The 57671-nt window shown below is 46.2% G+C and carries 57 protein-coding genes and 1 pseudogene (2 of these 58 running past the window's edge); 19 read left to right on the plus strand and 39 right to left on the minus strand.

The features are described from left to right. Positions 1-101, plus strand: partial view of a DUF3427 domain-containing protein gene (locus BSI_RS17620; protein WP_003236305.1) — the final stretch only. Its footprint begins 3034 nt before the window's first position; 101 of the gene's 3135 nt are visible here — the last part of the coding sequence; the start codon falls outside the window, past its left edge; it ends in the stop codon at positions 99-101. On the opposite strand, the gene BSI_RS17615 is transcribed toward BSI_RS17620, so the two are convergent. The 3 genes and pseudogenes from BSI_RS17615 to BSI_RS17600 form a co-directional block, all read right to left on the minus strand. Next, positions 90-479 carry a (deoxy)nucleoside triphosphate pyrophosphohydrolase gene (locus BSI_RS17615; RefSeq protein ID WP_003236306.1) on the minus strand — a complete coding sequence of 130 codons (390 nt, stop codon included), beginning with the start codon at positions 477-479 and terminating at the stop codon, positions 90-92. The genes BSI_RS17620 and BSI_RS17615 overlap by 12 nt on opposite strands. A gap of 109 nt (positions 480-588) precedes the next feature. Continuing rightward, positions 589-2007, minus strand: a complete 1419-nt coding sequence (abnB, locus tag BSI_RS17610) for an arabinan endo-1,5-alpha-L-arabinosidase AbnB (RefSeq protein WP_032731739.1) — start codon at positions 2005-2007, stop codon at positions 589-591. A gap of 72 nt (positions 2008-2079) precedes the next feature. Next, positions 2080-3068, minus strand: a pseudogene (locus tag BSI_RS17600) (Gfo/Idh/MocA family protein). A gap of 243 nt (positions 3069-3311) precedes the next feature. Between BSI_RS17600 and hutP the strand changes: the two are divergent. The 6 genes from hutP (at position 3312) to BSI_RS17570 (ending at position 10785) form a co-directional block, all read left to right on the plus strand. Further along, positions 3312-3758, plus strand: coding sequence for a histidine utilization transcription antiterminator HutP (gene hutP, locus BSI_RS17595; RefSeq protein WP_003236310.1), 447 nt, complete (start codon positions 3312-3314; stop codon positions 3756-3758). Between the two features lie 112 nt (positions 3759-3870). Further along, positions 3871-5397, plus strand: coding sequence for a histidine ammonia-lyase (gene hutH / locus BSI_RS17590; RefSeq protein ID WP_003236311.1), 1527 nt, complete (start codon positions 3871-3873; stop codon positions 5395-5397). After that, positions 5394-7052, plus strand: coding sequence for a urocanate hydratase (gene hutU / locus BSI_RS17585; RefSeq protein WP_003236312.1), 1659 nt, complete (start codon positions 5394-5396; stop codon positions 7050-7052). The genes hutH and hutU overlap by 4 nt, the downstream gene beginning before the upstream one ends. A gap of 12 nt (positions 7053-7064) precedes the next feature. Continuing rightward, positions 7065-8330, plus strand: a complete 1266-nt coding sequence (gene hutI, locus BSI_RS17580; RefSeq protein ID WP_003236313.1) for an imidazolonepropionase — start codon at positions 7065-7067, stop codon at positions 8328-8330. Beyond that, entirely contained in the window at positions 8323-9279 is a 957-nt protein-coding gene (gene hutG / locus BSI_RS17575; protein ID WP_003236314.1) for a formimidoylglutamase, read from the plus strand. The genes hutI and hutG overlap by 8 nt, the downstream gene beginning before the upstream one ends. 78 nt (positions 9280-9357) lie before the next feature. Next, a complete protein-coding gene (locus BSI_RS17570; protein WP_003236315.1) occupies positions 9358-10785 on the plus strand; it encodes an amino acid permease in 1428 nt (475 codons plus the stop codon). Between the two features lie 43 nt (positions 10786-10828). Here the strand turns inward: BSI_RS17570 and BSI_RS17565 are convergent, their stop codons facing one another. From BSI_RS17565 to BSI_RS17485, 17 genes are all read right to left on the minus strand, one after another. Beyond that, a complete protein-coding gene (locus tag BSI_RS17565) occupies positions 10829-12130 on the minus strand; it encodes a pyrimidine-nucleoside phosphorylase (RefSeq protein WP_003236316.1) in 1302 nt (433 codons plus the stop codon). Between the two features lie 29 nt (positions 12131-12159). After that, positions 12160-13341, minus strand: coding sequence for a nucleoside permease NupC (nupC, locus tag BSI_RS17560; RefSeq protein ID WP_003236317.1), 1182 nt, complete (start codon positions 13339-13341; stop codon positions 12160-12162). 93 nt (positions 13342-13434) lie between these two features. Continuing rightward, entirely contained in the window at positions 13435-14103 is a 669-nt protein-coding gene (gene deoC, locus BSI_RS17555; protein ID WP_003236319.1) for a deoxyribose-phosphate aldolase, read from the minus strand. Between the two features lie 105 nt (positions 14104-14208). After that, positions 14209-15150 (minus strand): DNA-binding transcriptional repressor DeoR, encoded by a 942-nt coding sequence (gene deoR / locus BSI_RS17550; RefSeq protein WP_003236323.1) that lies wholly within the window; start codon positions 15148-15150, stop codon positions 14209-14211. 136 nt (positions 15151-15286) lie between these two features. Beyond that, on the minus strand, positions 15287-16114 hold the full coding sequence (locus tag BSI_RS17545) for a DUF1206 domain-containing protein (RefSeq protein WP_003236324.1): 828 nt from the start codon (positions 16112-16114) through the stop codon (positions 15287-15289). A 64-nt stretch (positions 16115-16178) separates the two neighbouring features. Next, a complete protein-coding gene (eutH, locus tag BSI_RS17540; RefSeq protein ID WP_003236325.1) occupies positions 16179-17297 on the minus strand; it encodes an ethanolamine utilization protein EutH in 1119 nt (372 codons plus the stop codon). A 69-nt stretch (positions 17298-17366) separates the two neighbouring features. Continuing rightward, entirely contained in the window at positions 17367-18704 is a 1338-nt protein-coding gene (locus BSI_RS17535; RefSeq protein ID WP_003236327.1) for an MmgE/PrpD family protein, read from the minus strand. Then, complete coding sequence (gene sndB / locus BSI_RS17530; RefSeq protein WP_003236329.1) at positions 18701-19843, minus strand: N-acetylcysteine deacetylase SmcP; 1143 nt, start codon at positions 19841-19843, stop codon at positions 18701-18703. The genes BSI_RS17535 and sndB overlap by 4 nt, the downstream gene beginning before the upstream one ends. A gap of 16 nt (positions 19844-19859) precedes the next feature. Next, a complete protein-coding gene (locus tag BSI_RS17525; protein WP_003236332.1) occupies positions 19860-20609 on the minus strand; it encodes an amino acid ABC transporter ATP-binding protein in 750 nt (249 codons plus the stop codon). Between the two features lie 12 nt (positions 20610-20621). Next, a complete protein-coding gene (locus BSI_RS17520) occupies positions 20622-21296 on the minus strand; it encodes an amino acid ABC transporter permease (protein WP_003236334.1) in 675 nt (224 codons plus the stop codon). 22 nt (positions 21297-21318) lie between these two features. Continuing rightward, positions 21319-22113 carry an amino acid ABC transporter substrate-binding protein gene (locus tag BSI_RS17515; protein WP_003236335.1) on the minus strand — a complete coding sequence of 265 codons (795 nt, stop codon included), beginning with the start codon at positions 22111-22113 and terminating at the stop codon, positions 21319-21321. A 24-nt stretch (positions 22114-22137) separates the two neighbouring features. Further along, positions 22138-22635, minus strand: a complete 498-nt coding sequence (locus tag BSI_RS17510; protein ID WP_003236337.1) for an S-(2-succino)cysteine N-acetyltransferase — start codon at positions 22633-22635, stop codon at positions 22138-22140. Positions 22636-22648: 13 nt separating this feature from the next. After that, on the minus strand, positions 22649-23974 hold the full coding sequence (locus tag BSI_RS17505; RefSeq protein ID WP_003236340.1) for an LLM class flavin-dependent oxidoreductase: 1326 nt from the start codon (positions 23972-23974) through the stop codon (positions 22649-22651). Between the two features lie 425 nt (positions 23975-24399). After that, the gene (gene yxeI / locus BSI_RS17500) at positions 24400-25386 is read right to left on the minus strand and encodes a penicillin V amidase (RefSeq protein WP_003236344.1); all 987 of its coding nucleotides are present in this window, start codon (positions 25384-25386) and stop codon (positions 24400-24402) included. Positions 25387-25695: 309 nt separating this feature from the next. Further along, positions 25696-26508, minus strand: a complete 813-nt coding sequence (yidA, locus tag BSI_RS17495; protein WP_003236348.1) for a sugar-phosphatase — start codon at positions 26506-26508, stop codon at positions 25696-25698. Positions 26509-26547: 39 nt separating this feature from the next. Further along, positions 26548-27108, minus strand: coding sequence for a hypothetical protein (locus tag BSI_RS17490; RefSeq protein ID WP_003236350.1), 561 nt, complete (start codon positions 27106-27108; stop codon positions 26548-26550). Then, positions 27098-27466 (minus strand): DUF3255 family protein, encoded by a 369-nt coding sequence (locus tag BSI_RS17485; RefSeq protein ID WP_050556882.1) that lies wholly within the window; start codon positions 27464-27466, stop codon positions 27098-27100. The genes BSI_RS17490 and BSI_RS17485 overlap by 11 nt, the downstream gene beginning before the upstream one ends. A 158-nt stretch (positions 27467-27624) precedes the next feature. Between BSI_RS17485 and cotNE the strand changes: the two genes are divergently transcribed. Next, complete coding sequence (gene cotNE, locus BSI_RS17480; RefSeq protein ID WP_003236354.1) at positions 27625-27990, plus strand: inner spore coat protein CotNE; 366 nt, start codon at positions 27625-27627, stop codon at positions 27988-27990. 246 nt (positions 27991-28236) lie between these two features. Then, on the plus strand, positions 28237-28590 hold the full coding sequence (locus tag BSI_RS17475; protein ID WP_003236356.1) for a hypothetical protein: 354 nt from the start codon (positions 28237-28239) through the stop codon (positions 28588-28590). A 42-nt stretch (positions 28591-28632) separates the two neighbouring features. Here BSI_RS17475 and BSI_RS17470 read toward each other — a convergent pair whose 3' ends face one another. After that, on the minus strand, positions 28633-29031 hold the full coding sequence (locus tag BSI_RS17470) for a hypothetical protein (protein WP_003236358.1): 399 nt from the start codon (positions 29029-29031) through the stop codon (positions 28633-28635). Positions 29032-29209: 178 nt separating this feature from the next. Between BSI_RS17470 and BSI_RS17465 the strand changes: the two genes are divergently transcribed. Next, positions 29210-30175 carry an iron-hydroxamate ABC transporter substrate-binding protein gene (locus tag BSI_RS17465; RefSeq protein WP_003236360.1) on the plus strand — a complete coding sequence of 322 codons (966 nt, stop codon included), beginning with the start codon at positions 29210-29212 and terminating at the stop codon, positions 30173-30175. Between the two features lie 40 nt (positions 30176-30215). On the opposite strand, the gene BSI_RS17460 is transcribed toward BSI_RS17465, so the two are convergent. The 15 genes from BSI_RS17460 to iolA all read right to left on the minus strand — a co-directional run bounded on the left by BSI_RS17460 (position 30216) and on the right by iolA (position 46411). Next, positions 30216-30563: a YxeA family protein gene (locus tag BSI_RS17460; protein WP_003236362.1), complete on the minus strand. Its 348-nt coding sequence runs from the start codon at positions 30561-30563 to the stop codon at positions 30216-30218. Between the two features lie 13 nt (positions 30564-30576). Beyond that, positions 30577-32445: an ABC transporter permease YxdM gene (gene yxdM, locus BSI_RS17455; protein WP_003236365.1), complete on the minus strand. Its 1869-nt coding sequence runs from the start codon at positions 32443-32445 to the stop codon at positions 30577-30579. Beyond that, positions 32420-33193, minus strand: coding sequence for an ABC transporter ATP-binding protein YxdL (gene yxdL / locus BSI_RS17450; protein ID WP_003236367.1), 774 nt, complete (start codon positions 33191-33193; stop codon positions 32420-32422). The genes yxdM and yxdL overlap by 26 nt, the downstream gene beginning before the upstream one ends. 143 nt (positions 33194-33336) lie before the next feature. Next, positions 33337-34314 (minus strand): two-component system sensor histidine kinase YxdK, encoded by a 978-nt coding sequence (gene yxdK / locus BSI_RS17445; RefSeq protein ID WP_003236369.1) that lies wholly within the window; start codon positions 34312-34314, stop codon positions 33337-33339. Beyond that, entirely contained in the window at positions 34311-35000 is a 690-nt protein-coding gene (gene yxdJ / locus BSI_RS17440; protein ID WP_003236371.1) for a two-component system response regulator YxdJ, read from the minus strand. The genes yxdK and yxdJ overlap by 4 nt, the downstream gene beginning before the upstream one ends. Positions 35001-35107: 107 nt before the next feature. Continuing rightward, on the minus strand, positions 35108-35980 hold the full coding sequence (gene iolJ, locus BSI_RS17435; RefSeq protein ID WP_003236373.1) for a 6-phospho-5-dehydro-2-deoxy-D-gluconate aldolase: 873 nt from the start codon (positions 35978-35980) through the stop codon (positions 35108-35110). A gap of 20 nt (positions 35981-36000) precedes the next feature. Continuing rightward, positions 36001-36837 (minus strand): 2-keto-myo-inositol isomerase, encoded by an 837-nt coding sequence (gene iolI / locus BSI_RS17430; protein ID WP_003236375.1) that lies wholly within the window; start codon positions 36835-36837, stop codon positions 36001-36003. A gap of 86 nt (positions 36838-36923) precedes the next feature. Next, positions 36924-37793, minus strand: coding sequence for a sugar phosphate isomerase/epimerase family protein (locus tag BSI_RS17425; RefSeq protein WP_003236377.1), 870 nt, complete (start codon positions 37791-37793; stop codon positions 36924-36926). A 20-nt stretch (positions 37794-37813) separates the two neighbouring features. Continuing rightward, positions 37814-38848 carry a bifunctional inositol 2-dehydrogenase/D-chiro-inositol 1-dehydrogenase gene (gene iolG / locus BSI_RS17420; RefSeq protein WP_003236380.1) on the minus strand — a complete coding sequence of 345 codons (1035 nt, stop codon included), beginning with the start codon at positions 38846-38848 and terminating at the stop codon, positions 37814-37816. A gap of 22 nt (positions 38849-38870) precedes the next feature. After that, a complete protein-coding gene (iolF, locus tag BSI_RS17415) occupies positions 38871-40187 on the minus strand; it encodes a myo-inositol transporter IolF (protein WP_003236383.1) in 1317 nt (438 codons plus the stop codon). A gap of 14 nt (positions 40188-40201) precedes the next feature. Beyond that, positions 40202-41095 (minus strand): myo-inosose-2 dehydratase, encoded by an 894-nt coding sequence (gene iolE, locus BSI_RS17410; RefSeq protein ID WP_003236385.1) that lies wholly within the window; start codon positions 41093-41095, stop codon positions 40202-40204. A gap of 15 nt (positions 41096-41110) precedes the next feature. Then, positions 41111-43024 (minus strand): 3D-(3,5/4)-trihydroxycyclohexane-1,2-dione acylhydrolase (decyclizing), encoded by a 1914-nt coding sequence (iolD, locus tag BSI_RS17405; protein ID WP_003236387.1) that lies wholly within the window; start codon positions 43022-43024, stop codon positions 41111-41113. A 32-nt stretch (positions 43025-43056) separates the two neighbouring features. Beyond that, positions 43057-44034, minus strand: coding sequence for a 5-dehydro-2-deoxygluconokinase (gene iolC / locus BSI_RS17400; protein ID WP_003236388.1), 978 nt, complete (start codon positions 44032-44034; stop codon positions 43057-43059). Between the two features lie 23 nt (positions 44035-44057). Continuing rightward, positions 44058-44873 (minus strand): 5-deoxy-glucuronate isomerase, encoded by an 816-nt coding sequence (iolB, locus tag BSI_RS17395; RefSeq protein WP_003236390.1) that lies wholly within the window; start codon positions 44871-44873, stop codon positions 44058-44060. Between the two features lie 74 nt (positions 44874-44947). Continuing rightward, a complete protein-coding gene (gene iolA / locus BSI_RS17390) occupies positions 44948-46411 on the minus strand; it encodes a methylmalonate-semialdehyde dehydrogenase (protein ID WP_003236392.1) in 1464 nt (487 codons plus the stop codon). Positions 46412-46828: 417 nt separating this feature from the next. Between iolA and iolR the strand changes: the two genes are divergently transcribed. The 7 genes from iolR (at position 46829) to BSI_RS17355 (ending at position 52732) form a co-directional block, all read left to right on the plus strand. Then, positions 46829-47584, plus strand: coding sequence for a myo-inositol utilization transcriptional regulator IolR (iolR, locus tag BSI_RS17385; RefSeq protein ID WP_003236399.1), 756 nt, complete (start codon positions 46829-46831; stop codon positions 47582-47584). Between the two features lie 53 nt (positions 47585-47637). Then, complete coding sequence (locus BSI_RS17380; protein WP_003236402.1) at positions 47638-48570, plus strand: aldo/keto reductase; 933 nt, start codon at positions 47638-47640, stop codon at positions 48568-48570. A 310-nt stretch (positions 48571-48880) separates the two neighbouring features. After that, positions 48881-49531, plus strand: a complete 651-nt coding sequence (locus BSI_RS17375) for a hypothetical protein (RefSeq protein WP_032731838.1) — start codon at positions 48881-48883, stop codon at positions 49529-49531. Between the two features lie 3 nt (positions 49532-49534). Then, entirely contained in the window at positions 49535-49840 is a 306-nt protein-coding gene (locus BSI_RS17370; protein WP_003236405.1) for a DUF2653 family protein, read from the plus strand. 197 nt (positions 49841-50037) lie between these two features. Continuing rightward, on the plus strand, positions 50038-50604 hold the full coding sequence (locus BSI_RS17365) for a CGNR zinc finger domain-containing protein (RefSeq protein ID WP_080030790.1): 567 nt from the start codon (positions 50038-50040) through the stop codon (positions 50602-50604). A 135-nt stretch (positions 50605-50739) separates the two neighbouring features. Continuing rightward, positions 50740-51228, plus strand: a complete 489-nt coding sequence (locus BSI_RS17360; protein ID WP_249033938.1) for an HPP family protein — start codon at positions 50740-50742, stop codon at positions 51226-51228. Positions 51229-51346: 118 nt separating this feature from the next. Next, on the plus strand, positions 51347-52732 hold the full coding sequence (locus BSI_RS17355; protein WP_003236413.1) for a sugar porter family MFS transporter: 1386 nt from the start codon (positions 51347-51349) through the stop codon (positions 52730-52732). Positions 52733-52774: 42 nt separating this feature from the next. Here BSI_RS17355 and htpG read toward each other — a convergent pair whose 3' ends face one another. Together htpG and BSI_RS17345 are read right to left on the minus strand one after the other, a co-directional pair. Next, complete coding sequence (gene htpG / locus BSI_RS17350) at positions 52775-54655, minus strand: molecular chaperone HtpG (protein ID WP_003236415.1); 1881 nt, start codon at positions 54653-54655, stop codon at positions 52775-52777. Between the two features lie 175 nt (positions 54656-54830). After that, complete coding sequence (locus tag BSI_RS17345) at positions 54831-55082, minus strand: hypothetical protein (protein WP_032731840.1); 252 nt, start codon at positions 55080-55082, stop codon at positions 54831-54833. 117 nt (positions 55083-55199) lie between these two features. On the opposite strand from BSI_RS17345, the gene BSI_RS17340 reads away from it, so the two are divergent. Next, the gene (locus tag BSI_RS17340) at positions 55200-56021 is read left to right on the plus strand and encodes an SDR family oxidoreductase (protein WP_003236419.1); all 822 of its coding nucleotides are present in this window, start codon (positions 55200-55202) and stop codon (positions 56019-56021) included. 28 nt (positions 56022-56049) lie between these two features. Here the strand turns inward: BSI_RS17340 and BSI_RS17335 are convergent, their stop codons facing one another. Further along, a complete protein-coding gene (locus BSI_RS17335) occupies positions 56050-57192 on the minus strand; it encodes a TetR/AcrR family transcriptional regulator (protein WP_003236420.1) in 1143 nt (380 codons plus the stop codon). 141 nt (positions 57193-57333) lie between these two features. On the opposite strand from BSI_RS17335, the gene BSI_RS17330 reads away from it, so the two are divergent. After that, positions 57334-57671 carry the 5' portion of an aldehyde dehydrogenase family protein gene (locus tag BSI_RS17330; RefSeq protein ID WP_003236421.1) on the plus strand. The gene runs 1000 nt beyond the window's last position, so the window shows 338 of its 1338 coding nt (coding positions 1-338); the start codon lies at positions 57334-57336; its stop codon lies off the right edge, out of view.

Here is a 57671-nt window from a genome sequence, read left to right on the forward strand (position 1 = left end):
AAGTTGATTACGTATCAAGCAATGGGGACAAACCTATGAATGTAATATGGAAGCTCCATCAGCCTGTCCCAGAAAACTTGTATGTTGATTTAATTAACTAGTGCATTTACAGTTGGAATATCAGCAGGTGCCCATTCAAGTGACTCAAGTTCACTCACGGGCACCCATCTGAGTTCCGCATGTTCTTGGGCAACAGGTTCACCCTCTACAATTTTCGCTTGAATAGAAATCAAATTAACAACGACTTTCTCATATTCGTGATGAATGTCAGCGATAATTTCACCTGCTTCAATTTTACAACAAAGCTCCTCATGAATTTCCCTCACAAGAGCTTCTCGTGCATTCTCTCCCTCTTCAAGTTTCCCTCCTGGGAATTCCCATAGATTAGCCAAAGACATGGTTGGCGAACGAAGTGCACATAAAATCATATCTCTATCGTTTTGAATCACTGCTGCAGCAACTTTGATTGTTTTTTTCAATAGATTTCTCCCTTTCTGATAAATATTTTTCTTGCCTCATATTAATACTATGGATTCTAAAGTAAAGAAGCAATGAAAAAACGCCTTCCCTCGAAGGCGTTTCTCCATCTTATTTAGATCCCCAAACAGCCTCACCGCTGCCATTCAACACACTAAACGTCATCACGTTCTTCTCTCTCACCGAATCCCACTGGCGTAAAAATACGCCATTATACTTCTTGCCAGCTAACGTAAGTTCAGCTGTATTCTTTCCGGTGTTCTGCCATGTTCCGGTCATTTCCCCGGAAATGGTGTGGTTTTTGTTGAGTTTGATGTTGATGGTTTTTTTGATGTCAGCCGAGATGTCTTTTCCGTGCTGGATGAGCTTGTAAGTTCCTGTGATGTCTTTTTGTTTTACATCTTTCAGTGTTTCACCTGCGTAACGATATGGCGCTGCTACCGGCCAGCCGTCCTTGTTCATGAACATTTGGTGGACTCTGACTTCGTGTTCTTCACCTCTTCCCGGGAAGCGGGTGTGGAAGATTAAATAGGAGCGTCCGGTTTTTTCGTCATAGTATGCGGAGTTGTGGCCTGGTGAGACGTAGCCGGTTCCTTTTTCATTTTCTGTTTCAAATGAATAGCTGCCCATGAGTTTGACGCCGTATGGTTCGATGGAGCGGTCGTCGAAGAATGTGCCTTCTTTGCCGCGGACGTCAAGCATTGGATTGCCTTCTGCATCATAGTAAGGGCCGTCCGGTTTCTTGGAGCGGGCCACACGAATGTTATAGCCGCCTGTTGCATCGAGACCGCCATATGATAGGTATAAGTAGTAGTATTTGGTGTCTGGATTGTAGAGAACATACGGGCCTTCGATTCTGCTGTGGTTGCCGCCGAGCAGTTTTTTCCCGTATCCCTGTCCAGGAAGCGGGAAGCCTGTTTTCGGATTCATTTCAAGAATGAAAATGCCGCCTGAGTATGATCCGTACACCATCCATAGCTTTCCGTTTTGATCAAAGAAGGTATGCGGGTCGACGACATTCGGATGTTTGGTTGCGTCATACGGTGTTCCATCGCTGCTTGTGCCTTCCATGCCTGATTTCAAAAAGATGCCTTTGTTTTTATATGGTCCTTCGATGTTATCAGCGACGGCAACACCCATGGCGGATCTTGGCGAATCGCCGCGGCAGGCATTGTAGTACATGTAGTATTTGCCATCCGCCAGCTGCGTGACGTCAGCAGCCCAAAGGGTATTGGATTGCGCCCATTCGAAGGTATCTTTTAATTCTTCATAGACATTTGGAATAAGTGGGTTGTCGTTGCTTACGCTGGTGGTCAGCTGCTGCCATTGCATGAGGTCATTCGTTTTTGCTGAAGCGAGATGAGATCCAAAAACATAAAAGGTGCCGTTTGTCTCAATGATGGAAGGATCATGGACGCTGACTTCTGTAAATATTGGTTTTCCTGCTTTTTGCGCATAGACGGAGTTTGGCAGGGTGAAGGCCATGATAAGGGCTGCCAGAAAACATACACGGAACAATCGGTTGAACATCTAAACAATTCGCCTCACTTTTTTATTAAATTTTTAAGCGCTTACATTTCTCTATGAAGAAACACCGGCCCGCTATGAAGGGCGGATGTTTTCATATTCAAACGGGTAGGTGATTCCCCACTGTTCTCTGACATTGTCCATAATGCTCATGACATCAAGGGAGAGACTGATGGTCTGGCTGCCTGTTTGGTGCAGGACTGCTGCTTGCATATCCTCTACTTCATAGTTCAACCCTTTTGCCGTTTCTCCTTCTTCAATCAACTCTGTTTTTCCATCTGCGTACGTAATGACGGCTTTGTCCGGCCTTGTAAAGTCGTCGACTGTGATCAAGCCCTTTTCTCCGGCAACTACGCCTCTTTTTGGCATTTTCGCCCTCATTGTCAGCGATATGACAGCTATTTCGTTGTGGTGTTTTTTAGGATCATGCCTGACTGCTCGTCTACACCTGTGTCAGCCGGCTTGGCCGTGCTGAGGATCTCATTCGGCTGGCTCGTGAGAAAATACCTTGCGAAAGCGAGCGCATAGGCTCCCGTGTCTAACAGTGCGCCGCCAGCCAGTTCTTTATTAAAGAATCGGTTAGTGACGTCGTATGGTTTGCGCGTTCCGAAGGAGACTTGAACCATTTTAAGAGGCCCAATGCGACCCTCCTTTACGATCTCACGGAGTTTTTTATAAAGCGGCATATGGTAGATGGTCATCGCTTCAGACACAATAAGCTGTTTTTCTTTGGCTATGTCTATGATCTCCTTTAGCTGCCTCGCATTGACGGTAATCGCCTTCTCACAAAGAACATGCTTGTGATGCTGAAGGCTTTTCATCATATATTCATAGTGGTTTGAATGCGGAGTGGCAATGTAGACAATATCGACATTCTCATCTTGCAGCAGTTCTTCATAGCTGCCGTATGCTTTTTCGACATGATGCTCCTTGGCGAACGCCTTGGCTTTATCCAAGCTTCGTGACCCTGCAGCATAGACTGTTCCATTTACTTCTATCAGCGCTTTGGCGAAATCTGATGCAATTGCGCCAAGACCGATGATTCCCCAATTTAAGCTCTTCACTGGAATTCGCTCCTCTTCTATTGAAATTTATATCTAGAGTACGACAGCCGCCGCCCCCACTCCTGTCTGGCTACTGTGTGCAATGTGCTGAAAGAAAACCCGTCCTGCTTTCTCTGTCATGCTATTACAATAGCAATCTAACTTGTTAAAGACTGTAAAAAACCTTTTGACTTCTGCTGCTGAACCAATTAATATAATACTCAGTTAATAGTTATCAGAATTTTTAGGAATTGAGTGATTCATATGACACTGCACAAAGAGCGCCGGATCGGCCGGCTGTCTGTTCTTCTGCTGCTGAATGAAGCGGAAGAAAGCACACAGGTCGGGGAGCTGGAGCGAGATGGATGGAAAGTCTGTCTCGGCAAGGTAGGATCAATGGACGCGCATAAAGTAGTAGCCGCAATTGAAACCGCTTCCAAAAAGAGCGGTGTCATTCAATCTGAGGGCTATCGCGAGTCACATGCGCTTTATCATGCGACGATGGAGGCTTTGCATGGCGTGACCAGAGGTGAAATGCTGCTTGGATCGCTGCTTCGGACGGTTGGCCTGAGGTTTGCCGTTTTGAGGGGAAATCCTTATGAAAGTGAAGCGGAGGGCGATTGGATTGCTGTCTCGCTTTACGGAACAATCGGGGCGCCGATTAAAGGTCTTGAGCATGAGACATTCGGCGTTGGAATCAATCACATATGAAACAGCCCATAGATCTTAGACGATAGGGGGCTATGCGTGAAATCAAATGTTCACAGCATAGCCCCTTTTTGTATGGGTGCTTTACCAAAGTAAAGAAAAAGGAGTTGGGCTTATGGTGACTTTAGACGGTTCTTCATTGACAACAGTGGACGTTGCTCGTGTGCTATTTGACTTTGAAGAGGCAGCGGCTTCCGAGGAAAGTATGGAGCGCGTGAAGAAAAGCAGAGCGGCAGTGGAGCGGATTGTTCACGAAGAAAAGACAATATACGGCATCACCACCGGATTTGGCAAATTCAGTGATGTCCTGATTCAGAAAGAAGACTCGGCGGCGCTGCAGCTGAATTTAATCCTTTCACATGCCTGCGGTGTCGGCGATCCTTTTCCTGAGTGTGTTTCTCGGGCCATGCTGCTTTTGCGCGCCAATGCGCTGTTAAAGGGTTTTTCCGGTGTACGTGCGGAGCTGATTGAACAATTACTTGCTTTTTTAAATAAACGCGTCCATCCTGTCATTCCACAGCAGGGATCACTTGGCGCAAGCGGGGATCTGGCGCCGCTTTCCCATCTGGCGCTTGCGCTGATCGGGCAAGGAGAAGTCTTTTTTGAGGGGGAGAGAATGCCGGCAATGACGGGATTGAAAAAAGCCGGTATTCAGCCGGTAACACTGACATCCAAGGAAGGGCTTGCCTTGATTAACGGGACTCAGGCCATGACTGCTATGGGTGTGGTCGCATACATTGAAGCAGAAAAACTAGCCTATCAAACCGAACGCATTGCCAGCTTAACGATTGAAGGGCTGCGAGGAATTATAGATGCATTTGACGAGGATATTCACGCAGCCCGCGGCTATCAGGAGCAGATCGATGTCGCAGAACGAATTCGTTTTTATCTATCTGACAGCAGCCTGACTACCTCTCAAGGAGAACTGCGGGTCCAGGATGCATATTCATTGCGCTGTATTCCGCAAGTACACGGTGCGACTTGGCAGACATTAGGCTATGTCAAAGAAAAATTAGAAATTGAAATGAATGCAGCTACGGACAACCCTCTCATTTTCAATGATGGTGACAAAGTCATTTCTGGCGGAAACTTTCACGGACAGCCGATCGCCTTTGCCATGGATTTTCTAAAAATCGCAATTTCAGAGCTTGCGAATATCGCAGAACGCAGGATCGAACGCCTTGTGAATCCGCAGCTGAATGACCTGCCGCCGTTCCTAAGCCCTCATCCCGGTCTGCAATCCGGTGCAATGATCATGCAGTATGCCGCGGCCTCACTTGTTTCTGAAAATAAAACACTGGCCCATCCTGCGAGTGTGGATTCTATTCCGTCATCCGCCAACCAAGAAGACCATGTCAGCATGGGAACCATCGCTGCGCGGCATGCTTATCAGGTGATCGTGAATACAAGAAGAGTCATTGCGATCGAGGCGATTTGCGCATTGCAGGCGGTTGAATACAGAGGCATAGAACATGCTGCGTCCTATACCAAACAGCTTTTTCAAGAAATGAGAAAAGTCGTGCCGTCCATTCAGCAGGACCGTGTTTTTTCCTATGACATTGAACGCTTGACTGACTGGCTCAAAAAGGAATCTTTATTACCTGATTATCAGAATGAAGAACTGAGGGGGATGAACATATGACTGATGTAAAAAAATCAATCCGTGCCAACAAGGGAACAGAGCTTGAATGCTTAGGATGGGAACAAGAGGCGGTACTTCGAATGCTTCGAAACAACCTTGATCCGGAAGTCGCCGAGAAGCCGGAAGACCTCATCGTATACGGCGGAATTGGCAAAGCCGCACGGGATTGGGACGCTTTTCACGCCATTGAGCATTCTTTGAAAACACTGAAAAATGATGAGACATTGCTCGTGCAATCCGGTAAGCCCGTTGGCATGTTCCGTACTCACCCGCAGGCACCGCGCGTGCTTTTAGCAAATTCTGTTCTTGTTCCGAAGTGGGCGAACTGGGAGCATTTCCACGAGCTTGAGAAAAAAGGGTTAATGATGTACGGACAGATGACGGCAGGCAGCTGGATTTACATTGGCTCACAGGGCATATTGCAAGGAACCTATGAAACTTTCGCTGAGCTTGCGAGACAGCACTTCGGAGGAAGCTTAAAAGGAACATTGACGCTGACAGCCGGGCTCGGCGGAATGGGAGGCGCCCAGCCGTTGTCTGTCACGATGAATGAAGGGGTCGTCATTGCCGTCGAGGTTGATGAGAAACGTATCGACAAGCGGATCGAAACAAAATACTGCGATCGAAAAACAGCCTCGATTGAGGAAGCCTTAGCGTGGGCTGAAGAGGCAAAGCTGGCAGGAAAACCTCTATCCATTGCTCTTCTCGGAAACGCGGCAGAGGTTCACCACACACTTTTGAACCGAGGCGTCAAAATCGATATTGTGACGGATCAGACGTCTGCCCATGACCCATTAATCGGTTATGTTCCCGAGGGCTATTCACTTGAGGAAGCTGATCGTTTGCGCCAAGACAATCCAGACCTTTACGTACGCCTTGCGAAGCAAAGCATGAAAAAACATGTGGAAGCCATGCTGGCATTTCAACAAAAGGGCTCTGTTGTATTTGACTATGGCAACAATATCCGGCAAGTCGCAAAAGATGAAGGCCTGGTGAATGCCTTCGATTTTCCGGGGTTTGTCCCTGCCTACATCCGCCCCTTATTCTGTGAAGGAAAAGGACCGTTCCGCTGGGCGGCGCTTTCCGGTGATCCGGCAGATATTTACCGTACGGATGCTTTATTAAAAGAACTGTTCCCAGCCAATAAAGCCCTTCACCGCTGGATCGATATGGCACAGGAAAAAGTCACGTTCCAAGGCTTGCCGTCCCGTATTTGCTGGCTTGGATACGGAGAACGGAAAAAAATGGGCCTTGCCATTAACGAGTTGGTCAGAAACGGGGAGCTAAAAGCGCCTGTCGTTATCGGGAGAGATCATTTAGACTGCGGGTCTGTCGCCTCTCCAAACCGGGAAACAGAAGCGATGAAGGATGGAAGTGACGCTGTCGGCGATTGGGCTGTGCTCAATGCGCTTGTCAACACGGCCGCGGGTGCAAGTTGGGTTTCCTTCCACCATGGCGGCGGCGTCGGAATGGGCTATTCCCTGCATGCCGGTATGGTCGCAGTTGCCGATGGAAGTGAGCTGGCTGACGAGCGGCTCGCCAGGGTCTTAACGAGCGACCCGGGGATGGGCATTATCCGCCATGCCGATGCGGGTTATGAACGTGCAGTTGAAGTAGCGAAAAAACAGGACATTATCGTGCCGATGCAAAAATAAAGGAGTGATGACATGCCGAAACAAATTGATACGATTCTCACTAACATCGGTCAGCTTTTAACGATGGAAAGCAGCGGCCCCCGTGCAGGCAAAAGCATGCAGGATCTTCATGTGATCGAAGACGCTGTTGTCGGCATCCATGAACAGAAAATTGTGTTCGCCGGAAAAAAAGGGGCTGAAGCCGGTTACGAGGCAGACGAAATCATTGATTGCTCGGGACGGCTTGTAACGCCGGGTCTCGTCGATCCGCATACCCATCTTGTATTTGGCGGATCTCGGGAAAAGGAGATGAATCTTAAACTCCAGGGCATCTCTTATTTAGACATTCTCGCGCAGGGCGGCGGGATTCTGTCTACTGTCAAACACACCAGGGCAGCTTCAGAGGAAGAGCTGCTGCAAAAAGGCCATTTTCATCTACAAAGAATGCTGTCCTACGGCACAACCACGGCTGAAGTGAAAAGCGGCTATGGCTTGGAAAAAGAAACAGAGCTGAAACAATTGCGTGTCGCAAAAAAACTGCATGAAAGCCAGCCTGTTGACCTTGTCTCCACGTTTATGGGAGCCCATGCGATTCCTCCCGAATATCAACACAATCCAGATGAATTTCTGGATCAAATGCTTAACCTTTTGCCGGAAATCAAAGAGAATGAGCTCGCCAGCTATGCAGATATTTTTACAGAAACAGGCGTTTTTACCGTCAGTCAATCCCGCCGCTATTTAAGAAAAGCGGCTGAGGCTGGCTTCGGGTTAAAAATACACGCAGATGAAATCGATCCGCTTGGAGGAGCTGAATTAGCGGGAGAGCTAAAGGCTGTCTCAGCCGACCATTTGGTAGGCGCCTCAGACGAAGGCATAAAGAAATTAGCTGAGTCTGGAACGATCGCCGTCCTCTTGCCGGGCACGACATTTTATCTTGGCAAAAGCACATACGCCAGGGCAAGAGACATGATTGATGAGGGTGTATGTGTCAGCTTGGCAACGGACTTTAATCCTGGCAGCTCGCCGACTGAAAATATCCAGCTGATCATGTCCATTGCCGCACTTCATCTGAAAATGACTGCAGAAGAAATATGGCATGCGGTCACAGTCAATGCCGCACATGCCATAGGAAAAGGAGAAGAAGCCGGTCAGCTTAAAGCCGGCCGATCAGCTGATCTTGTCATTTGGCAAGCCTCGAATTATATGTATATTCCGTATCACTACGGCGTCAATCATGTACATCAAGTCATGAAAAACGGAACAATTGTAGTCAACAGGGAGGGAGCCATTCTTGGATAAATACCCTTTTCTCAGAGAGGCAGGTTCTTCGTTTAAAGACCGGGATGTAACAAAAATGGGCGATCTGATAGCAAAATGGGACGGCCAAGGCATTAAGGGGCCGGCATTGATAGGTGTCCCCCTATCAAAATCCTCCATCAGTCATTCCGGCGCTTCCTTTGCCCCCGGAACAATCCGCCAGGCACTGAAACATTCATCGGCCTATTCTGCTGAGCTTGGCGGACATGTCGTATCAGATTTTCTTTACGACCTGGGGGATATCGATATTCACGTAACTGATATTGTAAAGTCACATCAGCAAATCTTCTATACCATGCATGCTCTGCTGTCGGATCATCCAGATTGGGTGCCGCTCATACTAGGGGGAGATAACTCGATCAGCTACTCCACCATAAAAGCGATCACGCAAACGAAAGGAACGACAGCAGTGATTCAATTTGATGCCCATCACGATGTTCGGAATACGGAGGACGGGGGGCCGACAAACGGCACTCCCTTCCGCCGCCTTTTGGATGAGAAAATTATTGAAGGCCAACATTTGATTCAGCTGGGGATCAGAGAATTCAGCAACAGCCTGGCATATGAAACATATGTAAAAAAACATAACGTGAACATTCACACGATGGGCATGATTCGTGAAAAAGGATTAATCCCGACGATAAAAGAGATTCTTCCTGCCGTTCAAACAAAAGCAGACTCCATTTTTATTTCCGTTGATATGGATGTCTTAGACCAGTCCCATGCACCCGGCTGTCCAGCGATTGGCCCGGGCGGCCTCTATACAGATGAATTGCTCGAAGCAGTCAATTACATCGCACAGCAATCCAATGTTGCCGGGATTGAAATCGTTGAAGTTGATCCTACCCTCGACTTTCGGGATATGACAAGCAGAGCCGCAGCTCATGTTCTGTTACACGCATTAAAAGGAATGAAACGCTCCCAATTCTAGTGATCTTCTGGCAGGTTGTATTTTGGGCACGAGAAACTCATCTGCCTAATGAACGGCAGCTAAAAGGAGGGCGAGACGGTGAATCTTCAGGAGAACAGCGGTCAACAGCTAAAACGCACGATGAAAAGCAGGCACTTATTTATGATCTCATTGGGAGGCGTCATAGGGACAGGGCTTTTCCTCAGCACGGGTTATACGCTAAACCAAGCCGGACCCGGCGGTACGATACTCGCTTATTTAATCGGCGGGTTGATGATGTACCTCGTCATGCAATGTCTCGGTGAATTGTCGGTCGCCATGCCAGTGACCGGTTCCTTTCAAAAATACGCCACAACATTCATCGGGCCATCAACCGGTTTTATGGTCGGCATCATGTACTGGGTAAATTGGGTGGTGACGGTAGGTTCTGAGTTTACCGCATCCGGTATTCTCATGCAGCGCTGGTTTCCTGACAGCAGCGTATGGATGTGGAGTGCGATTTTTGCAGTTCTCCTTTTCGTATGCAACGCATTTTCAGTTAAGTTATTTGCGGAAACCGAATTTTGGTTTTCCAGCGTGAAGATTGTCACGATCATTTTATTTATCATTTTAGGAGGAGCCGCCATGTTTGGCCTGATCTCTTTAAACGGGACGGCTGATGCTCCTATGTTGTCAAATTTCACAGATCATGGAGGATTGTTTCCAAATGGCTTTCTCGCCGTATTTATCGCCATGATATCTGTGAGCTTTGCCTTTTCCGGAACAGAATTAATCGGAGTCACAGCAGGAGAATCAGCAAATCCTCAAAAGGATATTCCGCGATCCATCCGTAATGTCGCATGGAGGACAGTCATTTTTTTCATTGGCGCTGTGTTCGTATTATCCGGGTTAATTTCGTGGAAGGAAGCAGGCGTGATTGAAAGCCCGTTTGTAGCCGTATTTGCAGAGATCGGAATCCCTTACGCCGCAGATATTATGAATTTCGTGATATTAACAGCCTTGCTGTCCGTCGCCAATTCAGGCCTATATGCTTCAACCCGTATGATGTGGTCGTTAGCAAATGAAAACATGATCAGCTCCCGTTTTAAGAAAGTCACATCTAAAGGCATTCCCTTAAATGCCTTAATGATCAGTATGGCCGTATCCTGTTTATCTCTCGTTTCCAGTATCGTGGCGCCTGGAACTGTATATGTGGTGATGGTAGCGATTGCTGGATTTGCAGGAGTCGTGGTCTGGATGAGCATTGCGCTGTCCCAACTCTTGTTTCGCAAGAGATTTCTTAAAAAAGGAGGAAATGTAAAAGATCTGACATTTCGCACACCGCTTTACCCTCTGATGCCTATAGCCGCTCTTTTATTATGCTCAGCTTCTTGTATCGGTCTTGCTTTTGATCCCAATCAAAGAATCGCACTATTCTGCGGAATCCCTTGTATCATCCTTTGCTATCTCATCTTCTATTTCAAAAGAAAGTTTGAGAAAACAAAAAAAATCAGCCAAGAGGAATATCCGATCGATCATATCCTTTAATTAAAACAGCACACCCCAATCAGGATGGGATGTGCTGTTATTTTTATTCTGTAATTAACGTATGAATCAGCTTCGGCGCCTTCGCTTCCACTGCGATGCGGATGTTGTCATAGACTTTCGCGATGACTTCATCGACGTTTTCGCGGTTGGCATAAAGCGTCACGAGCGGTTCGCCTTTTTCTACCTTGTCGCCGACCTTTTTGCGGAGCATGATGCCGACGGCTAAATCGATTTCGTCTTCTTTTGTGGCGCGTCCGGCCCCTAACAGCATCGCTGCAACGCCGATTTCGTCCGCGACGATTTCGGAGACGACACCCGCTTCTTTGGCAGGCACATCAATTTGATATGCAGCTTGCGGAAGCTTAGACGGATCGTCAACAATCGAGCTGTCGCCGCCTTGGTTTTTCAGGAAGTCCTTGAATTTCTCAAGTGCCTTGCCGTTTTTCATGACTTCTTCCAGCTTCGCTCTCGCCTCGTCCAAAGTATTGGCTTTTTTCGCAAGCACAACCATTTGGCTTCCGAGCGTTAAGACAAGCTCATGAAGATCCTCAGGTCCCTCACCTTTGAGCGTGTCGATCGCTTCTTTGACTTCAAGCGCATTTCCGATCGCAAAGCCGAGCGGCTGGGACATATCAGAAATAACAGCCATTGTTTGGCGGCCGACATTATTTCCGATGCGCACCATCGCTTTGGCGAGTTCAGCCGCGTCTTCTTCCGTTTTCATGAAGGCGCCCGCTCCCGTTTTTACGTCAAGCACGATCGCATCCGCCCCGGCAGCGATTTTTTTGCTCATAATCGAGCTTGCGATCAGCGGGATGGAATTGACCGTTCCCGTTACATCACGAAGCGCGTACAGTTTTTTATCAGCCGGCGTCAAGTTGCCGCTTTGGCCGATGACAGCGACCTTGTCACGGTTCACGAGCTTAATAAATTCATCCTTCGTCAGTTCCACGTGAAAGCCGGCGATCGCCTCTAATTTATCAATCGTCCCGCCCGTATGTCCGAGACCGCGGCCGGACATTTTGGCAACGGGCACGTCAAGAGCCGCAACAAGCGGGGCGAGAACGAGTGTTGTCGTGTCGCCGACGCCGCCGGTAGAGTGTTTGTCGACTTTAATTCCTTCAATGGCAGAAAGATCAATCGTTTCACCGGAATTCACCATAGCCATCGTCAAGTCTGCACGTTCACGGTCACTCATATCCTGGAAGAAAATCGCCATGGCAAGCGCGCTTGCCTGATAATCAGGAATGCTTCCATCTGTATAGCCGTTCACGAAAAATTGAATTTCTTCTGTGGTGAGTTCTTTACCGTTCTGTTTTTTGATGATGATATCTACCATTCTCATGTATGGTCACCGATCCTTTTCGATTAAGTTCAGTAAATCAAGCCCACAATTGCCGCTGATAAAAAGCTGACAAGCGTAGCGCCGTATAATAATTTCAAGCCGAAGCGAGCAACAACATTTCCTTGCTTTTCATTCAGTCCTTTTACGGCACCGGAAATGATTCCGATTGAGGAGAAGTTCGCAAATGACACAAGGAACACGGATACGATCGCTGTCGTACGGCCGCTGAAGTCGAAGCCGTTTTGCGTTAGCGACGTCATGGCGACAAATTCATTGGATACCATTTTTGTTGCCATAATGCTTCCCGCATTAACAGCTTCATTCCATGGGATACCGACAAGAAAAGCGAATGGAGCAAACACATATCCAAGAAGGCCTTGGAAGGAAATACCGAATACTGCGTTAAAAATACCGTTAATCAAGGCAATAATCGCGACAAATCCGATCAGCATCGCAGCGACGACAACCGCTACTTTAAATCCGTCAAGGATGTATTCTCCGAGCACTTCGAAGAAGGATTGTTTTTCTTCTTCTTCAACACGAAGCATATCCTCTTCTTTCGCAACATCGTAAGGATTAATAATAGAAGCGATAATGAAACCGCCAAATAAGTTCAAGACTAGCGCCGTTACAACATATTCCGGTTTCAGCATCGTCATATACGCGCCGACGATTGACATTGATACGGTTGACATCGCAGAAGCGCAAAGCGTGTACAAGCGCTGCTGATTTAAAAGACCGAGTTCTTTCTTCAAGGAGATAAATACTTCCGACTGTCCTAAAATAGCAGAAGCGACTGCATTATACGATTCCAGTCTTCCCATACCGTTTACCTTGCTGAGGGCAAGACCGATATATTTAATAATAAACGGGAGGACCTTCCATTTTTGCAGAATCCCGATCAGAGCGGAAATAAACACGATTGGCAAGAGAACATTCATAAAGAATGTCGTTTGGTCCGCATTCACCAAACCGCCAAATACAAAGTTGATTCCTTCTGCCGCGTATTCAAGCAAGTAATTGAATCCTTTTGCAAATCCTCCAACGAGGAAATTACCTACCCCGGTATTGAGGAGAATGAAGCCGAGAATAAATTGCAAAATGAGCATAACAACAATTGGGCGGATCTTAATTCTTTTTTTCCCGCTGCTCGCGATCCACGCGAGGCCTAAAAACACGATTAAACCGATAATCCCAATCAAATACTTCATATGTGTTCTCCTTTATTTGTATTCGCTTACAATAACTGTTTCCCCAGAAAAGAAAGATAAGCAACGGAAAGCAATGTGCCTTCCGTCAGCTTCTTAGTAGTCTCCGCCTGATGCGTTTTCTCCTTTTACAATGGAAACGCCTGCGCTTGCGCCGATTCGGCTCGCTCCCGCCTCGACCATTGTGTCTACATCTTCTTTCGTTCTTACGCCGCCGGATGCTTTCACGCCGATATCAGGGTCTACTGTTTTGCGCATTAAAGCGATATCTTCCTTCGTTGCGCCGCCTGTAGAGAAGCCTGTTGATGTTTTCACGAAATCCGCTCCCGCAGAAACCGCTAAACGGCATGCACGTTCTTTTTCTTCATCAGTCAGAAGGCACGTTTCGATAATGACTTTGACAAGCGCTTTTCCGGCTGCAGCTTCCACTACACCGCGGATATCCGCTTCAACAACATCATCTTCTTTGTCTTTCAAAGCGGCAATGTTAATGACCATGTCCACTTCAGTGGCGCCTTTTGAAATCGCGTCTTTTGTTTCGAACGCTTTTGTTTCCGTTGTGTTGGCACCGAGCGGGAAGCCGATGACCGTACAAACGTCAACTCCTGTTCCCTCAAGCTCTTTTGCAGCAAGCTGCACCCATGTGGGATTTACACATACAGAAGCAAACTTGTATGTTTTTGCTTCTTCGATTAATGTTAGAATTTCCGCTTTTTGTGTATGCGGTTTCAAAGCTGTATGATCAATTATGTTAGCTAATGACATCCTTCGCACACTTCCTTTTTTGTTAAGATATTTTTTAGCATAACCGACTTTTGAACATATGTAAATTGGTAATTGAAATTTTGTTCAGCAAACGGTTTGAACGTGTCACAAATCATTAACAAGCGCCCTTGCGGTATGCTGGTCAATGATTAAAACGTTGGCATATTTCCCCGTTAACGCACCGTGTATGGAGGACACTTTTCTGCTCCCGCCGGCCACTAAAATGGAGCGTTCCTTCAGTCTGAGGTCTTCAAGCTCGACGCCGATGGTCCGGTCATTGATGGCGGCGCTGCAAATGTTTCCTTTCGCATCAAAAAAGCGTGAACAGATATCCCCGACAGCCTGTTTTTTCAGCAGGGCTTTCTCTTCTTCACTAAAATAACCGAGCCGGAATAACAGCGCTTCGTCACGGACAGTGCCCACCGTGAAGAGAGCGATATTCGCCTGCTTGCCCATCTCGATGATCCGCTCAATATGACGGTCTTTCTCCACCATTCGCTTCACATCCGCATTATCAAACACGACGGGAAGCGGGAGATAGCGCGGCATCGTTTGAAAAGCCTCCGCAAACAGCTGAATTGTTTCAGCGGAATACGTGTTTACCCGGGAATGGCTGATGCCGCCTTTCAGCTGGACGACCTCGACGCCTTTTACCTGCTTCGGCTGCATGTTTTGCGCGATTTGATACATGGTGGTTCCCCAGCTGACACCGACAATGTCGCCGTCTTTCACCGTTTCATGCATATATTCTGCACCATAGCGGCTTAGGTCATGTGTAATTCCTGCATAATCTGGTGTCGGGGAAAACACAACATGCGCCTCGAGAAGCCCATATTTCTCTTCAAGCATGGAACCGAGCGCATCCAAATCTTCAAAAGGGTCCATGACGCGAATCTGGACAAATCCTTTTGCTTTTGCATATTGCAGCAGCCGGGAAACGGTCGGCCTTGAAATGTTGAGCTGCTCAGCAATTTGCTGCTGACTGTAGTCAGACTGATAGTAAAGCCTTGCCGCTTCTATGCTTAATTGTTGTTTTTCCCGATCCATTCCGCACCTCCCTGTGGATCAGTTCATGATGCAACTGCTTTCGATTTGCTTTTATTATACAGGCTGGCGCCGGCTTTCATCCACCTGATTTCTCAGAAACTGAAAAATGCTCTGCACGCGAATCTGCGCCCAGAGCTTACTTCTCCCATGTCATATGCTGATAAATCCCTTTCATAATAGCGTACAGTCCATATAGGATCAGTCCAAACGCCAAAAAAGATAGAATCATTTTGCCATGCGGCTGCTGCGCGAGTTCGGCGAGCGCGCCGTCAAAGCCTCTTGTGTCGTCGGGATCAGCGGTCATGGCTGTCTTGATGAGAAAATAGCCGATGGCTGAGAAAATAATGGCACGGGCGATATTGCCTGCCCGCCCGGTGTTTTTTGCAATGCATATCATCTGTTTGTTCATTTTTGACGTATCAAATTCTTTCATAAAAGCAGCCCGCACACCTTTTATAAATTGAACAATCGCAAAGAGGATAAAACCTGCTCCCGTAAGCCCTGTGAGCCATTGGCCGAACGGCTGCGCCAATACATAAGCGGACCACGTCTGCTCTGAAGTGCTGTCGTCCCCTTGGCCAAATACAAAGCGCAAGGCTTTCCAAGCAATGGATGCGTAAACGGCGGCGCTGAAAAAATTCCCCGTCCTCCGCGACAGGCCGCGCCTGCTTGTTCCGTGGCCCTCCGTGTCCTTGAGCGCACTCAGCACCATCCAGATCACATAACCAATAAGACCGACACCTATGAAAAAAAGCAAGAATGACCCATACGGCATGCGTGATAATGTTTGGAGCGCTCCGCTCGAATCTTTCGCGCCGCCCGCCCCGGCAGCCGTCATACATGCTAAAATCCCGAGCAGGATAAAAACGCCGCCAAATGCAAAATAACCAAGCCTCCCGAATCGCTTGATCCAAGGCTTGGTTTCCTGTTTGATTTTTGACATGTACTGGTCTTTCACGGCCATGTGTCCAACCCTCTTTCACAGAATCCTTACTGTAACATTCCCGATTGGACAAAGTTGAAACAGCTTATGTCTCAGCATGTCCGGCTGAGACATGTTTTTGCTGATCAGCTGATTGTGCGGGCGTCATCCAGGCAGCCGCTGCCGCAGCTGTGATTCCGCCAGTTATTTTTCCAATGATCATAGCAGCCGCCATTTCTTTTTTCATTCCGGCCACAAAACCGAGATGGCTGCCAAGCACAAAGGCTGCGCTAACCGCAAACGCGACATTGATGACCTTTCCTCTCGGCGTCATATCTTTTAATGAAGCCAGCATTGGAATATGATGAGCCAATGAGGTCACCAAGCCTGCTGTTGCTGTCTCATCTAAATGAAAACATCTCCCCAGTGCCTGAAGCGGCTTTTTAAAGGCTTTTGTGATAAAGGCCGTCATCGGAAAAGCTCCTGCCAAGGCAATGGCGATGGTGCCTGTTGTTTGTATCCCTGTTTCGATGTTCTCCATTCCTGGTATCAGCACAATGCCGGTTAGCGTTTCAACGGAGACAGCTGCAAGCCCGATAATCGCAATCACACTGACAGCCTTTCCGAAAAGATGAAATAAACGAATGATGCTGTCGGTGTACCGCCATAACCCAAAAGCGATCAAAGCAGACAAAAGACTCGGAATCAGGAGGTTTTTACCTATCATGACGATGTCAAAGCCTGCGCATAATCCGCCGATGAAGCAACCGATCGGCACTGTACACAGCCCGATTAATATTCCTTTTGCAAAGTACGGATGATCCTCTTTTTCGATGATGCCTAGAGCGACGGGAATCGTAAAGACGATTGCCGGCCCCATCATCGTTCCTAAAAACACCCATGAAAACAGTCCGGCCTGTGGATCTTTCGCCATTTCTCCAGCGAGCGCATATCCTCCCATATCAATCGCCAAGATGGTATTCGCAAAGGATGAAGGATCGGCGCCAATCGCTGTGTAAACCGGAGAGACGATGGGAATCAGGATGGCCGCCAGTACGGGTGCCAGCGACACAATTCCGATCATGGACAGCGCCAGCGGCCCCATGGCCTTGAAGCCGTCCGCAAACCGCTCGCCAAGCCCCCATCTGTTCCCTAAACAATAATCCGCCGCTCCCCATAGTAAAAAGGCAGCCAAAATGAATACAACCGCGTCATTTACCGTCATGGTTTCTCCTTTTTCAAACGTATGATTGGTTTTATCATATCATCTGAAAATGGTTAATAGAGCTGAATCTTATTCAATATGCGCCAAAAATTCTTTTATATCTGCTTGCTCAACTGCTGTTATGATGTCTCGCGCTTTTTCATACGGAACCGTTAATGTCAATTTTTCTTTTATGTCTTCTTCAGACAGCTCATTGCCGGGAGCTCCTTTTGGACAGTCCACACGCGCTTCGCATATGCGGCCGTCTGATAAATAGGCCCGGATAATTGTGAAACGGCCTTTTGGAACGGCATGAGGAGCCGGCTGAATGGCATTGTCATGCACTCGCTGAATATGTTCTATTGTCGTTTGAATGCCGCTTGGGATCAGCTGGCTGTTGAAATGCTCAGCGGTCAGTTCATGTCCATGCAAAGCAAGGGCAATGACATATTCAACGCTGAAACGGCCTTCCTCTCCAGTTTTCGGCGATCTTTCCGTTAATGCAGCATCTCCGCCTGGCGGAAAAATCAATTCAACCCGCTCGGTATTGGCGGCAGAAATGGCTTGCTCGGAGACAAGTTTGCGTATTGCATCTGCGGCATGGTGTGCCGCGGAGCAAAATGGATAAATTTTAAACCATAGGCCTGGCTTCACGATTCTCCATGGTGCGCCCCAACGGTTAAGCAAAGTGTTTTGGGCTTTTTCCAAATCGCCGTACAGACCGAAGAAACCAGCCTCTCCATCAAGTGCCGTGCGGGACCCGCCAAATTCTGATTGGGCCAGCTTAACGGCTAGCACGCCAGCCTGAGCTGCCAGCCCGGCGTGCAGCGGTTTCATTTCTGTTCCAAATTGCGCCCTCATCCCGGCAGATTGCGTAGCTGCAAAACCAATGGCTTTTTCCAGCTCTTCTTGAGTCAGTTCCTCTGCGTAACCTGCGGCGCAGGCAGCAGCGATCGCGCCAAGCGTTCCTGTATTATGCCAGCCCTTTTCATAGTGGCGGCTCCCAATTGATTCGCCCAGCCTTGCCATCACTTCAACACCGACAATATAAGCGCCAAGAAGCCGCTCGTCATGTCCGCGAGCGGCAGAAGCCATAAGAGCCGGCAGGATCACTGCACTTGGATGCCCTCTTACATCGGAGTGGACATCATCAAAATCCAATGCATGGGCGATAAAACCATTGAGCATCGCGGATTGTAATGGCGCGGCCTTTTTTCCTTGCCCGATAATAGGGACAAGGGGCGTTCCTCCTTCATCCTCAATCAGGCGAAGGAGCTTTTGAATTCCTTTATCTTCTCTTCCTGCGAATGAAGCGGCTGTAAAGTCGAGTAATCCTTTTTTTGCTTCACGCATCGCGTCAATTGAATGCTCAGGCTGTGACGTTCTCACAGCCTCTGCAAGCCCTGCTGTCAGCCCTTGTCTGCTCATTTGATGCTCTCCAGTACAATAACAGACAGCTCAGCAAAATATTGAGAGGCAACCGTCAGGGCTTCTTCATCCAATGTAAAGGCCGGATGATGCCACTCCTCTGTACCGTTCGTTCCCATCCAGACAAAAAATCCCGGGATCTTTTCTTGATACAGAGCGAAGTCTTCTCCGCCCGGAGACTGCTCAGCATGAACGGTTTGGTAGCCAAGCCGTGCCGCAGCTTCAGATGCCGCGTTCAAAAATGTGCCGTCATTCTGAACGGAAGGCAAATAAGGAAACCACTTGAATTCTGCTTGTGCCCCATAGCCCGCGGCAATTCCTTCAGCCACTCGTTTCATATGCTCCGGAACAGCCTGTCTCGCTTCTTTTTGAAAGGTTCGAACGGTGCCCTCCATTTCAACCTGGTCTGGAATCACATTCCACGAAGTGCCCGCCTGAACTCTTGTAATACTAACGACCGCGTTTTGCAATGAGCTGATGTTGCGGCTGACCACAGATTGCAGGCCGCTGATGATTTGTCCGGCTGCAGCGATTGGATCAATACTGTTATTCGGGATGCCGGCGTGTCCGCCTTTCCCTTTGACGACGATCTCAAATCGGTCAACACTTGCCATGAGCGGACCTTCTTTTACACCTATGGTCCCGACAGGCAGATCCGGCTTATTATGCATGCCGAAAATGGCAGAAACGTCATCAAGTACGCCGGCTTCTATTACCTTTCTTGCTCCTGCGGCTATTTCTTCCGCTGGCTGAAAGATAAAGCGGACAGTACCTTTCAGATCGGCTTTTCTTTGATTCAGCAAAATGGCCGTGCCAATAATGGAAGCGGTATGAAAATCGTGTCCGCACGCATGCATCGTGCCATCAACCTTAGATGCAAACGGCAGATTCGTCTGTTCTTGGATCGGGAGCGCATCAATGTCCGCTCGTATTGCTATCACGGGGCCGTCTTCCTGTCCTTTGATTTCCGCGATCACGCCTGTTTCCAATTGAGGAACGTCAAGAATCTCGATATGCTCTTCCTCAAGCCAGCGGCGGATTTTTTTCGTCGTTTCAACCTCTTGAAATGACAGTTCAGGATGTTCATGAAGATCACGCCGCATATTGATTAAACGAGTATGAAACGTTTTGTCGGCCATTGTTCTTCTCCCCTTCTTATATAAGCTCTGCAGGCTCTCCCACCTGCTTGATAAATCTCTTCGTCCGCTCATTTTTCGGATGGTCAAACAATTCTTCCGGCGTTCCCTGCTCGACAATATGGCCATCTGCCATAAATATCACTTTATCAGCAACCTCTTTTGCAAACGCCATTTCGTGTGTCACGATGATCATCGTTGTTTGTTTTTCCGCGATGGATTTAATAACCTGAAGCACCCCTGTGACGAGCTCAGGGTCAAGCGCTGAAGTCGGTTCATCCAGCAAAATCGCATGCGGATTGACCGCAAGTGCCCGCGCGATGCCGATTCGCTGCTGCTGGCCGCCGGACATTGTGATCGGATAGCTGTCAGCTTTATGCTCTAGACCGACTTGTTTCAGAATATCCATTCCAATGCGTTTTGCTTCATCACGTGATTTGTGTTGAGCCACGATTAAAGCTTCTGTAATGTTTTGCAGAGCGGTTTTATTTTTAAACAGATTGTAGTTTTGAAAGACCATGGCCGTTTGCTGGCGAAGCCGGTGTGCTTCCTTGCGTGTAAACTTTTCCGCATTCAGCTTGGCTTCCCCTATTTCAATGAGGCCTTGATCCGGTCGCTCTAGTAAATTCAAGCACCGGAGAAGCGTTGATTTTCCAGAACCGGACGGACCGATGATCGCCACTACTTCTCCGCGTTTCACTTCTAAATCGATTCCGTCGAGCACGACGAGATCTTTAAACGCTTTGCGAATATTTTTTACTGTTATCAACTGATTTCACCTCTAAGTCCGGTATGGCTTGCTCATGGCGCGTTCAAACAAGTCCTGCAAAATGCTGTAGATAATGGTAAGAACCCAATAGACAATCGCAACCGCCAAGTACGTCTCAAAATATTTGAGGTTTCCTGATGCGTACATCTTCCCTTGGGCGAACATCTCCATGACCCCTAATGTAAAGGCCAACGACGTTTCTTTGAGTAGTCCGATAAATGTATTGCCCGTTGCCGGAATCGCATTTCGGACAGCCTGCGGCAGAATAATGCGTCTGTATGCCTGAAGTTTTGTCATGCCGACAGACAGGCACGCCTCCAGCTGCCCGTCATCAACAGAATTGAGGGCGGCACGGAAGATTTCTGCTAAATAAGCTGCGTTTTTTAAGCTTAATCCGATGATGGCAGCTGTGAGAGCTGTCATTTTGCTCATCTCTGGAAATAACTGCGGCAGCCCGTAGTAGATTAAGAACAGCTGCACAAGTGTCGGCACGCCCCGGAAAAAAGAGATATACAGCTTTGACAGCTGATGAAGCACTGGGATTTTGTTCTTTGTGATGAGTGCAAGAATAAGTCCTCCGATAATCGCAAAAATCATAGCTGCTACAGCCATAAACAAGGTAATCGGAAGAGCCTGAATTAAAGTCGGGAACGCTGATATCATGAATTCCCAATCAATTGTGTTCATTCTGGTGATTCACCGCCGTTTCTTAATGCTTCTGTTCTACTGTGATATCTTCATTAAAATATTTTTCGGAGAGCTTTTTCAGTGTTCCGTCTTTACGCAATTCATCAAGCTCATTATTGACTTTTTTGCGGAGCTTGTCGTGCGCGTCGTCCTTGGCAAATGGGAATGCAACTTGTTCGTAAACAATCGGATCTCCTGCAAGCTTTAACGGCAAGCCGGTTTTCTTAATTTGTGCCATCAGCACAGTTCGGCTGTTGACATAAGCGTCTACGCGGCCGTAAGCGACATCCTTCAGCGTGCCTTCTTGTGTTTCGTATGTTTTGATATTGATTTTTTTATCAGGATCTTTGCTTTCAAGGTTTTTTGCATGATTTGAACCGAGAACGGCAGCGACCGTTTTCCCTTTTAAATCGTCAACTGATTTGATGTCATTATTGTCTTTTTTGACGACAATCTGTGTTCCCGCATAAGCGTATGGTTCAGTAAAGTTATACATTTCCTTGCGTTCATCTGTCACCGCTACCTGGTTGGAAATGGTGTCAAGCTTTCCTGTTTGAAGCTCCCCCATCAGCCCGCTGAATTCAAGCAGCTTCCAGTCCAGCTTCATGTCAATTTTCTTAGCGACCGCTTCCATCACTTCCACATCAAAACCTGTCAGTTTTCCGTTTTCTTTATAAGCAAACGGGTAGCTCTGCCCGGTTGCACCGACATGAAGTACGTTGTCATCCTCTTTACTGCTGCTGTTTCCATTGCCGCAAGCTGAGAGCACCGCTAATAATGCGGCAACTAACAGCACAGTCCACTTTTTCTTTTTCATTTTGATTTCCCCGCCTTTTCTCTTTTATAGATCATTTCGCAATTGTTTTTTCATATAGATTGTCATATGCCCTTTGCCAAGGTCTTGTTCACCCGCGCGGACATAGCCTTTTCGTTCGTACATCTCAATCAGCCACGGATGCTTATCCGCTGTTCCGAGTGAGACAAACGGAACCTTTAACGTATCACGGAGGATTGTTTCCTCAAGCCATTGAAGCAGCTTTGTTCCGATTCCTTTTTGACCGGTGTCAGGGTCAACAGCGAACCACCAGATATGCGGAACGCCATAAGGTCCCGGCTGCTGTCCCCACGGCATTCTTAAGGAGATGGTCGCGATGATCCGCCCGTCCTCTTCCATGACGTAGCAGGCGTTTTTCCTGATGTTAGTTAACACCAAATCCAAGTCCGCATGAGCGGCTGCAAAACGAATACCGAGCTTTCGAATCGGTTCATAAGCCCGTAATGTCAGCTCGAGAAGCTGTTCGGCATCACGTTCAACTGCAAGGCGATATTGTGCCTTCATCTAGCGTTCCTCCTTACTTTGCATAACGGTTTACCGGCTTTTCCAAACCGAAGTGCTCTCTTAATGTTGTGCCTTCATATTCTTTTCTGAACACGCCACGCTCCTGTAAAATCGGAACCACTTTCTCAACAAACACTTCAATTCCTTCCGGAAGAAGCGGAGGCATGATGTTAAACCCGTCACACGCTTTCTTATCCACCCATTCCTGCATCTTGTCAGCGAGCTGCTCCGGCGTACCGACGAAGATATGATGGCCTCTGGAGCCTGCAACATATTTGTAAAGCTCGCGTATTGTCATATTGTCTCGTTCAGCCATTTCTTGAACAAGCTTGAACCGGCTCTTCACCGCATTGGAAGCATCCGCGTCAAGCTTCGGCAGCGGCCCGTCAAGCGGATACGAAGACAAATCAATTCCGCCTAAATAATTTTGGAGAATTTGCAGACCGGCGGATGGAATAATCAGATCTTGAAGCTCCTTGTATTTGGCCTGTGCTGCTTCTTCGGTATCAGCAATGATCGGGAAAATCCCCGGCATGATTGCAATTTTTTCAGGATCACGCCCGAATTCGGCTGCCTGCTCTTTGATCGATTGATAAAATTCTTGAGCCGATTCCAGATGGTTTTGCGCTGTGAAAATCACTTCTGCTGTTCTGGCAGCCAGCGCTTTTCCGTCTCCTGATGATCCCGCCTGAATAATCACCGGCTGTCCCTGCGGCGTTCTTGAAACGTTCAGAGGCCCGCGAACCGAGAAATATTCTCCTTTATGGTTAAGCTCGTGCATTTTTTCTTTCTCAAAGAATTCACCTGTTTCTTTATTGCGGATAAAGGCGTCCTCTTCCCATGAATCCCAAAGTCCCTTTACAACCTCGACAAATTCCTCTGCCCGCTGATAACGCAAATGGTGTTCAAGGTGCTTTTCTCCGCTGAAATTAAGCGCTGTTGATTCAATAGATGAAGTGACAACGTTCCATCCGGCGCGGCCGTTGGACAGATGATCCAGTGAAGCGAACTGTCTGGCAATGTGAAATGGCTCGCTGTATGTGGTAGAAGCTGTTGCTGTCAATCCGATTCTTGATGTGACCTGCGCCAAAGCAGAGAGCAAGGTAAATGGCTCAAACCTTGTTAACACATTCGGATGAGACTTGCTGTCTATTGAAAGGCTATCCGCTAAAAACAGCATATCCAGCTTGCCTCGCTCCGCTGTTTTCGCAAGATCTTTAAAATAATCCAAATTCATGCTCGCATCTGAAGGCGCGTCCGGGTGCCGCCAAGACGCCACATGATGTCCTGTCCCCGCAAGGAAAACCCCTAATTTGATTTGTTTCTTTTTGCTTGTCATGACGTTTCTCCTTTTATTAGGTTTTAGGCTGAAAAATCCGAAAAATAAACCACTATATTCCTAGTTGTTTAATATGAATAAATCAAAATGTACATTTGTCTTGTGAGTTTGTCAATGAATTGAGAAAAAATTTTTCTTTTCTAGCTGAAAATGGGGCGGCATTAATTAATGCAACCTGTATATTCGAAAAAAACTGAGTCTGATGATGCTGAGACTCAGTTTTGATCCAAAGTTTTATATAAATGCAGCTTGCACCTTATCTGTGCTTCCGCACTATCCGCATTTTTGATTTCGCCATCTGTTTTGGCGCTGTTTTTGCTCATTGCAAATAAACGCGCGTGATCGGCGTTGTCATTCAGAAACTGTGACATTGTACAAAAAAAATAAGCTGACCCCGAATCATACCGGAATCAGCTGATTGAATCTTAATTAAGCTCTAGAATATTTTCTTCTGCTTTAGCGGAAAACACTTTAGGCTCCAAACGGTCAAGGTCTTCATGAAATAAACTTACTTTTTGGATTTGCCGATTGTCGTAGTGGTGAAAGTAGTAGTTTCCCGTGTCGTTGCACATCACAGAAGTATATTGCGTATAATCAATTTCGTCTTCTTCCGTTATTACAGCACCCTTTGGTATCGCCATGTTTGCCAAAAGCTGAAAAGCTGCTGATACTCCTTTCGTTTCATCTGCCGCCGGCTCTAGATGTTCTTTTAGAAAAACAGCTCTGACAAACCGTGAAGGCGGTGTATAATCTCCCGGCAGACCCACAGTACCCGAGCCTTGGCCAAAAGCGGACAGCGTTAATCCGCCCATCTCCTTGCTCTCGAATTGTTTCGGCCTTATTCCTATATATTGGCGAAGATTGCTCACATGCCATAAAAAGTCGGGGCTGTTCGTCATGACACCTGGTTGATTGTCATAGATTTTGATGCCGTCTGCTCTCGGTTCTATCGTCAGGCTGCGTCCCGTCCGGTCTGACAATATCCAGTGCAGCGGTAAAACTGTATCCAGTAGATCTAATTTCTTCTCCACAATCGTTAAAGAGTGGATCTTTTCTTTTACGTCTTCCAAAGACTTGCAAGCTGACAGCGCCCATGTTACAAACTCATGCGGGGCAATATGAACGCCGTCTCCCCGTATCGTTTTTTCGTACTCCGCATATCCCATAAAATAAAGCGTCGCACAAGATAAACCGCTTTCATTAACACCGTCGGCAAATAATATATTTCCAAGTTTTCTCCCCATACCGATAAACGCGTACTGTGTCTGATGCACCTTTCCGTCAGCTTCACTCTTCCAGCTGTAACGGCGCGGATAGAGAATGACCTCCGTCCCCAGCTGAAATGCGAAATCCATTGTCCTCGCTAATAAATGATTCCGGTCAGCAGTTTGCAATGTAAGACTTGTGCACATCTGATTCAGTCCCCTTTCAATTCAGGATAAAATCATACATTTTGTGAACAACTTGTTTTATCAGCATAACGAAAGTCAAATAGATTCGTCAAAAGATTAACATTACCTTCCAAAAGAAAGGTAAGGAAATTCGTTCATGAGAAAAAATGTACTATGCTGATGTTTATGGTGATTGCTTCCTTTTTATTTCTACAGGCCTCTGCAGCAGGAAAAGAAATCTTAGCGTCCATTCCGCAAAAAAACAGACCGTACTTGGCACAATAAAGCCGAGATAACAAAAAATCCAGCCTTCTAAGAGGCTGGATTTCATTATTTCGCCAAAACAAGCTCGTGAATGGCATGCGCAACACCATGTTCATTGTTGGAACGTGTTTGAAAGTTTGCGGCTTCCAATACTTCTGGGATGGCGTTTGCCATGGCAACGCCGCAGCCCGCCCATTCAATCATTGTCAGGTCGTTCCCGTTGTCGCCTATGCACATAACTTCCTCCTGTTCAATTCCAAGCAGCTGCGCCAGCTGACGTACGGCATTTCCTTTACTGGCTTCAGGATGAAGAATTTCATAAAAGAAAGGTGCGCTTCTGACCATCGTATATTTTTCTCTCACGTCTTTTGGAATTGATGTAATGACGTGGCTTAAGTTCTCCGGTTTATCAATAAACATCACTTTCGGGATGAGGATATCTTTTGGCACCTCGTCAATCTTGCGGTAATGAAGCGGCACTTGTGTCACATAGGATTCGTATACGGTAAATTCACTGATATCCCGGTTAGGCGTATACAGGTTAGATGAGTCAAAGAAATGCATCGGCGTCTTCAGCTCTAAGCTCAGGTCATATAATGAAGCCAAATCATCATATCCAAGAGACAGCTCCGTGACCACTTCATTTGTATGCGTATTTTGAACAAGCGCTCCGTTATACGCGATGACATAGTCACCTTCTTCAATTAAATTTAATTCATCTAAATATCTCCGCACGCCCCCGATAGGCCGGCCGGTGCAAAGCACAATTTTGACGCCTTCCGCTTTTGCCGCGTGAAGCGCGTTGCGGACCTCCTCTGTTACTTCATGATGATCATTTAAAAGTGTTCCGTCCATATCAATTGCAATTAGTTTGTACATCCTGCATCTCCTTCGTGTCGTTTTCAGGCTATAGTCCCATCATATCGTTTTTTCTTTTTGATATTCAACCTGAAGAGATGATTTTCTCCGGATTCTGTTTAGACGCCGGCCTTGTCTTCGGATACGCGTGCGCGGTTTCCGCATTCTTTCCGTCTCCATGCCGCCGTTTTCTGCTTTTTCTTGTTTCATCAGCAGGAAGCCGGCAGCTAAAAATGGAATGCCGGTGATATTCAAGATGGTAAGCTTTACTCCCGCTGCCATCAAAAAGAATACCCATGAAGATGCGGAGTTTCGTCTGATCATGACGTAAGCGGCCATTTCCAGAACAATCAAGATGGCATGAAGCACAACACAATAAATAAGAAATAGAAGTGCAAAAAACAACACATAATTCACGATTGCCCCTGAGTAGATCATAGCGCGCATCATTTGTATAAACGATAAGGACTGCATCGATCCGCTGATGACATTAGGGTTATAGATCGTATAGTCACTAAATAAGTGTTTGATCTTGAGAAAAGCCCATAATATAAATAGCCACTGAATGATATGTAAAATAAGTCCTGTTACCACCAGTCTTTCTGCTTTTTTATTTCTCATCTTTCTCCTCCTTGCCTGTCTTTGATTCGATTCTTGTCATCGTTTTTGTCTGGCCATTTTGCTCCCAGATCAACGTCCCGTTTTCTCCTCTTTTCACCGTGCTTTTGAGCGGATAATAGGAGCCGAGATACTGAATCTCAATGGACCCGTCAGTGCTTTGAGAAATCACCTTATACGCCATAAATGGCAGCTGCACCTCTCCTCTTCCTTCAATGACTTCCGTCTCCACTACCTCGTCTTTGGTAAATGTGACTGTTGCTGATTTCACGCCGTCCATGGGCCCGGGAGTAATTCCCTCATCCCACGTTCCGTAATAAAACGGCGTCTCCTCTTTTTGCTGTTGGCAGCCCGATACCATGATGAATACAGCAGTTAAAAGCAAAATGTTATATTTGTTTCTCAAGGAGATCACATCCTTTCCTCCTCTTTTTGGGCGAATGCCGTGGCACTGTGCCAATGACTACATAAGTTATAAGGAATTCACCCACATTTACATTTTTTAAGGAGACTGATCACATGAACCCTTATCAATATTACAGCCCTCAGCTGCCTCAGCAGGAACCTTACTATAGCCACTATGAGTACAATTCTTATCCGCAGCAGGATGTATACGATCCATACCAAATGGACAGACAGCCGGCATTGGAAAGAAGAATCGCAGCACTTGAACGGCAAAATGAACAGCAGTCGAGAGAATTAACCCGTCTGACAAACGAAGACCGCCGTCAAAATCGGGAAATTGCACGGATTGCCGAACAGGTCAATCAGCTAAGCCAGGCTGTTGAACGCCATACACGCCGCTTAAACCGGCTCAATCAGCGCCTCCGTACAGTAGAAAACAGGCTGAATATCCCATTTACTGCAGGCGAAGGCGGTTTTTGAAGCAGGCACAGAAAAAAGCGGAATACGATTCTCCTGATTTCAGGGTTTCGTTTTCCGCACTTCTTATGGTATTAAAGCGCACCATTTACATAAAAAGGGTTTGTACAAGTATACAATCTTTACCGTTTTCATTCAAAGATAGAGGGGGTAAGGAAAATAATTGTAGTTCCTCATTTGCAGAATTTCTTTTCAATCAGGTTGCATGATAATACCGACTCACGTCAATCGATACTGGAGGGATCATTCATGCATAATACACAACACGGCTTGCAGCAGCTGAACCAATGCCGCCAGACTGCTCAGCAGCTCATTCAGCAAACACAGCAAAGCAGCCAGCAATATCGCCAAATGCTTCATCAGGAGCAGCAAAACATCCAAATGCTGCAACAGATTCTAAACCACGAACAACAAGCTGCACATACCATTCAGCAAGCGCTGCACGGACATGACATGGCGATTCAAAAATGCCAGCAGGTTGTCAACATGTGCAACCAAATGCAGCAGGAACTCACTGGGCAATCCAGCGTGATGAATACGAATGTGTCTACACTTCCATTCGGCCAAAACACGCCATTCCAGCAGCAATCCTATCAGCAGTAACATATAAAAAGCTCAACACAATGCTAGTGTTGAGCTTTTTTCTTACTGTTCTTTTCGAATATGTATATCTTGAATTGACTGTTTTGGTGCATGAAATCTGCTCTCGGCTTCACTTCTTGCCTCGGCAAAAGCCCGTGCCTCTACATGATCTTTGTAGACATCCAGCTGAATCAAATACAGCGGACGCACTTTAAAACCGTGAATAATGGTTACAGCCCACAACGGGACCACAATAAAAACACCGGGCAGATCGGGCAGCACAAAACCAAACGCAAATACGAAAAAATAAATGATTCCGTACATAATCCACTTTCTATTTCTCACCTTGATGCCAATAAATAAAAAGGCAAAAAAACTGGTAATGGCAAAAGGCATGAAAATAAACAGCATCCACCAGCTATGCAGCCATTCCCAAGCGGCACCTCTTTTTGTAATTCCCATATTTTCCTCCTCCTATTTACCTATAATAATCGATTAGGCATACTTCGTCATCTGAAAACAAAAAAACTTTTCTTTCCTTAAAATAGTGATAGACGGGGCACGGGTTTCTTGCTATATTATTAATTGATAATGATAATCATTACTAATGAACTAAAAATACATATTGGGGGGGTTCTTGATGAAAAAGAACACATTGCTCGTTGGCATGCTGGTGCTTCTACTCATGTTTGTCAGTGCTTGCAGCGGCACGGCTTCAAAAGGTAGCTCAAGTGATTCAGCTTCCGAAAAGACAGAAATGAGAACATACAAATCACCAAAAGGGAACGTCAACATTCCTGCACATCCAAAGCGTATCGTCACTGATTTTTATGCCGGTGAATTGCTGTCTGTCGGGGCCAATGTGGTCGGCTCAGGCTCATGGTCATTTGATAATCCGTTTTTAAAATCAAAGCTGAAAGATGTAAAGGATGTCGGTGATCCGATCAGCGTTGAAAAAGTGATGGAGCTTCAACCTGACTTAATTGTTGTCATGAATGAAGAGAATGTCGATAAATTAAAGAAAATCGCTCCAACGGTTGTCGTTCCTTATAACACAGCGAAAAACGTAGAAGACACAGTCAGCATGTTCGGGGATATCGCCGGAGCGAAAGACGAAGCAAAATCATTTATGGCTGACTTTAACAAAAAAGCAGAAGCAGCCAAAAAGAAAATTGCAGGCGTCATCGACAAGGATGCAACTTTCGGTATTTATGAAAACACCGACAAGGGCGAATTCTGGGTGTTCAATGATAACGGCGGACGCGGCGGCCAAGCTGTATACAACGCGCTTGGGTTAAAAGCGCCTGAAAAAATTGAGCAAGATGTCATCAAAAAAGGAGAGATGAAACAGCTCTCTCAAGAGGTCATTCCTGAGTATGCCGCAGATTATATGTTCATTACGGACTACAATCCGAAAGGCGAAAGCAAAACACTCGACAAGCTGAAGGAATCCTCTATTTGGAAAAACCTAGACGCTGTCAAACATAATCGCGTGTTTATCAATGACTTTGACACGTTCTACCCGTACGATCCGATTTCTGTCAGCAAACAGGTGGATATCATCACCGACATGCTGATCAAACGGGCCGAAGAAAATAAAAAATAAAAAAACGGCACAGTCATGACGCTGTGCCGTTTTTTATAATTCATTTTAATGCTGACTGTACAGAGTCCGGCATATCTTCAAACCTGACTTCCTCCCAAGTCTCGACATACTTTCCTTTCGCCTTCACCTTCAAATACGCGTTCTTCCGAAGGTCTTTACCGGCGAAAAAGGTCACTTCTTCTTTTTTCCCAGATGCATTATATCCGTCTAATGTATACTCAGTACCGCCCGGGCTAAGATGTCTGCCATCTCGATCAATCTGAACATAGACATCTTGCTGGTGAATAAACGGATTAAATCTGTCTGTAACATCGTTATGAAAAAAGAGAAGCCCGCATATTACAGCAGCAGCAGCCAAGACGGCCAGGATTGCCATTGCTTTTTTCACCTTTGCACTCCCCTTACTTGTTCATTTTTTTCAAATAGCTTGACCGCACCGCGAGGAAGAATAGAAGCTGAAAAATGAAAAACCCTCCGATGGTGAGACTAAGCGGTCCCGCTACATCGGAATAGCCTTCCACAGCCAATGTCCTCAAGGCAAACAGCGTATGCATGACCGCAATGACAAATGGAAAGAAGAAAAGAATTGCCAGTTGTATCGTCACACTTTGTGCCATTTCACGCTCACTCAGGCCGATTTTGGCCAGTGAACGATAGCGCTCCCGGTCTTCATCTAAATCAGTGAACAGCCTGAAATATAAGAAGCTTGCTGCCGCGACAAAGAATACAATTGCGATAAACAGGCCAATAAATAAACTCAGGCTCGGCAGCTGCACCGTGTCATAGTAGGTGCCGGCTTTTGCCATAAAATCAGAATGCACGTCAATATAGTTGCCGTAAATCTCATTTTTCAAGGATTGGCTGATCCCAAGACTGTCTTTCCAATGATCATAGCTGTAGCCGTATAATGACGCTTTATCACCGAGTGATTTAAGCTGATCAAAGGTTTGATCGTTCACCGCGATGATGGCATTCAATGAAATCAGCGGTTTTTTGACTTCTTTTACTGTCAGTTTTTGGCCAGACGGCTTGCCTTTTTGGTTCAGCAGCTTCAGCTGAATCGGCGCTTCGTTTTTGAAATTGCGGTCATATGTGCCAGGGAAATAGACAGTCTCATCATTTTTCAGGCCGCTCAGCTTGATATGGAAGTATTTTGACACATCCGATTCGCTGATCATGTAAACAGGTGGAACAGTATCTCCTTCCTGATAGCGAACATAGGAAACATCTATTTTGTCTTTCTTATACGTAAAGCCGTGTGTTTTCAGTTCATGGTCAATTTTTTTCAAATGAGTCTGTTCTTTTGGATTGTTGCTGTAAGATAAATACTCCATTTCATAAGCGGACTCTTCCGCCCCGACGGTCGATTTGTACATCGCGAGCACACCCGTAGCCGTAAACGCAACCGCGGAAATAATGCTGACAATAAAGAACAGGCGGGCGTTGTCTTTTAAACGATAGACAAGGTCAGAAACCCAAATGACATTTTTCCCGCGCAGATAAAAGGTTCTCCACTTCTTCAGCGCGCGCAGAACCCATATGCTGCTTTGGCTGAAAAAGAAATATGTTCCGATGACGGTGAGCAGTAAAATGATAAACGGTTCGGCCCCGTGGACATTGCCTTTAAGGACCATACCGTACCCGCCGCACAGACAGGCAATGCCGAATAAGGACAGAAGCACGGACGGCTTAGGCTCCGGCTTAATCTTGTCAGTGCCCTTTATTAATTTGATAACCGTATTTGATCTGACAAAAAGGATCGTAAACTGCGATAAAAGGAAAAATAAGAGCAGAAATCCGCCGGCCGTAATACCGAACGCTTTCCAAGGCATATACAAAGGCAGCGCGTCCATTTCTAAAATATAAGCGCCGACCGTAAAGAACGTCTTTGAAAAAATGAATCCTCCGATAATACCGGCTGCAATTGACATGACGCCGATGATCATATTTTCCGCAGTAATGAGCTTTCTCAGCTGCCCCGGCGTGATGCCCTGCATGAGCAGGATGCCGAATTCTTTATTTCTCGATTTCAAAAATGCGTTAACCGAATACAGAACAAATAAGAAAGAAAAAACAAAGATCATCCATTCCGCAGCGGTTAAGCCTTTTTTGGCGATGTTATTCAGGTAGCCTTCCTTTAATGCCGGATGAAACAGGAACATCGCAAAGGTAAAGAAAATCAAAACGGAAAAGGCGCTGCTTAAAAAGAATGCAAGATAGGCCCTTTTGTTTCTCGTAACGTTTTTATAAGCGAACTGAAGAAAGGTCATTTGCGTTTCCCCCCAGCATAGACAGCACATCGAGAATTTGTTCATAAAATACTTGGCGGTTTTCCCCGCGGTAAATCTCATTAAACAGTTCGCCGTCTTTTATAAAGATGACGCGGCGGCAGTAGCTTGCCGCAACAGGATCGTGGGTCACCATCAAAGCCGTGACATGATCATCCTGATTCAGGCTCTGCATCGTTTCCATGACGTCTTTTGATGCTTTGGAATCAAGGTTGCCCGTCGGTTCATCGGCCAGGATGAGTGACGGCTTATGAATGACCGCTCTTGCGATGGCGGCACGCTGGCGCTGTCCTCCGGATACTTCAAACGTCCGTTTGTTGAGCAGGTTTTCAATACCGAGCTTTGTCGCGATGCCTTGCAGTTTTTCTTTCATTACAGACGGTGCTTCTTTTTCAAGCGTTAACGGCAGCATGATATTTTCACCGATTGTCAGCGTGTCCAGAAGGTTGAAATCCTGAAACACAAATCCGAGCTGCTTGCGGCGGAAATGAGCGAGCTTTGTCCGCTTCAGACGATGCGGGTTTTCTCCGTGAATCAGGATATCGCCTGAATCCGGACGGTCGATCGTTGAAATGATATTCAAAAGCGTTGTTTTTCCGGACCCGGACGGCCCCATCACCGCCGTGAACTCGCCTTCTTCAATTGAAAATGAAATTTGCTTTAAGGCTTGATAGGACACTTGTCCTTTATAGGTTTTATTTATATGTTTGACTTCAAGCATATTCGCCATGAGAATCCTCCTTATGGTTTTATTCTTGTTGATCTGGGCTGCTTTCATGTAGTGCCGGGACGTTCAACATAAAAATCCCCTTGACATAAATCCATGTTATCAAGGGGAAACAAAGCGAGCTATGTTGTTTTCTTAACGCAGCCTTACATTTTTGTAAGAAATGAAAATCGAACTGATGTCCCTTCACCGGGAGACGAGCTGATGTCTACCCTATGATTGAGCTTACCTGTAATTTCTTTGACGAGATGGAGGCCGATTCCCGTAGATTCTTGGAAACGCCGCCCGTTTTCACCGGTGTAATAAGGGTCAAACACCCGCTTGATATCTTGGGAGGGAATCCCGACACCGTAATCTTTGACTTCAAGCACCGTCCTGTCTTCATCGCGGAAGACATTCAGCTCAAGTCTGTCACTCTTGCCCGCTGAATACTTGACCGCATTTGTGACCACTTGGCCGATCGCAAATTTGAGCCATTTTGCATCGGTGTAAATCTGATGATCGTCGCAAATGTCCATTTTGGGATAAACGCGGTATTGAATAAAAAATCGTTTATAGCTTTGAATGACTGATTGAAGAAGCTCGGACAGAGAAACCGCTTCAATTTTAAAATCCCGTTCAAACAGGTCGAGCCTTGAAGAATAAAGAAGCGTCTCCAGCCCGAATTCAATCTGCCGGACTTCTTTTTTGATTTGTTCAAAAACGGGCTCATCCTCTTCTTGAATGATTAAATTAATGACCGACAGCGGCGTCTTTACTTGATGCACCCATTGATTCATATACGTCACCCGCGCGTCAAGCTTGGCTTCGGTCTCATGGAGCTTTTGGTGCTGCAGCCGGATCAGCTCCATCTGCTTTTCATACAGCTCTGAACAGAACACTGAAGAACCGAGATACGGGATATCCGTCCCTTCCTGCCCCGAGCTGAGCCAATGATACACGCCGCGGTCTTTGTACCAGCGATAGGCAAGATAGCCCGCCAAAATAAGAAGCTGCACGCCCAATATGTAAAACAAGTGAGAAAAAGAATGAAGACCCGCAAACCAGTAATAAAAGAAGACAAACAGCCCTTGAAGGAGAAAAAGCAGAATCAGCACTGTATGAGACCGTAGAAACAGCTTCATGACTGCGCCCTCAGCTGGTAGCCTTCGCCCCGCACCGGTTCAATAGAAACAGGCGCATTCAGCTCCCGCAGTTTTTTTCTGAGCCGCGTGATATACACGTTAAGTGTATTATCATCGACAAAAATGTCGGTGTCCCACGTCTTTTCCATGAGACGGTCCCGACCCGTCACCTTTTCTCCCCGCTCCAGCAGCACTTCCAAAAGCTTACTTTCTTTTTTAGAAAGCTCGCTTTTTTCATCCTGATAACGCAGTTCAAACCGTTCTACAAAGAGCTGAACGCCGGCATATTCAACCACTTTCTCCCCCTGCTTTGCGGCGTACTCCCCGTACGCCCTGCGGATCTGGCTTTTGATTTTCGCCAGCACAATATCGTAGGAAAACGGTTTTTCGATATAATCGTCTCCCCCGTTTTCAATCGCCATCACCTGATCCATTTCCCCGCTTCTGGCTGAAATAAAAATGATCGGGCTTGTGGAGTGCTGGCGGATCTGGCGGCACCAATAATATCCGTCATATGCCGGCAAATTGATATCAAGCAGCACTACATCAGGCTTTTCCCGCAAAAAAACATCAAGAACAGCCGTGAAATCCGCGGTGACCACTGTTTGATATCCGTATTTTTCAAGGTAATTCTGCAACAGTCCACGAATGTCTTCACTGTCTTCCACAATCATGATCTTATTCAAACTGAACCACTCCCGTTTCTTACACTGCTGCCATCATCATAATCGTTTTGGGCGTATGGACGCAACACCGCACAAAAAAACCGCCATCTCGGCGGTTTCTGGTCTCTTCAGCCGACCTGCTGCTTAGCTGCTTTACCGGCTGATCCGAACTCTCTCATTTTGCTTCGCACTGTCTCTTCCACAGCTTCAATGCCGGGTGTCATATAGCCGCGCGGTTCGTACAGATCGCTGTTTTCCTGAAACATGCGGCGTGTTTCATCTGTCCAGGCTACCATACATTCCGTATTGATATTGATCTTCGCGTGGCCGAGCGTGATGGCTTTTTTGATCTGATCCTGCGGAATCCCGGATGCCCCGTGAAGAACGAGGGGAATATCAGTCATGCGGGAGATAGCCTCCATTTCCTTAAATCCGAGATTCGGCTCACCCTGATATTTGCCGTGTACAGAGCCGAGGGCCGCGGCCAGCGCGTCGATATTGGTTTCTTTGACGATCCGCTCACATTCCGTGATATCGGCATAGCGGACCCCGCCGACCAGTCCGTCTTCCATTCCGCCGACCGTGCCGACTTCAGCTTCTACTGACACGCCGTGCTTTCCGGCATAATCGGTGACTTCTTTTGTCATCACGATATTCTCGTCAATCGGCTGATGGGAGCCGTCAATCATCACTGAGCTGAATCCGGCATCAATAGCCTGTCTGCAGCGTTCCGCACTGCTTCCGTGATCGAGATGAAGCACGACCGGAACGGTAATCGCCATGTCCTCCATTAACGCGCCTACCATGGCGGCAATCGTTTTAAATCCGCCTAAATAGTCAACCAGGCGATCGGAAGCCGCGGCGATGACCGGTGATTGCTCCTTTTGCGCTGCCTGTAAAATCGCCTTCGTCCACTGCAGGCCGTTGATATTAAACTGGCCGACTGCATATTGCTCCCGCTTTGCATCTTCAAGAAGCTCTTTCATCGATACAAAAGCCATGTTCACCCCTCCTTTATCCATTACATGTTGAAGTATTTTGATACGACATCAACCGTTGTTTTTTTCGCTGTTTGAATGGCTTCCTCAGCACTCAGCTTATAGTATTCAGGCCGGAAGAGCTCAACCGATACAACATCAGAGAAGCCGATTTCCTTGAGGGCTGATAAGTGGGCATCTAAGTCAATCGCCCCTTGGCCCGGCCATACACGATCCTCATCCGTTAAAAAGCCGATTGGGAAATCTTCGGTATCGTCGATATGATAGATGAAAATTTTCTTTCCGTCCGCCTGCTTTAAGCTTTCAATATTTGAACCCATTGCATGAAAGTGGAAACTGTCAAGGACAAGCCCGACATTGTCACGGTTGACTGTGTTTATGATGTCGTACGCCTGTTCAAACGTATTGACCGTACATTGCGGATGGCCGACAAATTCAAGCGCGATTTTTACGCCGTACGGCTCCGCGATATCTGAAAGCTCAGTCAGCACCTCTACACTGCTCTTTTTGATCTCTTCTTTTACAATCTTCTGCTCAGTCACAAGCGGAACGGCCACGACATATTTCACACCGAGGGTTCTGCACGTTTCCATCATGCCTTTAAATTCAGCGATGATCTCATTGTGGCCCTTTTCATCACGGTTGTTGAAGAACACGAGTGCGTTTAAGGCAAGAGGTTTGATGTGATGGGTTTGAAAATATTCCGCAAGATCATCCAATGAATGATCTTTTAAGTACTCCGGCAGCTTATCCATTGTGCGGATTTCAATATAATCATAGCCGTGCTTTTCGCATAGTTCTAAATCCTGTTTAAGATTTGAGTTTTCCAATGTTGTAGCTTCATTAAAACAAAGTTTCATGTCAGACTCCCCCATCTGCGTTTTAGATATGAAGGGAGTTCGGCAGGAAGGCTGTTCGCCATATCCCGCCGAACTCCATGCTCAGCTTATGCCAGACCTAATTCTTCTTTCATTTTTCGAAGCATAAATCGGCTTGATTCATCCGCTCTTTCGTCGACCCAAGCAAAAACGGCATTCGTCGCAATTCCGTCGAACTTCATCTCTCTCAGCTTTCTGAAAATCGTCTCAAAATCAACCTCGCCTTGGCCAATGTCCAAATGCTGGTGAACCGTTACTTTCGCGTCAGGCGGATTGACGATGTAGCGCAGGCCGTGAGCCGCTTTATGATTAAAGGTATCTGCAAATAAAACGTGTGTGAGGCGGTCGCCGGCTTCGTCAAACATGGTCTCGATGTCGCCTTTGCCGTCATCATAGAAGAACGTATGCGCAGTCGAGTAGACAAGATTGATCCAATCCTTGTCAAGCGCGCGGATCATATCCATCGCACCTTTGTGCGTTTCGATAAAATCGTACGGATGGGCTTGAAGATTGAGTTTAATGCCTTCTTTTTCAAAGACTGGCAGAAGCTCATCCATGGATTTGATAAATTTTTCTTCACTTGTTAAAGGATCATATTTTGAACCGCTGAATTCACTGTTCATCAAATCGACTTCAAGTTCAACCGCAATTTCAATCGCCCGTTTCCAATTGCGCACTGCAGCCTGACGGCGGTCTTCTTCAGGACCCGCCCAGTGGTAAAGAGGAAGGAGCGATGAAAGCTTAACACCTGTATCCCTTAAAAGCCGCTTTAATTGTTTGATCTTTGCTGAATCGACTTTTGGATATTTATAGAATGGACAAAAATCCTCGCGCGGCGATAGTTCGATATATTCATAACCAAGTTCCGCCGTTTTATAGACCATTTCCTCCAAAGTTAAATCATCTCGATACATCGATGGATCCAATGCTAATTTCATATTTTTCACTCCTCTGTTTTTTAGTTTTCAACTGTTGTAAAAGATTGATAGAATTCCGGTTTTTCCTTCAATTCAACCTTTTCTTTTTGTCCAGATTCCTGGGCTTTTACACACGCGTCAGTGGTAACGGCAGCAATGTAGCCGTCCCATGCCGTCGGGCCGCTGACCTCGCCTTTCTTTTGAATCGAATCAATGAAGTCTTGGATTTCCACATCGTACGCAGCCACAAAGCGTCTCTGCCAATCCATCAGAATATCTGTGCTGAATTTTCCTTCTTTTCTCATGCTGATGCTTGATGGTTCAGGAAGCTTGATGACGCCGTCTTCTCCGACGATTTCACATTGAATGTCATAGCCGTATTTACAGTTCACATAGATTTCAGCATTGATGACGATGCCGCCTTTAGTTTCAATCAATACAATTTGCGGATCTTTTAAATGCGGAAGCGCATTTTTCGATTTTTTCGGATAGATAACTTGAACGGACTCGTAGTCATCATTGACGAGCCAGTGCAGCACATCAATTTCATGAACAAGCGTATCAACTACGGCCATATCCGTTGTGTAGTTATCTCCCACAGTCGGGTTGCGGTGTGCGCAGTGAATCATAAGCGGCTCGCCGATGACATGGTTGTCGAGCGCTTCCTTCAACTGTACGTAACCGCTGTCATAACGGCGCATGAAGCCGACTTGAACAAGGCGTTTGCCCACTTTCATTTCCTCTTCGACGATGCGCATGCATCCTTCAGCCGTTGTCGCGAGCGGCTTTTCACAGAACACATATTTCTGGGCTTTAATGGCTTTCAGCACACTCGATTCATGCGCAGGCCCCCAGCTAGTCACTAAGACAGCATCTACATTTTCGTCTGCAAGCAGGATGTCATCATTCGGATAAACCGTCGCGTTTAATTGGTATTGCTCAACAACCTTTTGTGCAGCTTCTTGATTGACATCCGTTACAGCAACGATTTCTGCGCCGGACAGCTTGTTCGTGATGCGGTTAATATGTTCTTTTCCGATTGCTCCAGTTCCAATTACGCCAATACGTAAACTCATTGACAGCCACTCCTTCTGTTGGTTACATCATTTTGCTTTCTGTTCCTTGCTTTACTTGGCTCTGAGGAGATCCGTAGAGTTCCTCTTGAATTTGTTCAAGCGACTTGCCAGACGTATTCGGCGCGAAGAGAAGCCCGATGATCATACTGGCCGTCACACATCCGAGGAGAATTGCAGCCATCGTTCCAATGCCGAAATTGGTTATAATCATTGGGACAAACAGACTCCAAATCCCTATTGAAATACGTACGAGGAAAAACATTAGTCCTTGTGCAGAAGCACGATATTGCGTAGGAAAGATTTCACTGGCCCATAACTGATAGTTGGCTTGCTGCCCGGCTCCGTTATTGATGCCGATCACGACAATAAACAGGAGCAGAATCGGCAGGCCTTCAACCGGCAGCAGAAACAGCGTCCATCCGATCACCGCCATAAAAGCGGCGATTCCAAATACGGTTTTTCTATATTTGTCGGCAAAGGGCATGAAGATGAAAGCGACCCCCAACCCTGTGAAGATAAACAGTCCCATTTGCAAAAGGTTTGCCATGTTGGCAGATACACCGCCGACCTGCTGATAAATGTATGGCATAAAGAAGCCCATCACACCGGCGGCTAAATTCCAAACCAAGTACACACCCATCAAAAACAGTATGCTTTTTAGATACATTGGCTTGAGCAAATCAAAATACGATGATTTGTTCAGTACGGCCGGCTTCTCTGTTTGTATGTCTGCGGGCTGATTTTTCTGCTGCCACGCATCTGACTCCGGAAGCCTGATTCTCAGGATGTACGTAATCAGCGCGATCACAAGCAGATGGGCAAATACGATTTTATTCCCCAAGAGGCCTAAATCACCGACCAGTACGGAAAGAAGCAGCACAACGACAGCGCCCGCGGCCCAAGCGACTTGTGCCACGCCGCAATGGCGGGCCCGATTTTTCTTTGGCGCATTTTCTGCAATAATGGTCCATGATGCGGTAATGTCAGCTCCCACTGATAAACCGATAATCATGTAACCGCTTAACAATATGGGGAAATTAACCCCAAACAGAACCAAACAAATCCCTATTGCATAAACCAGCATGCTATTGGTATAAACAGCCTTCCGCCCGACTTTATCAGCCAGATACCCGCCAAGCAGGGCGCCGACAGCGGCAGAAATTGCATTTGCGCTTAGCGCGCCGAGCAGCCCGATTTGTGTATCAGATAGCTTTAGATAACTGACCCATAACGATAAACCGGCAGATCCAGCCACAATCGAACCGGCATCAATATAGTTGGCCAATGCTGCCGCGATTGTCCGTTTATTGAAGGCCGATTCTGCATTGGTATTGCCCATATATCCAGTCCCCATTAAGCCAGATCCAACAACTGCTCATCAATATAGTTTCTCGCGATCAATGCATACTCAAGCGGGTTAGCTACATCGGGGTCCTGTTCAGCTTCAACGACAATCCATCCGGAGTAATCGTGCTTCAACAGCAGCTGATATACATCTCTAAAGTCAATGCATCCATCACCGGGAACCGTGAACATGCCTTTTAAAAATGCTTGTCGAAACGATTCCCCTCCAAGCCTGCATTGTTCCATGACATTCAGGCGGGCATCTTTAAAGTGCACATGCTTAATGCGGCCGATATGCTTCTCAAGCATTCCCATATAGTCACCGTCAGAAATGTACGCATGCCCTGTATCATAGAGGAGGTGTACATGCGCAGGGTCTGTTCCTTCCATCAGGCGGTCCACTTCTTCTGCTGTTTGGATGCCAGTGCCAAGATGGTGATGATACACAAGCTTCAAGCCATGCTGATCAGCAATTTTGCCAAGGTGATTCAACCCTTCGCAAAGCCGTTCCCATTCATCATCCGTAAAGTGCGGCTTCTCTGTGAACACATTTTTCTCCAAGCTTTGCACACTGTGTGTTTGTTCAGAGACAACTGCGACATCCGCGTTTACTTGTTGCAAATACTCACAATGCAGGGTAAATGCCTTTGCCGCTTCACCGAGTCCGTCACGCAAGATAAAGCTGCTGAACCATTTTCCCGCGATTCTTAAATTTCGAAGTTTCAGCTCTTTGTTCAGGATGGCCGGTTCGGGGAAAAAGCCCCCGACTTCCGTACCTTGAAAACGTGCGACAACGATATCACTCAGCAAATGCTGAAGTGTGTTTCCCGCTCCGATTTCAGGAATGTCATCATTCCGCCACCCAATAGGAGCAATGCCCCACAGGATTTTTTCTTTGCCCATCTATGAGCCTCCCCTCTAATACTGCTTCGCAGATTCCAGCATTTTTTCTTTTGCTTCGTATGCCTTCTGAACGCTTTCTTGTTCAGACACTTCTGCTACGCCGACATGCCACCAGCTGTCATAGCCGTCAGTCATTGTTTTTGGCAGAACCTTCATTTCAATTAATGTTGATACGTCCTGTTTCTTCGCATCCTCTAACGCCGCTTTTAACTCTTCTACTGTGTTGGCACGGTAGGTTTTTGCGCCGTATCCCTCAGCAACTTTCGCGTAATCAACATTCAAAATTTGGTTATCATCTGTGCGGAACTCACAATAGTAGCTGCCGCTGCCGTGATCCATTTGAAGGTTGTTGATACATCCAAAACCAGAGTTGTCAAAGAGCAGCACATTGATTTTCTTGTTGTACTGAATCGCCGTGATCAGCTCGGAATGAAGCATCAGGAAGCTGCCGTCTCCGACAATGGAATACACTTCTCTGTCAGGGTGGGCCAATTTAAGCCCCAGTGTGCCGGACACTTCATAGCCCATGCAGGAATACCCGTACTCCAGGTGATACGTATTCGGAACATTAGAATGCCACAAACGCTGCAAATCTCCTGGAAGGGAGCCTGCTGAACAGATGATCACGCTGTCTTCAGGAATCGTCTCGTTGATTGTCAGCAATGCCGTTGTTTGCGGCAGCTCAGTGTTCAACGCGTCAGCGTATTCATTTAGAATCTCCTGAGAGAAATGATTTTTGATTTCCGGATCAAACGCTTTCCGTTTAAACGTCACTTTGCTGAGGCGTTCGCGTTCAGCGAGCCATTCATCCTTCAGCTCCTTGATCGTGGAGCCGAATTCGCTCTTATAGCCTTCAAGCAAACCATGCAGTTTGCCAAGCGTCACTTTCGCATCCGCTACCACTTGGAACGCGTCGAGTTTATACGCCTGCATTCGGCTGACATTGATGTTCAGGAACTTCGCTTTATCAAAATCAAAAGCGGTCTTAGAGGATGTCGCAAAATCCGTATATCTTGTACCGATACCGATAATCAAATCAGCTTGGCGGGCCGCTTTATTTGCCGCAAGTGTACCTGTGATACCCATTCCGCCGAGGTTGTTCGCAAAATCAGCTTCAACTGTCGACTTTCCTGCCTGCGTTTCAACTAACGGAATGTTATACGCTTCAGAAATGGCAACCAATTCATCGCGCGCGCCGGAGTATTTTGCGCCTCCGCCGACGAGGATCACAGGATTTTTGCTGGCTTTAATCAGCTCCGCAGCACCTTGAAGCTCGCGCTCGCTCGGCTGCATGCGATCAATATAGTGAACCCGTTTGACGAAGAAACTTTCATCAAAGTCGTATGCTTCTCCTTCAACATCCTGAGAAATGCAAATCGTTGCCGGACCTGCTTTTGCCGGATCAGTCATGACTTCAAACGCGCGCAGTAAACTGCTCATGAGCTGCTCAGGGCGCGTAATGCGGTCCCAGTATCTCGATACAGGTTTCAATGCATCGTTTGTTGTAATCGCCGCACTGTATTCTTGCTCCATTTGCTGCAGTACAGGGTCTGGCTGTCTTGTCGCAAATGTATCTGCCGGAATTAAGAGAACTGGGATATTATTTGCCAATGCAGTGCCGGCTGCCGCCACTAAGTTAGCAGCTCCCGGTCCGACGGATGTAGAGACCGCATATATTTTTCTTCTCAGCATTTGCTTGCTGTACGCCATTGCGGCATGGGCCATTCCTTGTTCGTTTTTCCCTTGATAGACTTTCAAATGGCCTGCATCCTGCTCAAGCGCCTGGCCGATCCCTAATACGTTTCCATGACCGAAAATCGTGAAAATCCCTTCAACGAAAGGCTCTTCCTTTCCATCTACATGGATGTACTGCTGGTTTAAGAATTTAATCAGCGCTTGTGCTGTTGTTAAGCGAATTTTCTTACCCACAAACGATCCCACCTTTACTCGATCTTTTTCAATTATGACTGTGCTTCAATAAGCTGTACGATTTCATCTGCAGTCGGCATCGCTTCTGACGAACTGTGCTTGCTCACCACAATGGAGGCTGAAGCGCTGCCGTATTTCAATGCCGTTTCGATGTCTTTTCCGCTGACAAGGCCGTAGATAAAGGCTGACGCATAGGAGTCACCGGCTCCAAAGGTTTTCAGCACTTTTGTCTTGTACGCTTGGGCGCGGAATACCTCGCCGGATTTGCTGTATGCGTAAGAGCCTTCAACGCCGTGTTTGATGACAACGAGGTCGGCTGAATGATCAAATAAATGATTGACGGATTCTTCATTGCTTCCGCCTGTGCGGTTTTCCATTACATCAAATTCATCACGTGTGCCGATGACGATATCAGACTGCTCGGCGACCAAAGAATAGTAAACGGCTGTTTCATCCACTGACTGCCACGTATACGGGCGATAATCCAATTCGAACACCACTTTAACCTGATGCTTTTTCGCATATTGAACAGCTTTTAACACCGCTTCCCGTGACGGGCTTTTGGCGAGCGCTGTCCCGGAAACAAGCAGCATTTTCGCATTTGCGATATAGTCCTCGCTTACCTCTGAAGGCTCAAGATAAAGATCCGCCACATCATCGCGATACATTAAGATGCTGCATTCTTCCGGGCTGAGAATTTCTGTAAATGCAAGGCCTGCTTTGTGGCCATCTTGATCCACAATCATCTGTGTTGTGTCAACGCCGGTATTTCTCATATAGGACTCTATGAATCTTCCATGCTGGTCATCTGGAATTTTGCCGATGAAGCCCGCTTTTAAGCCAAGCTTCGCGCTGCCGATTGCGATATTTGCAGGTGAACCGCCGACATATTTCGAAAATGTCATCGTTTCTTCCATTGGGCGGTTGTATTCGACTGCGTTCAGATCTATACATGCCCGGCCGATGGCAACAATATCAAAAGCCTTCTCTTCATTGAATGTATACTTCATCGTAAACAGCCACTCCTCACTTGTTAACGTTCTAAAATCCACTCATGCGCCGGGTCATTATGAAACTTCCATTTCCGCGTCGGCCCTGCCATGACATTTAAATAGTAGGATGTGTATCCGTCCGGCACGCCTACCGGGTGGTATCCTGCAGGAACGATGACAACGTTTTCATTTTCTACAGTCATTGTCTCGTCAATCGAGCGGTCATCTGTGTATACACGCTGAAACACAAAGCCCTGTCCCGGGTCTAACTCATGGTAGTACGTTTCTTCTAAAAAAGATTCCTCCGGCAAATTGTCTTGATCATGTTTATGAGGCGGATAGCTGGACCAGTTGCCGCTGTCTGTATAGACTTCAACTACTAATAGGCTGTTAGCTGAAGGGTCTGAATCCGGAAGAATGTTGTGAACAGTACGTTTGTTTGAAAACTTCCCGCGATGCTCAATGCCATTGTCTTCCGCTTTGATCAGCTTTGTCGGAAGCTGTTTTTCCGATGGAGAATAGCAAAGCGCCACTCTTGCGTCGCTGACCGCTGTGATCTCAAAGGAACGGTCATTTGAAATATAGACGCTGTCTGTCGGTTTTCGTTCGAATACGCTTTCACGTGTGCCGATATTCTCAAAAGTCGACTCGTGATCGGTCACTGTAATGTTTCCCGTTACCGCGACAATACAGATTTCCTGTTTTTTCAATTCTTCTGCATAGCTGGAACCGGAAGCGAGATCTAACACTTTAAACTCTACATAGGTGAGATCAGAGTTGGATTTCGTTACTTCGTGCACCAGTTTGACCCCATTAGACACTTCATTCGACTGCGGCTTACGCAACAAATAACTCATAGTGAAGCCCTCCTCTTTCTATTGGTAGAATGAGTCCGAACAGCGCGCATAGACGCCGTTCGGCTGTTCGTCGTTTAGTTGAAATCAGGTGCTGGATATCTTGCCGTAACCACTTTTTTACGCGTATAGAAGTCAACGCTGTCTTTTCCGTTCGCATGCAGCGTTCCAAAGAATGAAGACTTCCAGCCTGAGAATGGGAAGAATGCCATTGGAGCAGGCACACCCAGGTTGATGCCGAGCATTCCCGCATCAATGTTTTCACGGAAGTAGCGGATTGCGTTTGAGTTGGATGTGAACAGGCAGGCACCGTTCGCAAACTCAGACTTATTGGCAATTTCGATCGCTTCTTTCAGGTTTTTCACGCGGATGACTGACAAGACCGGAGCAAAAATTTCATCTTTCCAGATCGTCATCTTTGTCGTGACATTGTCAAAGATCGTCGGGCCGACAAAGTAGCCGTCGTCAGATACATTTTCACGTCCGTCACAAACGAGTCTCGCGCCTTCTTCGAGCCCTTTTTCAATGTAGCTGAGCGTGCGCTTCTTGTTGTCTTCGCGAATAACCGGTCCTAAAAATACGCCGTCATCAAGGCCGTTACCGATTTTAATGTCAGCCACTTTTTCCTGCAGCTTCGCCATAAACTCATCAGCGATTCCTTCTTCAACTGTTACAACCGCACAAGCCATGCAGCGTTCACCAGCCGAACCGAAGGCTGCTCCGATGATGTTTGTGATCGTATCTTCGAGATTCGCATCGTTCAGGACAATCGTATGGTTTTTCGCGCCTGTCAGAGATTGAACGCGTTTTAAGTTTTCGCTTCCTTTTTTGTAGACATACTCGCCGACTGGCTTGGAGCCTACGAATGATATCGCTTTAATTTCAGGATGCTCGAGGATGCCGTTCACAACGTCATGCGCACCGTATACGACGTTGAATACCCCTTTCGGAAGGCCCGCTTTTTCAAAAAGCTCAACCAATTTCTCTGTTAACAGCGGTGTCCGCTCAGATGGTTTTAAAATAAATGTGTTGCCGAGCGCGATTGCCATCGGGAACATCCAGCAAGGAACCATCATCGGGAAGTTGAAAGGCGCGATTCCGCCGACAACTCCGATTGGGTAGCGGTAGTTGGCCGCTTCAACATCTGTTGCGATGGAAGCAAGTGAGTCACCCATCATCAGGGAAGGTGCTCCAGCTGCGAATTCTACGTTTTCAATTCCGCGTCCTACTTCTCCAAGAGCTTCTTTTGTGTTTTTTCCATTTTCAATGGTAATCAGATGAGCAAGTTCTTCTTTATGCTGAGAAAGCAGCTGCTGGAAGTTAAATAGAATTCTGGCACGGCGCGGAACCGCCACTTTTGACCATGTTTTAAATGCCTCAGCCGCTTTTTGCGCAGCGTAATCAATATCCTCTTTTGTTGAAATCGGCACTTGGCACAGCACTTCTTTCGTCGCCGGATTCACAACGTCTTCATATTTATCTGTTTTGCTTTCAACCCATTCACCGTTGATGTAGTTTTTTAATTTTCTGATTTCTGTCATTCTTATTGCCTCCTTCATTAGTAAACACATACACTTGTATGGGTGGTTCAGGATAGATTCATATCAATATCCACTGTTTCAGTAAGCCAAGAATTAAACGCTTTCAAAAAAACCAAAAAAATAAATGGTGATGCAATTTTAGATACAAGCAACCATTTCATACACATCAGGTTACTTTTTGGTCATTTCTTGGTTATATTCTAATCGCATAATACCCATAAGTCAATCATAAACACTAAATTTTTTCATTATTTTTATTATATTAATCTTTTAATCAATTAAGAGAGGTAAGAGAAGACCGTCGAATCTTGCAAAAGATATACACCGATGTTATCATTTTTTTAGCAACTATTGATCAACTTTTGGTTTTTATTATATATTTATGTTACGTAAAGATTCAAGAAGGAGTTTTTTAATATGAAACTGATGCGGATTCAGGAAATGGAGGAATACATTTTATCGCATGGCACTGTTTCCTTAGATGAGCTGTGCCAGGTGTTCAATGTCTCCAAAAACACAGTCAGACGTGATATCAACAAGTTAACAGAAAAGGGTGCGATTGAAAAAGTATACGGCGGCGTAACATCTATTGAGAAAACCGCATTAGTTCCTTTTGAGAATCGCACCATTCAGCACCAAGATGAAAAAACAAAAATTGCCCATTATGCTTCCCGTTTTATTGAAGATCACGATTTGATCTTCATTGATTCAGGAACGACAACAAAGTCTATTCTCGATACGCTTGATCCGGCCAAAAATGTCACCATTTTAACCAACAGTTTAGACATTATCAATGCGGCTTCAGCTTTGAAGAATATCAACTTAATCATGATCGGAAACAACTATAAGAGAAAAACGCGCTCCTTTGTCGGCATGGACGACCCGGCTATGCTTGATAAGTACAATATCAACAAAGCCTTTATGTCCGCTACCGGAACGACGCTGACACACGGATTGACCAATTCGGATCTGCTGGAGTACGAAATTAAAAAGAGGATTTCGGAAAAAGCAAAAGAAGTGTATTTATTGGCTGACCATTCAAAATTCGGAAAATCAACGCTTCTGACGTATGCGCCGTTTGACAGGCTGCATTGCATTGTGACATCTCAGCCATTAGATGACGAGTACACACAATACTGCAATGAGCACCAAATCAGCATTCATCTGGCCTAACGTTTACAATAGTGTTGAGAGTCTTTCATCCATTTTATTCTAGGAGGCAGATCATGAAAAAAGCAAAGCTCGGAAAATCAGACTTGCAGGTATTCCCTATCGGATTAGGAACAAATGCTGTCGGAGGACACAACCTCTACCCGAACCTGAATGAAGAAACCGGAAAAGAATTGGTGCGCGAGGCAATCCGTAATGGCGTGACGATGTTAGATACCGCTTACATTTACGGGATCGGCCGTTCCGAAGAATTAATTGGTGAAGTGCTGCGCGAATTTAACCGTGAAGATGTTGTTATCGCAACAAAAGACGCGCACAGAAAACAAGGAAATGATTTTGTCTTTGATAATTCACCAGAATTTCTTAAGAAATCAGTTGATGAAAGCCTGAAGCGTTTGAATACGGATTATATCGATTTGTTCTACATTCACTTCCCGGACGAACATACGCCGAAGGATGAAGCAGTTAACGCACTGAATGAAATGAAACAAGCCGGAAAAATCCGTTCCATCGGTGTATCCAACTTCTCTTTAGAGCAGCTGAAAGAAGCAAACAGAGACGGCTTGGTAGATGTATTGCAAGGCGAATACAACCTGTTAAACCGTGAAGCGGAAAACACATTCTTCCCGTATACGAAGGAGCATAATATCTCGTTTATCCCTTACTTCCCGCTCGTATCAGGATTATTGGCAGGAAAATATACAGAAGATACAACGTTCCCTGAAGGTGACCTCCGAAACGAAATGGAAAACTTCAAGGGCGAACGTTTCAAAGAAAATATCAGAAAGGTCAACAAGCTTGCGCCGATTGCCGAAAAGCACAACGTGGACATCCCTCACATCGTATTGGCTTGGTATTTGGCAAGACCGGAAATTGATATTCTCATCCCTGGAGCGAAACGTGCCGATCAGCTGGTTGATAACATCAAAACAGCAGACGTGACGCTTTCTCAGGAAGATATTTCGTTTATTGATAAGCTGTTCGCATAAGAAGAATAAAACAGCCTTCTCCAATGGGAAGGCTGTTTTTATTTGGGCAAAATGGATCTATCATTCTATGATTGCATGATGAGAAAGCCCTTTAGTAGCTCCAAATCTAACTAATTTTAAGCAAAAGCTTACAAAAAGAGCCATAAATCCGATAAAATAAAGGTAGATTATCTCAGAAAGAAAGTGATTGAAAAAGCAAAACAAGATATGAAACGTTAGATGGGAATAAGAGACTCATATGAATAAAAAAGCTTCTTTTATTTGCTGCTCAGAACAACGGGCCGTTCCGGCGGTCTATGGAGGAAACAGAATGAAACTTAAATATGTAAAAGCCTTAGTCGCAGTAACCGTTGCTTTAGGTGTACTGCTGCCATCAACCATTTCTCATGCCAAAAGTTTTAGCGGCCGCTCATCATCCAGTTACAGCAGCCGAAGTTCAAGCTCGTCATACAGCGGAAGCTATAAATCCAGCCCGAAATCAAGCTACAGTTCAGGATCAAGCTCTTCAAGCAAAAAGTCCAAGACATCTGACGATTCATCATCGTCGATTTCGCTGAAAAAGAAATCTTCGGAAAAGTCGAGCTCATCAAGCTCTAAAAAATCGTCAGGCACATTTTCCAGCGCCACATCAAAAGTAAGCGGAAAGACATACAGCGGAAAAACGTCTAAAGCTTATGTTGGCGGACGTTATGTTTCAGTGAATCATTACTACAATGCAGGATTCTCGCCATCGGGATGGTTTGGCTATTATAGCGGATTCACAACGGGCATGTTTATGATCAGCATGATGCACCCTTGGGGTTACACCTATCATCCAGTCGGAGGCCCGGGCTATGTTTCTTATGGCGCTTCGCCGATTGCCTGGATCGTTGATGTCATCGTTCTGATCATTATTTTACTCATTGTCATCGCTCTGATTCGCGCATTCAAATCACCGAAGACGTACAGAAGGAGCTTTTAGGTAATGAAATTAGTATTAAATGAGCAAGAAATTGTAGACGGGATTTGTGTGTATATATCTAATGAAGAAGAGATTTACCCTGAGGACGTTGAAGTAAAAGAGCTGTCTTACAACAAGCGTACAGGATTCTTCGCTGAAGCCAAATATGGCCTGCACCACAAGCAGCTTGATTCAGATGACATTTCAGAAGGCATTATTCAATTCTTAGAGGAATACCACAACTTCAATCCAGACGTTACAGTCGTTGAATTGCAATTTGATAAGAAAAAAGGCTTCTCCGCCTTGGTTTTCGTCAATGAGGGAGAATAAAAAAACAAAACCTTACTCCGCGTGAGTAAGGTTTTTTATGATGTTTTCTCCTCCGGCACTTTTCTTGTAAACAGGAAGAGCACCGCCCCTATCATCAGCAGCCCGCCTGAAGGATAAACTGTAAAGCCTCCTTTTACTCATATCCTTGCGTGAAAAAGGTTTTGGCGCTTACAATGAGTTTGAAAGGAATGATCAAAATGGCAAATGCTCAATTCCCTCTTATCACACAAAACCTTTCTCTCGATCTCGTGAACACTGAAATCATAAGCTATGATAAACGGCACGATCTCATCCAGTCAGAAAAAGATCTGATGGCGTGGTTAGAAATAATGGGAGAAACAGCTCCTTTTCTCAGTTCTTTTACGCTACCGCAAGTCCCAGAACAATTGCAACGGATTCATCAATTCCGGGCTGAGCTAAGAAAACACTTTGAGAGTATAGCCGAAGGCAATGAACCTTCTCTTGCTTTTATCTCCTTCCTGCAAAATCAAATCGCCGCCGCTCCCTTTTCTTATCAAATCATAGATGACAACCTTGCCCGCATTCCGAATGGAAAACCAGATGATTCCATTTTATCGCTAATCGCTTACGATGCGTTATGGCTGATTCATACAAAAGAAATCCAACAACTGAAACGGTGCGCAAACGAAAAATGCATTTTGCTTTTTCTTGATAAAACAGGAAGGCGAAAATGGTGCTCCATGAAGATATGCGGCAACAGACAAAAGGTCTCACGCCATCAGAAAAAAACCAATAATGAGTAAAAATCCGTTCCCTGCGAACGGTTTTTTTATTGAAACGAAAAACTAACCATTAAAAATAAAATTGACAGGTTAGTTTTTAACTATTATTCTATACATACTGGAGGGATAAATTTGGAAAACAACTTCTTTTTGAAAATGAAAGGAAAAGGAAAAACACCTTTACAGGTAAACGGCAAAGACGCTGTTACAGGGCTTATAGGAGGATTTATCACCATACTGACACTCGCTTCGTTGACCGCTTATACATCAAGCTTTTGGTTAATGGCACCTTTTGGAGCAAGCTGTGTGCTCGTATTTAGCGCTTGGAGTGCTCCATTATCACAGCCGAGAAATGTGATTGGCGGCCATTTTATTTCCGCGCTTACAGGGATTATTGTCCTTCACGTATTCGGCGCCCATCCATGGACCTTTGCATTGGGGACAGGGCTTGCCATTTGCTTGATGATGCTGACCAAAACCACTCACCCTCCCGCTGGCGCAGACCCGATTGTCGTCATTCAAGGTGCATACGCTTGGAGTTATTTAGTATTTCCCGTACTCATTGGATCTGTCGTCATCGTGATCATCGCTCTTGTTATCAATAATTTGCGCAAAAATCGCCAATACCCCGCGTTTTGGTTTTAAAGTAATGTCCGTTTTTTCAAAACAAATGTTTCAAATCAGATAGGAAAAGGGTACTAATCTATTAACTTTGTTAAACATAAGAGATACTCATTGGCCTAACAACTGAGGGGGAACATTTGTGAAGACAAACACAAGGAAATATATGATCTACTTTTTCGGCGCTTTAGGAGGGCTGCTTTACGGTTACGATACGGGCGTCATCTCTGGAGCGCTGCTGTTTATCAACAACGATATTCCTTTAACTACATTGACAGAGGGATTGGTTGTCAGCATGCTGCTCCTTGGCGCGATTTTCGGTTCTGCCTTAAGCGGGACATGCTCTGATCGCTGGGGCAGGAGAAAAGTTGTATTTGTCCTTTCCATCATTTTTATTGTCGGCGCACTCGCTTGCGCGTTTTCTCAAACAGTCGGCATGCTGATTGCGTCTCGGGTGATTCTCGGGTTGGCCGTTGGCGGTTCAACAGCGCTTGTGCCTGTGTACCTGTCAGAAATGGCGCCGACGAAAATCCGCGGTACACTTGGCACAATGAACAATCTAATGATTGTCACCGGGATTTTGCTCGCTTATATCGTAAACTATCTGTTTACACCGTTTGAAGCGTGGCGCTGGATGGTCGGTCTGGCTGCGGTGCCTGCCGTGCTTTTATTGATCGGCATTGCGTTTATGCCGGAATCGCCAAGGTGGCTCGTGAAGCGAGGCCGTGAAGAAGAAGCAAAACGAATCATGAACATCACTCATGATCCCAAGGATATTGAAATGGAATTGGCAGAGATGAAGCAAGGGGAAGCAGAGAAAAAAGAAACGACACTCGGCGTGCTGAAAGCCAAATGGATTCGCCCTATGCTTTTGATTGGTGTCGGCCTTGCCATTTTTCAGCAGGCTGTCGGCATTAACACGGTGATCTACTACGCGCCGACCATTTTTACGAAGGCCGGCCTTGGTACGTCAGCTTCTGCGCTCGGCACGATGGGGATCGGCGTCCTCAACGTCATCATGTGTATCACCGCCATGATCTTAATTGACCGTGTCGGCCGCAAAAAGCTTCTGATCTGGGGAAGTGTCGGCATCACACTGAGCCTGGCCGCATTATCAAGCGTGCTTCTGACACTTGGACTCTCAGCATCAACAGCGTGGATGACAGTTGTCTTTCTCGGCGTTTATATCGTATTTTACCAGGCGACATGGGGTCCGGTGGTTTGGGTGCTCATGCCCGAACTCTTCCCGTCCAAAGCGCGCGGAGCCGCGACAGGTTTCACCACTTTGGTGCTATCGGCAGCCAACCTGATCGTGTCGCTCGTCTTCCCGCTGATGCTCAGCGCAATGGGCATCGCATGGGTCTTTATGATTTTCTCAGTCATTTGTCTTCTCTCCTTTTTCTTCGCCCTCTACATGGTTCCGGAAACCAAAGGAAAGAGCTTGGAAGAAATTGAAGCAAGCCTGAAAAAACGGTTTAAAAAGAAGAAAAGCAGTCAAAGCCAAGTGCTGAATGAGCGTACATTATAAAAAAAAAGGAATCGTCTCCTCACGGGACGATTCCTTTTTCTATTACACCATAACCTTGCAAATATTGTTCGTAAATTCCACAGGGTCCTGAATCGGCAGGCCTTCGATGAGAAGCGCCTGATTGTACAGAAGATTTGTGTACAGGCTCAGCTTCTCTTTATCTTGTTCAAATGCGTCCTGCAGCGTTTGGAACACCTCGTGATTCGGGTTGATTTCCAGCACTTTTTCCGCCTTTACATTTTGGCTGTCCGGCATCGCGTTTAAGATTTTTTCCATCTCAATCGTCACTTCGCCGTCAGCGGCAAGGCAGACCGGATGTGATTTGAGTCGTTTTGAGATTCTGACGTTTTTCACTTTGTCTGACAGAATGTTTTTCATTTCCTCAAACAGATCCTTGTACTTGCTTTCCTCTTCCTCGGACTGCTTTTGATCCTCATCCGTGTCTATGCGAAGATCTCCGCTTGATACGGATTTGAACTCTTTTTCCTGATAAGATGCCAGCATTTTAATCGCAAACTCATCGATGTCCTCAGTGAAGTAAAGAATTTCATAGCCTTTGTCCGCGACCATTTCCGTTTGCGGCAATTTCTCAATGCGATCGTATGAATCACCGGTCGCGTAATAAATGTATTTTTGCTCCTCAGGCATTCTGGAAACATACTCGTCTAAGCTGACCAGTTTTTTCTCTTTCGAAGAGTAGAATAATAAGAGGTCCTTCAATTGATCCTTATTCGCGCCAAAATCATTGTACACGCCAAATTTCAGCTGTCTGCCGAATGAGTTGTAGAACGTCTCGTATTTCTCTCGGTCTTTTTTGAGCAGGCTTTGCAGCTCGCTTTTGATTTTTTTGCTGATGTTTTTCGCAATCAGCTTCAGCTGGCGGTCATGCTGGAGCATTTCTCTGGAAATGTTCAGCGACAGATCCTCAGAATCGACCATCCCCTTCACAAAGCTGAAGTGGTCCGGAAGCAGATCCGCGCATTTGTTCATGATCAGCACGCCATTGGAATACAGCTCCAAGCCTTTCTCATATTCCTTGGAATAATAGTCAAACGGCATGTTTTCAGGGATAAATAGAATTGCGTTGTAGCGCACGGCACCATCCACACTGATATGAACGTGTGTCAGCGGTTTATCAAATCCGTAATGCTTTTCAGCATAGAACTTTTCGTAGTCCTCATCTGTCAGCTCGCTTTTATTCTTTCTCCAGATCGGAACCATGCTGTTGACCGTCTGTTCTTCCTGCACCTCTTCAAATTCATTCTCGCTGCCTTCCTTCGGCTTATTAATGGTTGTGTCCATTTTGATCGGGTAGCGAATGAAGTCGGAGTACTTTTTAATGATCGCTTTTAACCGATATTCTTCTAAGAACTCGTCATAGCTATCATCTTCTGTGTTCTCTTTGATTTTCAGGATAATGTCTGTACCGACAGAATCCTTTTCACACGGCTCAATCGTATAGCCGTCTGCACCCGAAGACTCCCATTTATATGCCTCTTCGCTGCCGAGCGCCTTACTGATGACTGTCACGACATCGGCAACCATAAACGCCGCGTAAAAACCGACACCAAATTGGCCGATGATGTCATGTCCGTCTTTCAGCTCGTTTTCCTTTTTAAACGCGAGGGAGCCGCTTTTTGCAATTGTTCCAAGATGCTGCTCAAGCTCGTCCTTTGTCATCCCAATCCCCGTATCAGAGATTGTTAATGTTCTCGCACTTTTGTCAGCTGCGATCTTTATGTAGTAACTGTCTTTATCAAACGTAAGCGTATCGTCCGTCAGCGCTTTGTAATAGATTTTGTCAATCGCGTCACTCGAATTGGAGATTAACTCACGCAGGAAAATTTCTTTTTGGGTATAAATCGAGTTAATCATCATATCCAGCAGTCGTTTGGACTCTGCTTTAAACTCTTTTTTCGCCACTCTGGATCGCTCCTTTTTGATATGTTGTTAGGTTATGTAAACTCTTTACAGCATCTATTTATCACATGCGGTGACAATTGTCAATTAGATTGATAGATGCATATATATGTAAATTTAACATTAGTTGGGTTTGTTTTCACTACTTTTCTAGGTCATTCTAATAAAAAAGAGAGGATCACCCTCTCTTTTTTTCTGCATCATTCCAGCGGCCAAACTCCCGCTTCATCCATATATGCACCGGGTAGAAAAACAACCCGAACGGTATCAGAAACAATAGATTATGCCATGAAGCATTCAGAAATGCCCTTGCTGTGACCGGAAACGTAATCTCTTGGAATAAAAAAGAGATGACAGTCAGCACGACAAACGCGGACGGAATCGTGACGAGGCAATAAAACTTGAGCTCCTTCTTATGCTGCACCTTCAACACACAAAAACCTCCCAACAATTTCTAGTCCATCTTAACATATGTTGGCAGTTCTTTTCTCACATGTTTATCACTGTACACAGAGGGAAGACAAATAGAAAAAGGAGGACTTGTACAATGGGAAGACTTGAAAACAAAACCGCAGTCATCACAGGCGCCGCAACAGGCATTGGACAAGCGACGGCAGAGGTTTTTGCCAATGAGGGCGCGCGTGTGATAATTGGAGATATCAATACAGATCAAATGAAAGAAACAGTTGAAGCAGTCAGACAAAACGGAGGACAGGCGGACGCCTTTCACCTCGATGTGTCAGATGAAAACAGTGTGAAAGCATTTGCTGATCAAATGAAGGAGGCGTGCGGAACAATAGATATTCTGTTTAATAACGCCGGCGTTGATCGGGAAGGGGGAAAAGTGCACGAATACCCTGTTGAGCTGTTTGACCGTATTATGGCTGTCGACCTGCGCGGCACGTTCCTTTGCAGCAAATACCTGATTCCGCTCATGCTCGAAAACGGAGGCTCCATCATCAACACCTCCTCCATGTCAGGCCGGGCCGCAGATCTTGACCGTTCAGGCTACAACGCCGCAAAAGGCGGCATTACCAACCTGACAAGAGCGATGGCGATTGATTACGCACGAAATGGCATCCGCGTCAATTCCATTTCACCGGGCACAATCGAAACACCGCTGATTAATAAATTGGCCGGCACCAAAGAACAGGAAATGGGCAAAAAATTCCGTGAAGCCAACAAATGGATCACGCCGCTCGGACGCCTCGGCCAGCCGAAGGAAATGGCGACAGTGGCACTGTTTCTCGCTTCAGACGACAGCTCATACGTTACAGGAGAGGACATCACCGCAGACGGCGGCATCATGGCGTACACATGGCCTGGGAAGATGCTGATTGATGAGAAATGGAAGGAAGAAACGAAATAAGAGAGGGGATGTCCCTCTCTTTTGTCTTTCAAAGCAATACAACCTTATATTTCTTCACATCCAAAAACTGCAAAAACTCCCTCGCCAGCACTTCCGGCGCATGCATCTTTCCTTCATCCAGCCGATACATAATCAACCCGATAATCATCGCGGATACATAATAGGCATAAAGCTTTTTCCCCGCATGAATATCAGTCTGCTGATGCAGGTAAAACGATTCCAGCACTTTAAACATCTCAGGTATCACATGAGGAACATCCCAGTCCCGATTGAGAAAATGGACAATGGGCATGCGGTCTAAAGCAGAAAGCAGACTGGCGAGCGCCTCCTCTGCTTCCTCTAAGGAAAGCACATTCGGACTGGAGGCAACCGTCAGGTGATCAATGATCTTCGCACATGATTGCTGAATCATGGTTTGCAGCAATTCCTCTTTACTGGAATAGTGATCATAAAAGGTTGCGCGGCGGATATTGCTTTTCCGGGTAATGTCTGAAATCGTGATGGCCGCGTAGTCTTTTTTCTCCGCCAATACATCCAGCAAAGCCTTCTGCAGCGCCTCTCTCGTTCGAACCACACGCCTGTCGATTTGCGTGTCCTCCTGTCGCTCCCCTGATGCAGCCTGTCCAAACAGCCAATAAAACCGCTTTTGAGAAACAAGCTCCCATACCTTTTGGCTGATGGCTTCCGGAGTCGCGGCCGCATCCTCATTCAGCCAATACAGGATAATCGCGTACGTGTACAAAGCCCGGTAATGTCCGTAAATTTCCTGTTCGATCGGCGTTAAATTTACATGGATCGGAGCCAGCAAGACATCCTGCTGAAACACATCCTTAAAAAACCGATGAAAATGTTCTCTGTTCATCATCGTACCAAAAAAGGATCGATGCTCATGAACAAAAGACAGAGTCGGATGCACCGTTTGCCGTTTTTTGTTCAAATGAAGGGTATCCATATGCTTGAAGGCGTCATGGAGCGCTTTACCCAGCCCTTCTTTCATGTCTTCGATCACATCCTCGATGATCGAAAACTTGTCCTCATAATAAAGGTAGAGCGTCCCGCGGCTCACTTTAGCCTTTTCAGCAATTTCTTTCATTGTGATTTGTTGAATATCCCTTTCTTCCAATAAGGCCAGCAGCGCCTGTTTCACTTGAGCTTCAGCAGATTCCTGCACAAAAGACACCCCAATCATTAGACAGATGTTCGATATATGTACGGTAACGTATAGATGGTTCACCGTTGTCTTCCTTACAGAAAAGGTACCACTTTATAATAGGTCCGAGAAAAGAAGAAAGCAAATGAGGGGGATTTTACAATGGAACAGCAAGTAAAAGACGACATTCAGCGTGTCTTTCAGCTTCAGAAAAAACAGCAAAAAGTACTGCGCGCTTCAACAGCGGAACAGCGCATAGAGAAGCTTCAACGCTTTTTAGATTCCGTCATCGCCCATGAAGAAGAAATCATCGAAGCGATTCGCAAAGACGTCCGCAAACCATATCACGAGGTCAAAAAAGCGGAAATCGAAGGAACGAAAAAAGCGATCAGAGATAATATGAACAACCTGGAAAAATGGATGGCGCCTAAAGAAGTCGGTTCATCGTTAAGCCCTGAGGGAAACGGGATTCTCATGTACGAGCCTAAAGGCGTAACACT

It is taken from the genome of Bacillus inaquosorum KCTC 13429 (genome assembly GCF_000332645.1).
Classification (GTDB): domain Bacteria; phylum Bacillota; class Bacilli; order Bacillales; family Bacillaceae; genus Bacillus; species Bacillus inaquosorum.

Bases quoted from the DNA above. Each gene is read 5' to 3' on its own strand.
- iolC (WP_003236388.1), bottom strand. From the start codon at position 44,034: ATGAAGTATACATTCAATGAAGAGAAGGCTTTTGATATTGTTGCCATC.
- yidA (WP_003236348.1), bottom strand. From the start codon at position 26,508: ATGTACAAACTAATTGCAATTGATATGGACGGAACACTTTTAAATGAT.
- BSI_RS17370 (WP_003236405.1), top strand. From the start codon at position 49,535: ATGAAATTAGTATTAAATGAGCAAGAAATTGTAGACGGGATTTGTGTG.
- BSI_RS17470 (WP_003236358.1), bottom strand. From the start codon at position 29,031: ATGGGAATTACAAAAAGAGGTGCCGCTTGGGAATGGCTGCATAGCTGG.
- hutH (WP_003236311.1), top strand. From the start codon at position 3,871: ATGGTGACTTTAGACGGTTCTTCATTGACAACAGTGGACGTTGCTCGT.
- yxeI (WP_003236344.1), bottom strand. From the start codon at position 25,386: ATGTGCACAAGTCTTACATTGCAAACTGCTGACCGGAATCATTTATTA.
- iolE (WP_003236385.1), bottom strand. From the start codon at position 41,095: ATGGGCAAAGAAAAAATCCTGTGGGGCATTGCTCCTATTGGGTGGCGG.
- BSI_RS17425 (WP_003236377.1), bottom strand. From the start codon at position 37,793: ATGAAATTAGCATTGGATCCATCGATGTATCGAGATGATTTAACTTTG.
- BSI_RS17565 (WP_003236316.1), bottom strand. From the start codon at position 12,130: ATGAGAATGGTAGATATCATCATCAAAAAACAGAACGGTAAAGAACTC.
- BSI_RS17360 (WP_249033938.1), top strand. From the start codon at position 50,740: ATGAAAGGAAAAGGAAAAACACCTTTACAGGTAAACGGCAAAGACGCT.
- iolA (WP_003236392.1), bottom strand. From the start codon at position 46,411: ATGACAGAAATCAGAAAATTAAAAAACTACATCAACGGTGAATGGGTT.
- BSI_RS17515 (WP_003236335.1), bottom strand. From the start codon at position 22,113: ATGAAAAAGAAAAAGTGGACTGTGCTGTTAGTTGCCGCATTATTAGCG.
- hutI (WP_003236313.1), top strand. From the start codon at position 7,065: ATGCCGAAACAAATTGATACGATTCTCACTAACATCGGTCAGCTTTTA.
- BSI_RS17485 (WP_050556882.1), bottom strand. From the start codon at position 27,466: ATGGTATCGGGCTGCCAACAGCAAAAAGAGGAGACGCCGTTTTATTAC.
- hutP (WP_003236310.1), top strand. From the start codon at position 3,312: ATGACACTGCACAAAGAGCGCCGGATCGGCCGGCTGTCTGTTCTTCTG.
- iolJ (WP_003236373.1), bottom strand. From the start codon at position 35,980: ATGGCTTTTGTATCGATGAAAGAGCTTCTTGAAGATGCAAAGCGGGAG.
- BSI_RS17380 (WP_003236402.1), top strand. From the start codon at position 47,638: ATGAAAAAAGCAAAGCTCGGAAAATCAGACTTGCAGGTATTCCCTATC.
- cotNE (WP_003236354.1), top strand. From the start codon at position 27,625: ATGAACCCTTATCAATATTACAGCCCTCAGCTGCCTCAGCAGGAACCT.
- BSI_RS17510 (WP_003236337.1), bottom strand. From the start codon at position 22,635: ATGAAGGCACAATATCGCCTTGCAGTTGAACGTGATGCCGAACAGCTT.
- BSI_RS17520 (WP_003236334.1), bottom strand. From the start codon at position 21,296: ATGAACACAATTGATTGGGAATTCATGATATCAGCGTTCCCGACTTTA.
- iolB (WP_003236390.1), bottom strand. From the start codon at position 44,873: ATGAGTTATTTGTTGCGTAAGCCGCAGTCGAATGAAGTGTCTAATGGG.
- BSI_RS17505 (WP_003236340.1), bottom strand. From the start codon at position 23,974: ATGACAAGCAAAAAGAAACAAATCAAATTAGGGGTTTTCCTTGCGGGG.
- yxdM (WP_003236365.1), bottom strand. From the start codon at position 32,445: ATGACCTTTCTTCAGTTCGCTTATAAAAACGTTACGAGAAACAAAAGG.
- iolR (WP_003236399.1), top strand. From the start codon at position 46,829: ATGAAACTGATGCGGATTCAGGAAATGGAGGAATACATTTTATCGCAT.
- BSI_RS17535 (WP_003236327.1), bottom strand. From the start codon at position 18,704: ATGAGCAGACAAGGGCTGACAGCAGGGCTTGCAGAGGCTGTGAGAACG.
- nupC (WP_003236317.1), bottom strand. From the start codon at position 13,341: ATGAAGTATTTGATTGGGATTATCGGTTTAATCGTGTTTTTAGGCCTC.
- sndB (WP_003236329.1), bottom strand. From the start codon at position 19,843: ATGGCCGACAAAACGTTTCATACTCGTTTAATCAATATGCGGCGTGAT.
- hutU (WP_003236312.1), top strand. From the start codon at position 5,394: ATGACTGATGTAAAAAAATCAATCCGTGCCAACAAGGGAACAGAGCTT.
- BSI_RS17545 (WP_003236324.1), bottom strand. From the start codon at position 16,114: ATGGCCGTGAAAGACCAGTACATGTCAAAAATCAAACAGGAAACCAAG.
- BSI_RS17465 (WP_003236360.1), top strand. From the start codon at position 29,210: ATGAAAAAGAACACATTGCTCGTTGGCATGCTGGTGCTTCTACTCATG.
- BSI_RS17475 (WP_003236356.1), top strand. From the start codon at position 28,237: ATGCATAATACACAACACGGCTTGCAGCAGCTGAACCAATGCCGCCAG.
- yxdL (WP_003236367.1), bottom strand. From the start codon at position 33,193: ATGGCGAATATGCTTGAAGTCAAACATATAAATAAAACCTATAAAGGA.
- eutH (WP_003236325.1), bottom strand. From the start codon at position 17,297: ATGACGGTAAATGACGCGGTTGTATTCATTTTGGCTGCCTTTTTACTA.
- deoR (WP_003236323.1), bottom strand. From the start codon at position 15,150: ATGGATCGGGAAAAACAACAATTAAGCATAGAAGCGGCAAGGCTTTAC.
- BSI_RS17490 (WP_003236350.1), bottom strand. From the start codon at position 27,108: ATGAGAAATAAAAAAGCAGAAAGACTGGTGGTAACAGGACTTATTTTA.
- deoC (WP_003236319.1), bottom strand. From the start codon at position 14,103: ATGTCATTAGCTAACATAATTGATCATACAGCTTTGAAACCGCATACA.
- abnB (WP_032731739.1), bottom strand. From the start codon at position 2,007: ATGTTCAACCGATTGTTCCGTGTATGTTTTCTGGCAGCCCTTATCATG.
- iolG (WP_003236380.1), bottom strand. From the start codon at position 38,848: ATGAGTTTACGTATTGGCGTAATTGGAACTGGAGCAATCGGAAAAGAA.
- iolI (WP_003236375.1), bottom strand. From the start codon at position 36,837: ATGAAACTTTGTTTTAATGAAGCTACAACATTGGAAAACTCAAATCTT.
- BSI_RS17365 (WP_080030790.1), top strand. From the start codon at position 50,038: ATGGCAAATGCTCAATTCCCTCTTATCACACAAAACCTTTCTCTCGAT.
- BSI_RS17340 (WP_003236419.1), top strand. From the start codon at position 55,200: ATGGGAAGACTTGAAAACAAAACCGCAGTCATCACAGGCGCCGCAACA.
- yxdK (WP_003236369.1), bottom strand. From the start codon at position 34,314: ATGAAGCTGTTTCTACGGTCTCATACAGTGCTGATTCTGCTTTTTCTC.
- BSI_RS17375 (WP_032731838.1), top strand. From the start codon at position 48,881: ATGAAACTTAAATATGTAAAAGCCTTAGTCGCAGTAACCGTTGCTTTA.
- iolF (WP_003236383.1), bottom strand. From the start codon at position 40,187: ATGGGCAATACCAATGCAGAATCGGCCTTCAATAAACGGACAATCGCG.